This window comes from Streptomyces sp. NPDC127100, assembly GCF_042724095.1.
In the GTDB taxonomy this organism is placed as follows: domain Bacteria; phylum Actinomycetota; class Actinomycetes; order Streptomycetales; family Streptomycetaceae; genus Streptomyces.
Genome location: NZ_JBHXFL010000043.1, coordinates 1 through 50,379, shown reverse-complemented (window position 1 = coordinate 50,379; position 50,379 = coordinate 1). Strand labels below are relative to the sequence as shown.

78 protein-coding genes (1 of these 78 only partly in view) are annotated in these 50,379 nt (G+C 71.7%); 25 read left to right on the top strand and 53 right to left on the bottom strand.

The genetic code is table 11. The features are described 5' to 3' along the window. The 33 genes from ACFWJB_RS29080 to ACFWJB_RS28920 form a co-directional block, all read right to left on the bottom strand. Positions 1-428, bottom strand: partial view of a hypothetical protein gene (locus ACFWJB_RS29080; RefSeq protein WP_386925945.1) — the 5' portion only. 52 nt of this gene lie to the left of the window's left edge; only the first 428 of its 480 coding nucleotides appear in the window; the start codon lies at positions 426-428; its stop codon lies off the left edge, out of view. Then, positions 428-883, bottom strand: coding sequence for a hypothetical protein (locus ACFWJB_RS29075; RefSeq protein ID WP_386925943.1), 456 nt, complete (start codon positions 881-883; stop codon positions 428-430). Before ACFWJB_RS29075 ends, ACFWJB_RS29080 begins: the two co-directional genes overlap by 1 nt. An 88-nt stretch (positions 884-971) precedes the next feature. Then, positions 972-1,718 (bottom strand): hypothetical protein, encoded by a 747-nt coding sequence (locus ACFWJB_RS29070; protein WP_386925941.1) that lies wholly within the window; start codon positions 1,716-1,718, stop codon positions 972-974. Positions 1,719-1,796: 78 nt separating this feature from the next. Continuing rightward, entirely contained in the window at positions 1,797-2,168 is a 372-nt protein-coding gene (locus tag ACFWJB_RS29065; RefSeq protein WP_386925939.1) for a hypothetical protein, read from the bottom strand. A 91-nt stretch (positions 2,169-2,259) separates the two neighbouring features. Next, on the bottom strand, positions 2,260-2,550 hold the full coding sequence (locus ACFWJB_RS29060; protein WP_386925937.1) for a hypothetical protein: 291 nt from the start codon (positions 2,548-2,550) through the stop codon (positions 2,260-2,262). 182 nt (positions 2,551-2,732) lie between these two features. After that, a complete protein-coding gene (locus tag ACFWJB_RS29055; protein ID WP_386925935.1) occupies positions 2,733-3,659 on the bottom strand; it encodes a hypothetical protein in 927 nt (308 codons plus the stop codon). After that, complete coding sequence (locus ACFWJB_RS29050) at positions 3,656-4,312, bottom strand: WhiB family transcriptional regulator (protein WP_386925933.1); 657 nt, start codon at positions 4,310-4,312, stop codon at positions 3,656-3,658. The genes ACFWJB_RS29055 and ACFWJB_RS29050 overlap by 4 nt, the downstream gene beginning before the upstream one ends. Beyond that, positions 4,309-4,761: a hypothetical protein gene (locus tag ACFWJB_RS29045; RefSeq protein ID WP_386925931.1), complete on the bottom strand. Its 453-nt coding sequence runs from the start codon at positions 4,759-4,761 to the stop codon at positions 4,309-4,311. The genes ACFWJB_RS29050 and ACFWJB_RS29045 overlap by 4 nt, the downstream gene beginning before the upstream one ends. Continuing rightward, a complete protein-coding gene (locus ACFWJB_RS29040; protein WP_386925929.1) occupies positions 4,758-5,966 on the bottom strand; it encodes a DUF5131 family protein in 1,209 nt (402 codons plus the stop codon). Before ACFWJB_RS29040 ends, ACFWJB_RS29045 begins: the two co-directional genes overlap by 4 nt. After that, entirely contained in the window at positions 5,953-6,651 is a 699-nt protein-coding gene (locus tag ACFWJB_RS29035) for a hypothetical protein (RefSeq protein WP_386925927.1), read from the bottom strand. Before ACFWJB_RS29035 ends, ACFWJB_RS29040 begins: the two co-directional genes overlap by 14 nt. Beyond that, the gene (locus ACFWJB_RS29030; RefSeq protein WP_386925925.1) at positions 6,648-7,457 is read right to left on the bottom strand and encodes a hypothetical protein; all 810 of its coding nucleotides are present in this window, start codon (positions 7,455-7,457) and stop codon (positions 6,648-6,650) included. The genes ACFWJB_RS29035 and ACFWJB_RS29030 overlap by 4 nt, the downstream gene beginning before the upstream one ends. Beyond that, positions 7,454-8,017: a hypothetical protein gene (locus ACFWJB_RS29025; protein ID WP_386925923.1), complete on the bottom strand. Its 564-nt coding sequence runs from the start codon at positions 8,015-8,017 to the stop codon at positions 7,454-7,456. The genes ACFWJB_RS29030 and ACFWJB_RS29025 overlap by 4 nt, the downstream gene beginning before the upstream one ends. Further along, complete coding sequence (locus ACFWJB_RS29020; RefSeq protein WP_386925921.1) at positions 8,014-8,322, bottom strand: hypothetical protein; 309 nt, start codon at positions 8,320-8,322, stop codon at positions 8,014-8,016. Before ACFWJB_RS29020 ends, ACFWJB_RS29025 begins: the two co-directional genes overlap by 4 nt. Positions 8,323-8,344: 22 nt before the next feature. After that, positions 8,345-8,617 carry a hypothetical protein gene (locus tag ACFWJB_RS29015; protein ID WP_386925919.1) on the bottom strand — a complete coding sequence of 91 codons (273 nt, stop codon included), beginning with the start codon at positions 8,615-8,617 and terminating at the stop codon, positions 8,345-8,347. A gap of 21 nt (positions 8,618-8,638) precedes the next feature. Further along, positions 8,639-8,908 carry a hypothetical protein gene (locus tag ACFWJB_RS29010; protein ID WP_386925917.1) on the bottom strand — a complete coding sequence of 90 codons (270 nt, stop codon included), beginning with the start codon at positions 8,906-8,908 and terminating at the stop codon, positions 8,639-8,641. Positions 8,909-8,970: 62 nt separating this feature from the next. Beyond that, positions 8,971-9,381 carry a hypothetical protein gene (locus ACFWJB_RS29005; protein WP_386925915.1) on the bottom strand — a complete coding sequence of 137 codons (411 nt, stop codon included), beginning with the start codon at positions 9,379-9,381 and terminating at the stop codon, positions 8,971-8,973. A gap of 164 nt (positions 9,382-9,545) precedes the next feature. Further along, positions 9,546-9,926: a hypothetical protein gene (locus ACFWJB_RS29000; RefSeq protein WP_386925913.1), complete on the bottom strand. Its 381-nt coding sequence runs from the start codon at positions 9,924-9,926 to the stop codon at positions 9,546-9,548. A gap of 160 nt (positions 9,927-10,086) precedes the next feature. Beyond that, positions 10,087-10,341 (bottom strand): hypothetical protein, encoded by a 255-nt coding sequence (locus tag ACFWJB_RS28995; protein WP_386925911.1) that lies wholly within the window; start codon positions 10,339-10,341, stop codon positions 10,087-10,089. Positions 10,342-10,409: 68 nt separating this feature from the next. After that, on the bottom strand, positions 10,410-10,979 hold the full coding sequence (locus ACFWJB_RS28990) for a hypothetical protein (protein WP_386925909.1): 570 nt from the start codon (positions 10,977-10,979) through the stop codon (positions 10,410-10,412). Positions 10,980-11,176: 197 nt separating this feature from the next. Next, the gene (locus tag ACFWJB_RS28985; protein ID WP_386925907.1) at positions 11,177-11,533 is read right to left on the bottom strand and encodes a hypothetical protein; all 357 of its coding nucleotides are present in this window, start codon (positions 11,531-11,533) and stop codon (positions 11,177-11,179) included. A 360-nt stretch (positions 11,534-11,893) separates the two neighbouring features. Beyond that, the gene (locus tag ACFWJB_RS28980) at positions 11,894-12,484 is read right to left on the bottom strand and encodes a hypothetical protein (RefSeq protein ID WP_386925906.1); all 591 of its coding nucleotides are present in this window, start codon (positions 12,482-12,484) and stop codon (positions 11,894-11,896) included. A gap of 263 nt (positions 12,485-12,747) precedes the next feature. Next, positions 12,748-13,623 (bottom strand): ParA family protein, encoded by an 876-nt coding sequence (locus tag ACFWJB_RS28975; protein WP_386925904.1) that lies wholly within the window; start codon positions 13,621-13,623, stop codon positions 12,748-12,750. A gap of 330 nt (positions 13,624-13,953) precedes the next feature. Further along, the gene (locus ACFWJB_RS28970) at positions 13,954-15,150 is read right to left on the bottom strand and encodes a ParB/RepB/Spo0J family partition protein (protein ID WP_386925902.1); all 1,197 of its coding nucleotides are present in this window, start codon (positions 15,148-15,150) and stop codon (positions 13,954-13,956) included. 216 nt (positions 15,151-15,366) lie between these two features. Beyond that, complete coding sequence (locus ACFWJB_RS28965; RefSeq protein ID WP_386925900.1) at positions 15,367-15,546, bottom strand: hypothetical protein; 180 nt, start codon at positions 15,544-15,546, stop codon at positions 15,367-15,369. Between the two features lie 16 nt (positions 15,547-15,562). Further along, complete coding sequence (locus ACFWJB_RS28960; RefSeq protein WP_386925898.1) at positions 15,563-16,360, bottom strand: DciA family protein; 798 nt, start codon at positions 16,358-16,360, stop codon at positions 15,563-15,565. Then, on the bottom strand, positions 16,357-16,644 hold the full coding sequence (locus ACFWJB_RS28955) for a hypothetical protein (protein WP_386925896.1): 288 nt from the start codon (positions 16,642-16,644) through the stop codon (positions 16,357-16,359). Before ACFWJB_RS28955 ends, ACFWJB_RS28960 begins: the two co-directional genes overlap by 4 nt. A gap of 22 nt (positions 16,645-16,666) precedes the next feature. After that, positions 16,667-18,016 carry a hypothetical protein gene (locus ACFWJB_RS28950; protein WP_386925894.1) on the bottom strand — a complete coding sequence of 450 codons (1,350 nt, stop codon included), beginning with the start codon at positions 18,014-18,016 and terminating at the stop codon, positions 16,667-16,669. A gap of 778 nt (positions 18,017-18,794) precedes the next feature. Then, entirely contained in the window at positions 18,795-19,247 is a 453-nt protein-coding gene (locus ACFWJB_RS28945; RefSeq protein ID WP_386925892.1) for a hypothetical protein, read from the bottom strand. After that, the gene (locus ACFWJB_RS28940; protein WP_386925890.1) at positions 19,244-19,816 is read right to left on the bottom strand and encodes a WhiB family transcriptional regulator; all 573 of its coding nucleotides are present in this window, start codon (positions 19,814-19,816) and stop codon (positions 19,244-19,246) included. The genes ACFWJB_RS28945 and ACFWJB_RS28940 overlap by 4 nt, the downstream gene beginning before the upstream one ends. A gap of 8 nt (positions 19,817-19,824) precedes the next feature. Then, on the bottom strand, positions 19,825-20,037 hold the full coding sequence (locus ACFWJB_RS28935; protein WP_386925888.1) for a hypothetical protein: 213 nt from the start codon (positions 20,035-20,037) through the stop codon (positions 19,825-19,827). A gap of 57 nt (positions 20,038-20,094) precedes the next feature. Beyond that, positions 20,095-21,357, bottom strand: a complete 1,263-nt coding sequence (locus tag ACFWJB_RS28930; RefSeq protein ID WP_386925886.1) for a hypothetical protein — start codon at positions 21,355-21,357, stop codon at positions 20,095-20,097. Positions 21,358-21,427: 70 nt separating this feature from the next. Then, on the bottom strand, positions 21,428-22,405 hold the full coding sequence (locus ACFWJB_RS28925) for an AAA family ATPase (protein WP_386925884.1): 978 nt from the start codon (positions 22,403-22,405) through the stop codon (positions 21,428-21,430). An 85-nt stretch (positions 22,406-22,490) separates the two neighbouring features. Next, on the bottom strand, positions 22,491-23,027 hold the full coding sequence (locus tag ACFWJB_RS28920; RefSeq protein ID WP_386925882.1) for a hypothetical protein: 537 nt from the start codon (positions 23,025-23,027) through the stop codon (positions 22,491-22,493). A gap of 220 nt (positions 23,028-23,247) precedes the next feature. Between ACFWJB_RS28920 and ACFWJB_RS28915 the strand changes: the two genes are divergently transcribed. The 12 genes from ACFWJB_RS28915 to ACFWJB_RS28860 all read left to right on the top strand — a co-directional run bounded on the left by ACFWJB_RS28915 (position 23,248) and on the right by ACFWJB_RS28860 (position 29,398). Next, the gene (locus tag ACFWJB_RS28915; RefSeq protein WP_386925880.1) at positions 23,248-23,829 is read left to right on the top strand and encodes a hypothetical protein; all 582 of its coding nucleotides are present in this window, start codon (positions 23,248-23,250) and stop codon (positions 23,827-23,829) included. A 190-nt stretch (positions 23,830-24,019) separates the two neighbouring features. Then, entirely contained in the window at positions 24,020-24,493 is a 474-nt protein-coding gene (locus ACFWJB_RS28910) for a DUF4326 domain-containing protein (protein WP_386925878.1), read from the top strand. Continuing rightward, positions 24,490-24,882 carry a hypothetical protein gene (locus ACFWJB_RS28905; RefSeq protein ID WP_386925876.1) on the top strand — a complete coding sequence of 131 codons (393 nt, stop codon included), beginning with the start codon at positions 24,490-24,492 and terminating at the stop codon, positions 24,880-24,882. The genes ACFWJB_RS28910 and ACFWJB_RS28905 overlap by 4 nt, the downstream gene beginning before the upstream one ends. Beyond that, on the top strand, positions 24,882-25,037 hold the full coding sequence (locus ACFWJB_RS28900; protein ID WP_386925874.1) for a hypothetical protein: 156 nt from the start codon (positions 24,882-24,884) through the stop codon (positions 25,035-25,037). Before ACFWJB_RS28905 ends, ACFWJB_RS28900 begins: the two co-directional genes overlap by 1 nt. Before the next feature lie 77 nt (positions 25,038-25,114). Then, positions 25,115-25,609 carry a hypothetical protein gene (locus ACFWJB_RS28895; RefSeq protein WP_386925872.1) on the top strand — a complete coding sequence of 165 codons (495 nt, stop codon included), beginning with the start codon at positions 25,115-25,117 and terminating at the stop codon, positions 25,607-25,609. Positions 25,610-25,663: 54 nt separating this feature from the next. Next, a complete protein-coding gene (locus tag ACFWJB_RS28890) occupies positions 25,664-25,891 on the top strand; it encodes a hypothetical protein (RefSeq protein ID WP_386925870.1) in 228 nt (75 codons plus the stop codon). Then, positions 25,888-26,736, top strand: coding sequence for a phiSA1p31-related protein (locus ACFWJB_RS28885; protein WP_386925868.1), 849 nt, complete (start codon positions 25,888-25,890; stop codon positions 26,734-26,736). The genes ACFWJB_RS28890 and ACFWJB_RS28885 overlap by 4 nt, the downstream gene beginning before the upstream one ends. Then, positions 26,724-27,062, top strand: coding sequence for a hypothetical protein (locus tag ACFWJB_RS28880; RefSeq protein WP_386925866.1), 339 nt, complete (start codon positions 26,724-26,726; stop codon positions 27,060-27,062). Before ACFWJB_RS28885 ends, ACFWJB_RS28880 begins: the two co-directional genes overlap by 13 nt. Positions 27,063-27,078: 16 nt before the next feature. Next, positions 27,079-27,852 carry a hypothetical protein gene (locus ACFWJB_RS28875; RefSeq protein WP_386925864.1) on the top strand — a complete coding sequence of 258 codons (774 nt, stop codon included), beginning with the start codon at positions 27,079-27,081 and terminating at the stop codon, positions 27,850-27,852. Positions 27,853-27,900: 48 nt separating this feature from the next. Further along, complete coding sequence (locus ACFWJB_RS28870; protein WP_386925862.1) at positions 27,901-28,395, top strand: hypothetical protein; 495 nt, start codon at positions 27,901-27,903, stop codon at positions 28,393-28,395. Next, positions 28,392-28,790, top strand: a complete 399-nt coding sequence (locus tag ACFWJB_RS28865; protein ID WP_386925860.1) for a hypothetical protein — start codon at positions 28,392-28,394, stop codon at positions 28,788-28,790. The genes ACFWJB_RS28870 and ACFWJB_RS28865 overlap by 4 nt, the downstream gene beginning before the upstream one ends. Before the next feature lie 104 nt (positions 28,791-28,894). Next, positions 28,895-29,398, top strand: a complete 504-nt coding sequence (locus ACFWJB_RS28860; RefSeq protein WP_386925858.1) for a DUF6409 family protein — start codon at positions 28,895-28,897, stop codon at positions 29,396-29,398. Positions 29,399-29,521: 123 nt separating this feature from the next. Here the strand turns inward: ACFWJB_RS28860 and ACFWJB_RS28855 are convergent, their stop codons facing one another. The 4 genes from ACFWJB_RS28855 to ACFWJB_RS28840 all read right to left on the bottom strand — a co-directional run bounded on the left by ACFWJB_RS28855 (position 29,522) and on the right by ACFWJB_RS28840 (position 32,662). Continuing rightward, positions 29,522-30,883 carry a hypothetical protein gene (locus ACFWJB_RS28855; protein ID WP_386925856.1) on the bottom strand — a complete coding sequence of 454 codons (1,362 nt, stop codon included), beginning with the start codon at positions 30,881-30,883 and terminating at the stop codon, positions 29,522-29,524. A gap of 204 nt (positions 30,884-31,087) precedes the next feature. After that, on the bottom strand, positions 31,088-31,363 hold the full coding sequence (locus ACFWJB_RS28850) for a hypothetical protein (RefSeq protein ID WP_386925854.1): 276 nt from the start codon (positions 31,361-31,363) through the stop codon (positions 31,088-31,090). Positions 31,364-31,393: 30 nt separating this feature from the next. Continuing rightward, on the bottom strand, positions 31,394-32,029 hold the full coding sequence (locus tag ACFWJB_RS28845) for a hypothetical protein (protein ID WP_386925852.1): 636 nt from the start codon (positions 32,027-32,029) through the stop codon (positions 31,394-31,396). Between the two features lie 78 nt (positions 32,030-32,107). After that, positions 32,108-32,662 carry a DUF6207 family protein gene (locus ACFWJB_RS28840; protein WP_386925850.1) on the bottom strand — a complete coding sequence of 185 codons (555 nt, stop codon included), beginning with the start codon at positions 32,660-32,662 and terminating at the stop codon, positions 32,108-32,110. A 275-nt stretch (positions 32,663-32,937) separates the two neighbouring features. Here ACFWJB_RS28840 and ACFWJB_RS28835 point away from each other — a divergent pair, with 275 nt between their 5' ends. From ACFWJB_RS28835 to ACFWJB_RS28825, 3 genes are all read left to right on the top strand, one after another. Next, positions 32,938-33,438 (top strand): hypothetical protein, encoded by a 501-nt coding sequence (locus ACFWJB_RS28835; RefSeq protein WP_386925848.1) that lies wholly within the window; start codon positions 32,938-32,940, stop codon positions 33,436-33,438. 353 nt (positions 33,439-33,791) lie between these two features. Further along, positions 33,792-34,355, top strand: a complete 564-nt coding sequence (locus tag ACFWJB_RS28830) for a hypothetical protein (protein ID WP_386925846.1) — start codon at positions 33,792-33,794, stop codon at positions 34,353-34,355. Then, on the top strand, positions 34,352-34,894 hold the full coding sequence (locus tag ACFWJB_RS28825; RefSeq protein ID WP_386925844.1) for a hypothetical protein: 543 nt from the start codon (positions 34,352-34,354) through the stop codon (positions 34,892-34,894). Before ACFWJB_RS28830 ends, ACFWJB_RS28825 begins: the two co-directional genes overlap by 4 nt. 28 nt (positions 34,895-34,922) lie before the next feature. On the opposite strand, the gene ACFWJB_RS28820 is transcribed toward ACFWJB_RS28825, so the two are convergent. The 4 genes from ACFWJB_RS28820 to ACFWJB_RS28805 all read right to left on the bottom strand — a co-directional run bounded on the left by ACFWJB_RS28820 (position 34,923) and on the right by ACFWJB_RS28805 (position 37,168). Then, a complete protein-coding gene (locus ACFWJB_RS28820) occupies positions 34,923-35,198 on the bottom strand; it encodes a hypothetical protein (RefSeq protein ID WP_386925842.1) in 276 nt (91 codons plus the stop codon). Positions 35,199-35,287: 89 nt separating this feature from the next. Beyond that, a complete protein-coding gene (locus tag ACFWJB_RS28815) occupies positions 35,288-35,548 on the bottom strand; it encodes a hypothetical protein (RefSeq protein WP_386925840.1) in 261 nt (86 codons plus the stop codon). A gap of 199 nt (positions 35,549-35,747) precedes the next feature. Further along, on the bottom strand, positions 35,748-35,999 hold the full coding sequence (locus ACFWJB_RS28810; protein WP_386925838.1) for a hypothetical protein: 252 nt from the start codon (positions 35,997-35,999) through the stop codon (positions 35,748-35,750). Beyond that, positions 35,996-37,168: an integrase gene (locus tag ACFWJB_RS28805; protein WP_386925836.1), complete on the bottom strand. Its 1,173-nt coding sequence runs from the start codon at positions 37,166-37,168 to the stop codon at positions 35,996-35,998. The genes ACFWJB_RS28810 and ACFWJB_RS28805 overlap by 4 nt, the downstream gene beginning before the upstream one ends. 275 nt (positions 37,169-37,443) lie before the next feature. Between ACFWJB_RS28805 and ACFWJB_RS28800 the strand changes: the two genes are divergently transcribed. Beyond that, positions 37,444-37,707, top strand: a complete 264-nt coding sequence (locus tag ACFWJB_RS28800) for a hypothetical protein (RefSeq protein ID WP_386925834.1) — start codon at positions 37,444-37,446, stop codon at positions 37,705-37,707. A 16-nt stretch (positions 37,708-37,723) separates the two neighbouring features. On the opposite strand, the gene ACFWJB_RS28795 is transcribed toward ACFWJB_RS28800, so the two are convergent. The 7 genes from ACFWJB_RS28795 to ACFWJB_RS28765 all read right to left on the bottom strand — a co-directional run bounded on the left by ACFWJB_RS28795 (position 37,724) and on the right by ACFWJB_RS28765 (position 40,385). Beyond that, a complete protein-coding gene (locus ACFWJB_RS28795) occupies positions 37,724-38,317 on the bottom strand; it encodes a hypothetical protein (protein WP_386925832.1) in 594 nt (197 codons plus the stop codon). Next, complete coding sequence (locus tag ACFWJB_RS28790) at positions 38,314-38,826, bottom strand: hypothetical protein (protein ID WP_383146773.1); 513 nt, start codon at positions 38,824-38,826, stop codon at positions 38,314-38,316. Before ACFWJB_RS28790 ends, ACFWJB_RS28795 begins: the two co-directional genes overlap by 4 nt. Then, positions 38,823-39,170: a hypothetical protein gene (locus ACFWJB_RS28785; protein ID WP_386925830.1), complete on the bottom strand. Its 348-nt coding sequence runs from the start codon at positions 39,168-39,170 to the stop codon at positions 38,823-38,825. Before ACFWJB_RS28785 ends, ACFWJB_RS28790 begins: the two co-directional genes overlap by 4 nt. A gap of 5 nt (positions 39,171-39,175) precedes the next feature. Beyond that, a complete protein-coding gene (locus ACFWJB_RS28780; protein WP_386925828.1) occupies positions 39,176-39,514 on the bottom strand; it encodes a hypothetical protein in 339 nt (112 codons plus the stop codon). An 87-nt stretch (positions 39,515-39,601) separates the two neighbouring features. Then, positions 39,602-39,868: a hypothetical protein gene (locus ACFWJB_RS28775; protein ID WP_386925826.1), complete on the bottom strand. Its 267-nt coding sequence runs from the start codon at positions 39,866-39,868 to the stop codon at positions 39,602-39,604. A 71-nt stretch (positions 39,869-39,939) separates the two neighbouring features. Beyond that, positions 39,940-40,149, bottom strand: a complete 210-nt coding sequence (locus tag ACFWJB_RS28770; protein ID WP_386925824.1) for a hypothetical protein — start codon at positions 40,147-40,149, stop codon at positions 39,940-39,942. Beyond that, positions 40,146-40,385, bottom strand: coding sequence for a hypothetical protein (locus tag ACFWJB_RS28765; protein ID WP_386925822.1), 240 nt, complete (start codon positions 40,383-40,385; stop codon positions 40,146-40,148). Before ACFWJB_RS28765 ends, ACFWJB_RS28770 begins: the two co-directional genes overlap by 4 nt. A 217-nt stretch (positions 40,386-40,602) precedes the next feature. Here ACFWJB_RS28765 and lexA point away from each other — a divergent pair, with 217 nt between their 5' ends. From lexA to ACFWJB_RS28730, 7 genes are all read left to right on the top strand, one after another. Further along, complete coding sequence (gene lexA, locus ACFWJB_RS28760) at positions 40,603-41,265, top strand: transcriptional repressor LexA (protein WP_386925820.1); 663 nt, start codon at positions 40,603-40,605, stop codon at positions 41,263-41,265. Positions 41,266-41,522: 257 nt separating this feature from the next. Continuing rightward, entirely contained in the window at positions 41,523-41,786 is a 264-nt protein-coding gene (locus ACFWJB_RS28755; RefSeq protein WP_386925818.1) for a hypothetical protein, read from the top strand. A gap of 71 nt (positions 41,787-41,857) precedes the next feature. Then, positions 41,858-42,457, top strand: a complete 600-nt coding sequence (locus tag ACFWJB_RS28750; protein ID WP_386925816.1) for a hypothetical protein — start codon at positions 41,858-41,860, stop codon at positions 42,455-42,457. A gap of 79 nt (positions 42,458-42,536) precedes the next feature. Then, positions 42,537-42,845, top strand: a complete 309-nt coding sequence (locus tag ACFWJB_RS28745; RefSeq protein WP_365889677.1) for a hypothetical protein — start codon at positions 42,537-42,539, stop codon at positions 42,843-42,845. A 158-nt stretch (positions 42,846-43,003) separates the two neighbouring features. Then, on the top strand, positions 43,004-44,242 hold the full coding sequence (locus ACFWJB_RS28740) for a helix-turn-helix domain-containing protein (protein WP_386925814.1): 1,239 nt from the start codon (positions 43,004-43,006) through the stop codon (positions 44,240-44,242). Between the two features lie 92 nt (positions 44,243-44,334). Continuing rightward, positions 44,335-44,943, top strand: coding sequence for a hypothetical protein (locus tag ACFWJB_RS28735; RefSeq protein ID WP_386925812.1), 609 nt, complete (start codon positions 44,335-44,337; stop codon positions 44,941-44,943). 5 nt (positions 44,944-44,948) lie between these two features. Next, the gene (locus tag ACFWJB_RS28730; protein ID WP_386925810.1) at positions 44,949-45,287 is read left to right on the top strand and encodes a DUF6415 family natural product biosynthesis protein; all 339 of its coding nucleotides are present in this window, start codon (positions 44,949-44,951) and stop codon (positions 45,285-45,287) included. A 47-nt stretch (positions 45,288-45,334) separates the two neighbouring features. Here ACFWJB_RS28730 and ACFWJB_RS28725 read toward each other — a convergent pair whose 3' ends face one another. After that, positions 45,335-45,631: a hypothetical protein gene (locus ACFWJB_RS28725; RefSeq protein ID WP_386925808.1), complete on the bottom strand. Its 297-nt coding sequence runs from the start codon at positions 45,629-45,631 to the stop codon at positions 45,335-45,337. Between the two features lie 309 nt (positions 45,632-45,940). Further along, positions 45,941-46,342, bottom strand: a complete 402-nt coding sequence (locus ACFWJB_RS28720; protein WP_386925806.1) for a DUF317 domain-containing protein — start codon at positions 46,340-46,342, stop codon at positions 45,941-45,943. Positions 46,343-46,742: 400 nt separating this feature from the next. Between ACFWJB_RS28720 and ACFWJB_RS28715 the strand changes: the two genes are divergently transcribed. After that, on the top strand, positions 46,743-46,886 hold the full coding sequence (locus ACFWJB_RS28715) for a hypothetical protein (protein ID WP_386925804.1): 144 nt from the start codon (positions 46,743-46,745) through the stop codon (positions 46,884-46,886). Between the two features lie 55 nt (positions 46,887-46,941). Here the strand turns inward: ACFWJB_RS28715 and ACFWJB_RS28710 are convergent, their stop codons facing one another. After that, positions 46,942-47,817 (bottom strand): hypothetical protein, encoded by an 876-nt coding sequence (locus ACFWJB_RS28710; protein ID WP_386925802.1) that lies wholly within the window; start codon positions 47,815-47,817, stop codon positions 46,942-46,944. Further along, positions 47,814-48,548: a hypothetical protein gene (locus ACFWJB_RS28705; RefSeq protein WP_386925800.1), complete on the bottom strand. Its 735-nt coding sequence runs from the start codon at positions 48,546-48,548 to the stop codon at positions 47,814-47,816. Before ACFWJB_RS28705 ends, ACFWJB_RS28710 begins: the two co-directional genes overlap by 4 nt. 359 nt (positions 48,549-48,907) lie before the next feature. Between ACFWJB_RS28705 and ACFWJB_RS28700 the strand changes: the two genes are divergently transcribed. Further along, positions 48,908-49,459, top strand: a complete 552-nt coding sequence (locus ACFWJB_RS28700) for a hypothetical protein (RefSeq protein WP_386925798.1) — start codon at positions 48,908-48,910, stop codon at positions 49,457-49,459. Here ACFWJB_RS28700 and ACFWJB_RS28695 read toward each other — a convergent pair whose 3' ends face one another. Continuing rightward, on the bottom strand, positions 49,460-50,284 hold the full coding sequence (locus ACFWJB_RS28695) for an SDR family oxidoreductase (protein ID WP_386925796.1): 825 nt from the start codon (positions 50,282-50,284) through the stop codon (positions 49,460-49,462). Positions 50,285-50,379 lie beyond the last annotated feature (95 nt).

Sequence of the window (50,379 nt, the reverse complement as noted above, 5' to 3'; positions counted from 1 at the left end):
GCGTGCGCGTCCCGGCAGGGCTGGCACGGTTCCTCGTAGCGGCGCAGGTGGCGGTGGTACGCGGCCTCCGTGCCGCAGGGCTTCTCCGGGCGCCGGCGACGCTTGCGGCGGGCTGCCGACTCGAGGCGGCAGGCCTCCCGGCACGGCGCGCAGGCCCGTTCCCGCAGTCGCTGGTGGCGGCGGTAGCCGCGCATCGTCCCGTGCGGGAAGGGCTGGTCCTTGCGCTTGGGCGGCAAAAGGTGCCGTTCGGCGACCGTCAGCAGGGCGGCGATCTGCCGGTCGGTGGCGTCGATGCCCATGCGCCGGACCGCGTGCAGCATGGCGACCAGGGCCTGGTCGTGGCCGGGTGTCCCGTCGGCGCCGGCTGGGGCGGAGGGCTGTGCCGGCGCGACCGCGACTTCCTCGCGCTCGAGGACGGCGGTCCCCATCAACGGCCCACCGTGCACCCGGCGGCGGGGGCGTGCAGGGTGCACTCGTAGCCGTGCTCCGGGCAGGTGATGTCCTCCCAGTCCCGGGTCCAGGCCCGTTCGCCGTGCACGGCCGGCGCCCAGCGGGCCTTGGGGTACGCCTGGCGCTGGAATCCGAACGCCCTCGGTTCGGTGGTGCCCGGGTAGAGGGCCACGCCTTCGCAGCGGAAGAGGGCCTCGCCACGGCGGTACAGGCGCTCCGGCTCGAAGAAGGCGTCCAGGGGGGTGTCGTCGTCGAGGTAGAGGAGCTGTCGTCCGAGGGCCTCGCGCTCCTGGTCGTCGACGGCGAGGGCGGCGGGGTGCCCGTCGCTGGTCGTGCAGGGGATCCAGCTGGTGTTGTCGTCGGTCCCGGCCGGGGGGAAGACGTCCTTGTTCCAGCGCAGTTCGGTCACGGTCACGGTGCTGGCGTCGGTCACGGCGAGGTCCTTTTCACGCGCGGGGCAGGGAGGACGAGGGGTGCTCCGGCCCCGGAGGCAAGCCGGGGCCGGAGTGGGGTGACCGGGGTCAGCCGGTCGAGCTGAGGACGTTCTCGGCGAAGCGCAGCGCCGTCGTGCGGTCCATCTGCTGCTGGGGGGCTCCGGTGCGGGACCGGTCCAGGAGGGTGGCGAGGTGGCGCAGGGAGTCGGCGGCGGCGGCCAGGGCCGCGTCGTCGTCCTTGGGCCGGACGTACACCGGCTGCGGGATGCGGGGGTCTTGGCTGAGGCACAGCTCGCCGTTGATGAGTTCGACCATGCCCCGGTCGTACGCCGCGTCTCCGCTCGAGGCGAAGGTGATGAGTGCCAGGCCGTCGGCCTCGGAGACCTCTATGGACTTCATGTCGATGTCCTGGTCCTGGAGGGCGGTGGCGGCGAGGGTGGTCAGCAGGGCGGCGGTGGACCGCAGCATGGCGTGGGCCTTTCGAACGGTGAGCCGGTGGTAGCGGTGGAACTGGTAGCGGGCGGCGGCCTCGACGGCGAACGCGCTGGTCTGCCATCCGCACCGGGTGCACCAGGTGACGAACCAGGAGCCAGCGGGTGCGATGCGGGGCCGGTGGCCTCGGGTGGGGCGCCGGTAGATCCGGCCGGTGTGCGCGTCGGCCAGCGGGAGGACCAGGGCCGGGGTCGCGCGCGTGGCGCGGGTGGTGAAGACGCCCTCGAGCCGGTGGACTTCGGCGACGGTGACCTGCAGCGGGATCCCGGCGCGGTCGAGGTAGAGGACCCGGGTGCCGGGCGCGAGGTCGTCGGCGGTGAGCTGGAGCCGGGTGATCGGCATGGGAGGCAGTGCCCTTCGGGGTGGGGCTGGGGGCCGGGCGGGGGAAGTGGTCCCCGGTCCGGCCCCCAGGGCGTCGCCTCAGTTGACCGGCACCAGGAAGGCGAGCACGTTGCGGTCGCCGGTGCGGCGGGCGCCGGACAGCAGGGCCGCGAGGACCTCGGCCTCCGGCGGGCCGTCCGTGGTGCCCACCGCGACGAACACCTTGAGCAGGAGCCTCACCTGGTCCCGGGTGTCGTCGCTGTTGGGCGGGTTCACCCCGGCGGTGCGGGCCGCGCGCTCGAAGTCGGCGTCGGTGAGCCGCTCGATCATGGCGGGGGTGGCCTGCTCGCCGAACTCGACGAAGAGGGCCATGGCCATCTCGATGGCCTTCACCAGCCGGTTGTGGGCGATGCAGACCGCGCCCGGGGTGCCCTTCGGGTACACGTGGCGGGCGGTGCGCAGGGCCGTCATGTGGGTCTCCGTTCATCAGAGTGGGTAAAGCGGGTGCCGACGTGGGGCTGGCGGTACGGGGCCGGGGCCCGTAGGCCCCGGCCCTGGCCGGTCAGGCGACCGGCGGGGTGACCTTCACCTGGTAGTCGCTGGCGACGATCTGGTTGGCCGCCGCCCGCTGGTTCGTCGCGCTGGTGCCGGTCAGCATCCGGGCGTGGTCCAGGAGGGTGGCCCTCTGGCTCGCCGCGTCGGCGGCGGCCAGGTCCTTCAGCTCCGCCGTTACGGCCTCGATCTGGTCGGCGGGCACCGTGTACCGGACCGCGCCGGGCACCGTGTAGCCGTTGGTGTCGATCAGGCGAAGCTCGTGGGTGGCGGTGGCGGTGGCGGTGGCGGTGGCGGTCATTTGCCCAGCTCCTCGGGTGTTTCGCGTGTCTTTGTCGGCACCCCAGACACTACGCAAAACCCAATACGTAAGCAATAGCTCCCAGAGGGGTTTCGGGCATGCGAGAGGGCGGCCTCCACATGGAGACCGCCCTGGTCAGAGCACGGGCCGGCACGGCGCGGTCGCCGGCGCCCGCCGTGCCCCTACGCCGCGGCGACGGCCTCGCAGAGCTGCTGCGGGACGTACGCCCGCCGCCAGGGAACCGTCCGGCCTTCCTCGCGCGCCTTCTCCTTGGCCCGCTCCCAGGCCCGAGAGACTGCGGCCTCCGTCATCTCCAGCCGCTCGGCGACCTGTTCCACCGTCAGGTCCGCCCACTCCATCAGGTGCAGGAGCACCTCGCGCCGGGCCGCGGCGTCCAGGATCACCGACTCCCCCAGCAAGAACCGCGCCGCCAGGTTCTCGCCCTGAGCGAGCAGCGAGACCTGCGCGTCGGTCTGCGGCAGCGCCGAAGGGTTGTCGATGAGGTCGTCGTCCCACGCCAGCGGACCGTAGAAGCCAGCTGCCCGGGCCTGTCGCCGGCATCGCTCGGCGACCCACTCCCGTACGCCGTGGTCCTCAGGGCGCTGGTTCCACAGCTCGTCGTACAGACGCACCACAAGTTTCGCCAGCGGCACCGAGGTGCGGTCGAAGCGCAGCGAGTTCTTGAAGGAGCAGTAGGACCTCCCGGCCCGCTTGGCCAACTCGGCTCGCGACCAACCGACCACGGCGAGAGCCTCGACGCGCCGACGGGTTCCTGTGGGGTCGACCGTGGCGCTGTCGGGGAAGTCCTCCAGCACGGGCCAGAAGCCCAAGACGGCCTGGCCGATCTCGCGGGTCACCTTCTTGCCGGGCTCATAGCCGTAGGTGCCACTCGTCACGTGTCGCAGGGCATCCGGCTGGAGCCTCAGCGCCTGCTCCACTCCCTTCCGTGGCATCCCGACCGCCGCGAGCGCCTTCAAGTGGGCCCGTACCGGCTCGGCCGGCATGAACGGGTCCCACTGCCCGTACCCGATCAGACGACGGCGCTGCCGTGCCCAGCGCGCTCTCGCCGCCAGGACCGCGGCGCTCGCTGGCGGGTTGCTGGTGCTCACGCCGCCGCCTCCAGCTCCTGCGTCGCTCGGGTCGAGGTAGCCACGCTCACGCCCAGGTAGGCGGCGACATCGACGTGTCGGGCACCGCGGGCACGCAGGAGGCAGATGGCGCCTGCGTGGTCGTCGCGGACGCGCTGCCACAGCGGGCGCTGGTCGCGGCCGACGCGGCGGGCAACTACCCGCCCTGCTCCGCCGATCCACCACAGCGCTACTCGCACGGTGATGGCGTCGACGGTGATGCCCTCGGCCGTGAAGAGGTCGGCGAGGCGGTGGATAGTGAGGCCGGCGTGACGCAGGTTGTGCAGCCGGTAGCGCCAGCGCGGCGACAGCAGTTCCTGCGCGCGCTGCAGATCCGGTCGTTCGCCGATCAGTTCAGCGACCTCCAGCACGTGGCGCTGTTCAACGTCGAGGCCGCCCACCATGCCCCAGCTTTCCCCGATGTCGACCGCGGACCGGTCGCTCAGGCACTGGATGCGGACGGGGCAGGACAGGCAGGTGGTCCGGGCGCGCGCCTGCGCCGCGGCGCTGGTGCCGTAGAAGTCGCGGTCGGCTTCGGCTGTCTGGCAGGCGCTACGGTGCGCCCAGTGGCTGCCCTCGGCCGTGACCGGGACCGCCGCGGCGGTCGGGTGGCGGGTGAGGACGGCGGTGCTCATGCTGCTGCTCCCAGGGGGTCGAGAAGGGTGAGGTGGTCGGTGGTCAGGCCGCTGAGGTCCGTGATCACCAGGAGGAGTCGCGGTCCTGGCTTGGTGACCGGGCCGAGGCGCATGTCGGGACCGATGACGCGGGTGGAGTCGTCGTCGTCGAGCACGCCGGCGTCGACGACTCCGTCGAGGGCGGCCTTCGCGGAGGGGTACCAGTTGCCCGGGTCGCGCCGTTGCCGGTTGATCGGCTGCAGGTAGCAGGTGACGTAGACGCGTTCGAGGTGGGGCACCTTGGCGTCGAGTGCGGCCTTGCGGCCGGCGGCCCGCAGTTCACGGGTGAGCCGGGCCCGTTGGGCGATGGTGGGCCGGTCGTTGGAGTTCATCAGCTCCAGCCCCAGGGGGAGCTGGACGCGGTGCACGGCCAGGGGGGTGGTGGGCACAAGGCCGAGGTGGTGCGTCATCGGCTGTTCTCCGTCCAGCTCGTGGCCGCGCGCGGGGTCGGGTACTCGTCGTGGCTGCGGCCGTCCAGTTCGCGGCCAGCGGCCTTCTTGCCGACGCTGTACATCTGGGTGAGCCGGGCCCTGCTGTGGCCGGCGCGGACGGCTTCGCCGTAGCGAGGGCCGTCGGGGTAGTCGAGGTCGCCGGGGGCGTACAGCGTGCCGTCGTTGGCGAGCGTCATGCCCTCGCCCCGCGGTCCGCGTACGATGCGGCCGTCGCGGTCGACGGCGGCCTCCGGCCCCCACTGGCCCCACTGTTTGAACAGGAACGGCACGCCGGAGTGGGCGCACTGGTCGCGCAGCGTCCGGAACCAGTCCGGGTGGGCGGGGCGGGCGCCCGGGCCCGACTCGCCGCCGGCGACGACCCAGTCGAGCCGGGGCCCGACCGCCAGCTCCTGGAACACGCGGCCGCGGTCGTCGGTCTTCTCCGGGCCCCAGCCGGGCCTCCCGGTGAGCCAGTACGTCAGCTTCGGCCGGCCGCGGCCGGGGACGATGGGCCCGAACAGGTCGATGGGGCCGAGGAGGGGCTCGGCGCTGATCCAGCGGACGGCGGCCGGGGTGGCCAGCAGGGCGGGGATCCGCATGTCGGCCGTCTTCTGGTCCTCGACCGACACCCCGAGCCACAGGTTTGGCAGGGGCTTGGCGAAGTTGCTCCACCACCTGGTGCTGTGCTGTTCGCGCGCGTACCGCGGCAGGCCGGGGGTCGTCTCGTCGGCGACGAGGCGGGCCTCGGCCTCCTCGCAGAGCAGGCGGAAGTCCGGATTGCTCAGCAGCGCTCGCATGCGGCCGTGCCGCTTGGTGAGGACCTGGTAGGTGTGCCGGGGGGTGAGCGCCATGACGGCGAGGATCCGGGCGATCACCTCGTCGGGGACCTGGTCGTGGAACAGGTCGGATTGGGAGTTGACGAACACCTTCTGCGGCTTGGCCTTGCGCAGCGGGTCCAGGAGCCGGCTCTCCACGACGTTGACGCGGCCGGTCCAGTCCAGGCGCCCGTCGACGGTGTGCGTAGTGCCGGCGAACGCCGCGGCCATCTTGGGGTTGGGGTGGTGGGAGCGGATGTGCGCGGTGCGGATGGCGTAGCACCCGTCGCAGCCGCTCGTCACGCGGGTGCAGCCGATGATCGGCGACCACGTCATATCCGTCCACTCGATCGCGCTACGCGTCGTCACGTCCGCTTCCTCCTTCGGTCTCCTTGAGGAACGACAGGTCCAGGTCGGCCTTGGGCCGCCACAGTTGAAGGGCGCCGTTGCAGGCCACCGGCTCCTCGAGCGGGCGCAGGTCGGCGAACTCCCAGTGGAAGACCTCTGGGTCGCCCCAGGGCGCGCAGCAGCCGTTCTTCTCGAAGTGGCAGCCGGCCAGGCGCCCCACCGCGATGATCGCGCCGGTGACGAAGTCGTCCCGGGCGGGCAGCCCTGGCAGGGCCCGCACCCGCTCGTCGGTGCGCAGGGCGGCGTAGTGCAGCTCCTTGCCCGCGTGCAGCATCACGGTGCAGCCGAGCAGCGCCGCCGGCGCGGGCCAGGTGCGGTTCTCGACGGGCTTCCCGTTCAGCAGCGCCCAGGCGTACGGCTGCTTGACCGTCAGTCCCCGTACCTCCCTGGAGCCCCGGCCGCTGGCCTGGTGGCTGCAGGTGCCGACGAAGCAGGGGTGGGCCCGCTCGTTCCACTCCTGCTTGGTCAGGCGCTCCAGCGTCCAGCCCTCCGCGGCTTCACGGCGCCGGTCGGCGATCCGGGGCACGATCTGCTTGTAGGCGTCCTCCGCAAGCGGTCCCGCCTCGTCGACGTAGGTGGAGGACTGGGCGCACCCGGCGGGGTCGAAGCGGACCCAGTGGTCGGTCGCAGCGTCGGTGGCGCTCACTGCGCACCTCCCGCAGGGCGACCGGCCGTGCCGGCCTGCTCGCCCTGGATGGCTCGCACCTCGCGGTCCAGGCGGGCGCCCTCGATCCCGGCGGCCTCCTCGGCAAGGCTGAGCGCGGCATCCATCGACCAGGCGTAGGCCAGGGCGACCCCGAGGTCGCTGATGCTGTGCCAGGCGTTGCCGTACCAGGCCCGCTTGCCCACCATGGCGCCGTCGGTGACACCCCACCGGTCGTCGTACGGGCCCGGGCCCCGCTCGATGGTCAGCTCGGCGTAGCCGCCCAGCGTGTTCTTCAGCGGGATCCTGAACTCCCGGACCTTCTCCAGGCGAGCGGCGAGGGTCTCGGCGCGGTCGGCGAGCCAGCCGACCGTCTCGGCCAGGGGCGCGTCCGGGTCGGTCGGGACGCGGCGGGGCTGGCCGGCCGGGGCGAGGACCTCACGCACCGCGCGCAGCTCCTCTCGCGCGGCGGTGAGCGCCTGGTGCTGCTCGGCGACCAGGGCCAGCAGGTGCGGAACGTCGGTGCGGGCCTTGGCGGCGAACGCGGCGTCGGCCAGGACCTGCTCGTAGTCGCGGCCCTCGTCCCAGTCGGCGTGCTCGGGGATGTTGTCGTCCGGGTCGGCGTGGAGGCGGGCGATCACGCGGCGGCGCTGGGTCCCGTGGCCGGGCTCGGCACCGGACACGATCTCGGCCATGGTGGTCTCGTCGTGGACGTGCCAATCGCCCTCTGTGGCGGCAGCTGTCCGGTCCCTCACCTCGGTGAGGTACGCGGCGTGCTCGGCCGGATAGGTGGAAGGGCCGGTGGTCATGCGGTGCTGTCCTTGTCTCCGGTGCATCCCTCGGCCTCGCGGCGTACGGCGGCCAGGTCATCGGGGTGCTTGAGCTGCAGGGAGTGGATGTGGTCGTGGCGGCAGCGGCTGCGCGCCGTCAGCTGGCCGTCGGCGAAGTGCAGGTCGGTGAAGTCGTCGACCAGGGCGATGGCCCGGCCGTCGTCGTCGCCGGTCCAGTCGCCGGGCTCGAGCGGGACCTCGTCGCTGCCGGCGCTGGCCCAGACCAGGACGGTGTTGGTCCAGGCGTCGTACTCGGCGGCCTGCGCGGGCGTGCAGTCGGCCGGGTCCGGCGCCGGGGGCTCGTCGGGGTGCAGCGGGCCGGGCTCGTCGACGCGCAGGCGGGCGGCGAAGTCGGCGCTGGCGCAGGCGTTGAGCAGGGCGAAGGCGAGCTGCTGCAGCGCGAAGGGGTCGCCGGTGATGGTGCCGGCCGGTCCGGTGACGATCCCCTCGTACATGCCCATGGCGCCGCGCCGGGTGTCGACCTCGTACTGCTCGTCGCGTTCGGGGTCGAGGGCGGTCACGGTGATGGAGGCGCTCACGTCTCTGCCCCGCCCGTGCCGATGGCGCCGGGGCGCCCAGTGTCGATGCTGTCGGCGGCCTCGACCACCTGGGCGGTGATCGAGAGCTCGCGGGCGAAGCGGGTGAGCTGTTCGGGGCTGCCTTCGAGGATGATGCCCTCGAAGTGGAGCCGGCCGTAGTAGGTGCCGTCCCAGTCCAGGACGGACTCGGCGTCGTAGGCGGTGTCCTCGGTCAGCAGGATGCGGACAGGGTCCGGCCGGCTGGGCTTGGGCTTCAGTAGGCCGTCGGCCACCGCCTGCGCGGTGCGGAGCAGTCGCTGCAGCATGGTGCGTTGTTCTCCTCGGGTGTCAGGGGCGGCCACGGCGGGAGCGGCGGAACGTCGCCTCGGCGTTGCGGTCGAAGTTGAGGCCGTCGGCGTAGCCCTCCGCGTACTGGGTCTCGGCGGTGGCGCTGCGGCCCTCCGCGATCAGGGACTCGGCGATGGCGTTGATCCAGTCCTTGCGGACGGCGGTGATGTCCGGCGTCTCGGTGGCGGCGTCGGCGCGGCCCTCGAGCAGGCCGGCGATGTAGGGGTGCGGCGCACCGGTGGTGAAGGCGGCGGTGAAGGTCGTGAGGCTCATGGCGTAGCTCCTGTGTCGGCTTCAGGGGCGGGCGGTGAGGTGGGCGGCCAGGGCCCGGGCCCACGCGAGGCGGGCCTGGTGCGCGGCCGGGTCGGTGCGCAGGGCGGCGGTGACGTCGGCGACGTACACCGCGGCGACCGGCCGGTTGAGCGCGCCCAGCTGCAGTTCCGTGTGATGCGCGGCCTGCTGCGCGGTGGTCGTGTCGACGGCCTCGGTGTGGTCGAGGGGCGCCAGGTACAGCGACATGACGGTCCGGCAGGTGCCGGGCGCGGTGGGGGCGGCGGTGGGCATGGGCGGGGTCTCCTGTCCGCCGGTGCCCGGTCGGCCGCCCGTGGGCCGCCGACCGGGTCCGGTCAGGCGGCGAGTTCGGTGGCCTGGTCCAGGGCGTCGGCGGTGCGCAGCAGGCGGCCCATCACCTCGGTGCGGGTCGGCGGCTGCGAGGCGCGGTTCGGCGCGGTGACGGCCCAGTGGGAGACGCGGTCGATGACCTCGTCGGGCCCGTCCCCCGGCGTCGTCACCGCGGGGCCGAGGCTGTCGTAGACGGCGCGGATCGCGGCCATCGCCCAGGTGCTGGTCTTGATGAGGTCCAGCGCGGCGTCGGCGTCGGTCCGGAAGGCCTCGGGCAGGACGCAGGTGGCGGCCTGGTAGAGCGCGGCGCAGATGTCCAGGGCTCCGTCGGGGGCGACGAAGTTCCTGTCGTCGGTGTTCAGGCCGTGCTGCTCGAGGAGTTCGACGGCCCGGCGCAGGTGGGCGGAGGTGTGCATGGTGGGTCTCTCCAGCCGGTGGTGGGCGGCGGTTCGCGGTTGGCCGGCCGGGCGCGCGACTTGTCCAGCCGCGCGCCCGACCTGTCGGTGTCCGGCTCGGCCCCCGGGAGCCTCCCGGGGGGTGGAGGTTCGACCGGGCGGGGCCGAGCCGGAGTTGAGGGGGCCTAGTCCCAGCGGGCGTCGAGGGTGGTGTCGGGGCGCCCGTAGTCGGGGTCGTTGGCGAAGGCCTCGGCGGCGTGCTCGTCGCAGAAGGTCAGGCCCTCGACCTCGCGCGCCGTGTCCGCGTTGAAGATCAGGCCGCAGGTGTTGCACTCGGCGATCTCGGCGGTGGCGGGGAGGGCGATCCCGGCGTTCGCGGCGGCCTCCTGGGCGATGCGCAGGCGCTCGACCTTGTCGTCGAGGCCGCCGTCGTCGGTGGCGGCGCCGCCCTCGTAGCCGAGGAGTTCCATCAGGGCCCAGTGGAGGTCCTGCTGTTCCTGCGTCAGGTCGGCCAGGTTGCGCTCGGTCCGCAGCTTGGTGGGGCGCTCGGGGGCTATCGCGGCCATCGGGTCCTCGTTCCGTAGCGGGGTGTTCTCTGTCGGCGCTCCAGACACTACGCAAAACCCAATACGTAAGCAAGGGGTTTAGAGGATGTGGGCATGAGAAAGCCCCCGCCGGGGATCCCGGCGGGGGCTGCTGTGCGGTGATAGTGAGGGAGCGCTCCCCCTATGTGCTGGCCGGCTCCGTGCCCGTGCCGTCGCCGCCGTCCTCACCCTGACGCTCGCGGTGCAGAACCAGGACGTCGGACAGGGAGACGAGGTGCCGCCTGCCTTGCACCCACACCTTCACGCCGGCCGCCTCGACGTCGCGCCGCAGCGTCGAATGCGACACGGCACGGCCGGTGGGCTGGAAGAAGCGCGCGGCGGTGTGGAAGTCCACGAGGTCGTCCGGCGGTACCGGTCGAGGCTTGGAGGAGCGCAAGGGATCACCATCATCGGGTCCGCGGTCGGCCGTGGGGCTCGTCCGCTGCGGAGGTCGTGCGGGTCGGGCTAGTTGGCGACCTGCTGCAGGCGCCGTTCGGCACGTTCAGCGGCCAGCTGGGCGAGCGTCCACATGCGGGGTCGCTCGCCCACGGCGCAGTACCGGTTCACGCACATGGCGGCCTTGTGAGTCGTCACCCAGATCAGGCCCCAGGTGTGGCAGGCCGGGCAGGGCTCCCGCCGGATGACGTCCTTGTCCCCCATCAACAGCGCCGAGGAGACGGAGTGGCGCCACTCCATGGCCTCGAGGTACGCCTGCCAGTCCATACCGAGACGCTCGGCCTGGACCCGGGCCCGCTCGTACGCGCGGGCGCGGCCGGGCTGCCCGGGAACCGCCGGCGGTGACGCGGGCGCTTGTCGCGCTGCGGCGATGAACTTGGCCACTTCTCCGTCGCATGCGGACAGGTGGTCCAGCACCGTGTTGTTCGCGGGCGCGGGACTGTGCACCCGGGTGCCGGAGCGTCCGGTGCTCGGGTCGGCCGTTGACCCCGCGCGCTTCCAGTCCTCGCTGTCCAGTTCGTCGAGCAGGTCCGCCGGTTCCTGAACCCCCCACGACCCGGCTTCCGATGGCTCGATCATGTTCCCCACCCCCATGGAATGCCCGACCCCGGTGCGTGCAGAGGGACGCGCGGCGGAGCGGAGCTACGCTCTGATCCTAAGGCGATACGATCAGCAATCATGCCATGGGCACATGCGTTCGGACAGGAATAAACCAAACCGTTTTGCCCCTGGCCTGCACTGTTACAGACTCCGGACATACGGTGCGCGGGAGCGGACTAGGGCGCCGGCGGCAGGAAGTCGGGCGCCCGGACGGCTTCGACGGCCATCGCGGAGAGGTACCCGGCTTGGGATTCGCTGAGAACGCCGGCAGCGCGTGCACCGTCGATCAGGAGGCCGAAAGCGGCCGAGGTGATGCGGTGGGCTTCCGCCGTATCCGCGTCGGTGAGAGTCCGGCCCATGTCCCGGTAGATCTTCTCCCACCAGGCGGCCACTTGCGGGTCGGTCGGGTTGCCGTGCTCGTCCGCGCTGATACCCGGTCGCAGGGGAATCACAGTGGCGTCCGCCGAAGCGGTTCGGGTAGCGCCGCCGTGCTCCCCGCCGGGTTCGTCACGCGCAGCCAGGCTGGGGCCCATTACTCCACCTTCTTCCGGCTGGGTTCTTGAGGGCACACGGGGACCGCCGGTGGCCACCGTGCCGAGCCAGAGTGTCAAGAACCTGGTGGTTGCACCAGGGGAACGTGATCAATTTGACGACAAAGTGATGTTCCGAGGAGAAACTTCCTGACACCTTCCGGCATATAGGGGGGCGCCCCTACGCACGTGAGCTGCCGCGTCCGATGTTGCCGACAAAGAACACGCACCGCTGCGCGAAGGGGCGCCAGAGACCCACCAGGGGAGTGCGCACACCCCCCGGTGACACCGTGAGTGTAGCGCGCGTTGGTTCCAACCAACACTGTTACCGGGTGCGGGTGATTGCCCCGCAATCACCCGCACCTAGTTGTTGCTCACACAGTCGATGGCCACCTGCTTGGTGCCCCGAGCAGCGATGAGCTCCCTTTGACCTTCCGGCAGGCCTGGCGTGCTGTAAACCATCTCGAGTTGGCCGCCCCGCATGCGCCGCCAGAAGTAGCTGTCCGAGTCGAGCATGTACAGCGAGTCGACATGAACGAACTTGCCCGTGAACCTGCCTCTGATTGTCGAGAGGTGTTCCTGGACTTCATCCGCAGGGACCGTGAGACGCTGACACGGAGGAACGAACCCGACCCGTAGCAACGGGAGGGGACGCCGCCAGCGATCCACGTCAACGTAGAGGTAGGCGTAGACGGGGTCCATGGAGCGGTTGGTGATCACTACGTTCTTCGTGTCCTCCCAGAAGGTCACTTTCGCGGCCTGCTGTCGGATACGGTCCTCAGCTGCTTCCCGGGACTGGGCCAGTTGATCGTCAGCCACCTGCGCGCTCTTCCAGGTGCCCCAGGCCGTTACCGCCAAGCTTCCAGCGGCAACGAGGGCGGCCAGCACCGCAGCGTGTTTGCTCCAGTCACTGTCGCGGTACCACCGCCCGAGGACGCGGAACGGTGCGGTCACCCAGTTTCGCGGCCCGCGCGGTTGCGCTGCAGGTCGGCGCCGTAACGGGGGCCGCGGCGGCAACTGTCGAATCCTGAGCCGCGGCCGTCGGGGATGGGTAGCAGACATGGCACCTCACAGACTCGTCCACTGTGTCTCTCGGGACGCCTGCCGCAGTGCTGCAGTTCCCCACACCGGCCACTCAGAGCTCTCGCCGTCCGCAAAGGGTGGCCGGCGACACGCGGTCCGCTCACCGGCCACCTGATTGCGGGGCAATCACTCCCCTACCTGGCCACCCGCTTGAAACCCATGGCCTTCGTGACGGCGAGGTAGTCGGCGGTGGCTTCGCCGGCACGGTCGAAGTACAGCAGGACCTTCTGGTGGGCGTAGCTCTCGGGGATCTTCGTGGACCGGCGGATGCCGAGCTGGCCCTTCGTGCTGCCGGGCAGCACCAGGTCGCCATAGGCGTCATGGGCCATGTTCTTGCCGTCGTCCCAGACTGCGCCCTGAGAGCGGTGGGTGGGCACGTCGACCATGAGGACTCCGGCCAGCTTGGCGTGCGCACCGTACTCCGCGAAGTCCTCCATGATGGCTTCGATCTTCTGCTCGATGCGGGTGAGTCCGCGCAGCTCCTTGAAGCCGGGCTTGATGCAGGCGACGACCTCGTCGCTCGCCAGGATCGCGCCGATGACGACGAGGCCGAGGCTTCCGGGGCAGTCGATGATGATGACGTCGTAGTCCCCCTTGACCTGGTCCAGCAGCCGCTTCAACCACAGTTCGCGGGCCATGGCCGTGGTGAGGTACTGCTCGGCGTTCTCCATCTCCCCCGAGCCCAGCACCAGGAAGAGGTTGTCGATGGGCTTCGTGCCCTCGGCGCCGTGCGGGCCGCAGAGCGCCGGCACGATCGCTTCCTGGAGCTTCACGCTTTTGTCGGTGAGGCAGTCGTAGATGGTCTTCTGGCCCTCGAGCTGGTCGGGGAACATGTAGCCGAGCGCAACGGAGGCGTCGCACTGGTCGTCGGCGTCCACGACCAGGACCTTCTGCCCGAATTCCGCGAGCTGGGCTCCGAGGTTCACGGCCGACGTGCTTTTGCCCGAGCCTCCGACCTGGTTGGTCATCGAGATGATCCGGGGAACGCGCTCTGCCTGGACGGTCGTCATGAAGATCTCCACAGTGATTGCCCCGCAATCACGCACGGACCGGCGGGGGAGTGACACCGCAGGGCATGGTCCGGGCGTACGCGTGGCGGGTGGGTACGGGCCCTGCCGTGCAATCCGCCGAGGCCGACAGCCAGCGTGCTGGCCGGACGATGGGGGAATAGGTGATTGCCCCGCAATCACCGCGTGCGCGGGGCCGGCGCGGTGACAGCGCGGCAGGCACGGCAGGAAGAGGAATGCTGGCCGTACGGTATCGCGCAACGCTCCAGAAACGCCAGTCGCCCCAGTGAAGAGTCACTCACCGGGGCGAACGGATAGGCGGCGGCACGGCCGTCAGTCGTTCAGGATCAGCTCCTGCAGCTCCTCGAACTCCCTGGGGGAGAGGCACTCCTTCAGCCCCGTGTAAATGTCCTTGGGGGTGGTGACCGGGATGACGCCTCGCTCGCTGAGGGTGGCGACCGTTCCGGACGGGCTCTGCTGGCCGGAGCCACTGGTGCCGGAACCGGCGGTCCGGCCCGAGGGGTTGGTGGTGTCCAGCGCCGTGCCGGGCTTGTCCTCGCCCTGGTCCGGGTCGGCATCTTGCGTCTGCTTGAGGTCGGTGCTGCGCTGCCCAGGGACCGAGGACTCCCCGCCGGCGTCTGGCTGGTCGCCATTCGGCTGCGGGTCGCCCTGTCCGACGTTCTGCTGCTGGGTGTCCCCGGCCGGCTGCGCCCCCTGTTCCTGGACGTCGTTGGCCTGCGTCTCGTTCGGCTGCGGCGTGCGGGGGAGCTGCTGCTCCTCGAGCGACACCTTGCTCTTCACAATGGCCTCGGCCTGGGCCATGGACAGCTGCCCGTCGACGTACGCCTGCTGCAGGTCCTGGCGGAGGCCGGCGAGAATGGTCGCCGCCTCCTTGATCGGCAGGAGCCGTTCGCCGCCGAACTCGAGCTCCAGACCCTTCTGCTTGCACCAGTGGTCGATGACCGCCTGCTGGAGCGGCTCGATCAGCTTCAGCAGCTTGATCTTGTGGGAGATCGCCGTCTGGGAGATGCCCCCGAGCTTCTTCGACAGCTCCCTCTGCGAGATGCCGAGTTCTTCTAGGGCGGCCTGGTACTCGGCGCCTTCTTCGATCGGGTCGAGACCGAGGCGCTGCTCGTTCTCCTTGATGGCGGACAGGCGCAGCGAGCCGTTCTCCGCGACGGTCTTTCGGACGAAGACCGGGACCTTGTCGAGGCCCTTCATTTGTGCGGCGGCCAGTCGGCGGTGGCCGTGCAGCACGACGTAGGGCTTGCCCGACTCCTCGACGTACCCCTTGTGCTTCGGGTAGTGCGTCACGTACGCGGCGGCGGGCACGACGGTGAGCGCCTGGACGACACCGTCGCCGTCGAAGGATTCGGCAAGTCCTTCGACGGCACGGAGCTTCTTACGTCCGTTCTCCGGGCTGGGCAGGAGGTCCGACACAGGGACCTCGGCGGTTCCCTTACTGAAGAGACGCTGCTGTCCCGCTGCCTGTCGGGCCTGGTTGAGGTTGAGGTTCGGCATTCCGGCCATGGGGTCTCCGGGGGAGGGTGGTGCTGATGTAGTGGGTCTCGGCCGCGAGCTTATCCGTCTGGATGCAGCGGTCAGAGGGGTGGCGTCCTACCGAAGTGCTCATCGTGTCCGTATTGAGCGGAAAGGCACCCTGGCGCGAGGGGGTCCGGCGCGAAAACGGGGCGGCGCGGGGGTGATTGCGGGGCAATCACTCGCCAGCGCGTCCAGGGCGCCCGCCTACTCGTCCTCGCTCAGTATGCCCGGTCCGTCGGCCAGCTCGGTGAGCAACACCTCCTCGTACTGCGGCTCCAGGAAGAGCACCACCGGTATGTCCGGCCGGGGGTAGCCGGCCGCCGGCGGTGATTGCGGGGCAATCACCGGTGAGGTGCGGCGGGTCTTGTAGGGCGGCATGTTCACGGGTGGGTCCTGTCTCTCAGGCCGCGCCGGACGATCGGCGCGGAGTAGGGGCTGTGGTGGCGGTGCCGGAGGCCGCGCGCTGTCGGCGGGCGTAGCGCAGCGCCCGGGCGTGGCTATCGGCCTTCCGGCGGGCTTCTTCCTCGAGGCCCTGCTGGAAGTACTGGGCTTCGGTGTGGTCGTCCGGGTCGGCTTGGATCCGGTCGGGGGTCAGGCGTTCGTAGTGCCGCCGCGGGGCGGCGGCGTCCCGCTGGGCTTTCGCGTCCTGGAGCTGCTCCCGGACCCGGGCGTACTCCTCCGTCGGAGCGGTGCCGGGCGGGACGCGCCGTGTCGACGGCTCGGACGCCGAGGCAGGTTCGGGACGTACCGGCGGCCGGTAGGTGCCCTTGCGGATCCGGATGGCCGCGAGGGTTCCGGGCTTCAGGGCGCGGTTCACGTCCTCGACGATCTGCCTGGACACCAGGGAGAGCATCCGCGCCCAGGAGTCCGACTGGCACACCACGGTCAGTGTCTTCGACGCCTCGTCGTAGGCCGCGGCCTCCCAGTGGGCGGCGCGCTCGGCACCGACGATGTCGGGCCAGCGGTTCAGGAGGCTGCCCCCGTCGGCGGCCTTCTCGTAGCCGTTGTCGACGAGCCACTGCTGCAGAAGACCCTGAAGCGGTTGCGGGTCGCGCCTGTCGCTCCGGTGGAGGCGTACGGTGCGCCTCGCCTTCTGCGCCGGCGCCTGCCCGCCGCGCTGCCGGGCGGCCTCCTTGGCCTGGCGCAGTGCGATCCGGGCGAGGTCGACTCCGCTCGAGGAGGGGCCGTCGGACGTCATGACGCGTCTCCCGGTGATTGCCCCGCAATCACCTCTGCAGGATCCGGGGTGCTCGGCGCGCTGGCCGCGGGTGATTGCGGGGCAATCACCGGGCGGATCGCAGACGCAGCTTCGGCGGTCGGGCACTGCCAGTCGGAGCCGCACTCGCGGCACACCTGCCGGCCGTCCGCCTCGAGGACCTGAGGCCGATGGAGCGCGGTGGCGGCGCGGAGCCGCTCGAGCTCGGCGAGCAGAGCTTCCAGCTTCGGGTCCGTTATCGAGCTGACCGTGAGCTGCTCAGGCATGCGTCACCTTCCTGAAGGGTCGTCAGTGCAGGCGGACGTGGGGGTTGTTGGAGTTCGCGTCGAGGTTCAGGCACAGGTCAACCAGCTCACGGCCGTACAGGGCATAAGCCACCGCCGGCCCCATCACCTCGTACGCCGACAGCACGAGGCTCGGGTCGCCGCGGTACTTGTAGGCGGCCCACCCGTCCGCGCACATCTGCGTGCGCGTCTCCTGGTCGAGGCCGGTGAGGCCATCAACGGCGGGCCGCTCCTCACCCGCCTGCTGGAGGCGCATCTCCTGGACGGCTGCGCCGAAGTCCGCATTCGGAGCCGAGGCGTTGGCCCAGTCCTGCTGCAGCTGCGCGTCAGCTTCCCGGACAGCGCGCTCACGCAGGAGCTGGCTGGCGATGTACGTGTGGGGCCGGTTCGGCCGCCAGTCGAGGCCGACGGCGACCGCCGGGGAGATGTCCCGGAGCCAAGCGTCGACCTGCTCCTCGCTGCATCCCTCGGCCAGCTTGTCGACCAGCACCCACGACAACTCGGTGATCTTCGCTCGCTGAGTCCAGTTGTGCAGCGGCCGGAGACGGCGAGCCAGACGGTCCGCGGCCTGGAACAGAGCCGCTGTCACTCGGTGCCCCAGGGTGCTCTTCTTCGGCGGCTTGCTCTCTGAGGGCCGCGCGCCGCGCGTAGCTTTCTCTTTCCCACCCACTTCAGCAACAGGTCCGTCGGGGGAACCACCACGGGAAGGGGGCGCAAGGCGCCTCCCAGCAGATCGGCGGGCCCGGGCGACAGCCCGCTCTCGGCCGGCCTCGGTGTACCCGATGATGCGGGCCTCGTAGCCCGTGCCGCCGAGCCGGTGGCCCATGGCGGCGTCGTAGGCCGGCGGGATCGTGGCGCCGTAGATCGTGGCGGTGGCGGTGTACTTGCGGCCGGGCAGCCGAAGGTTGCGCTTCGAGCCGTGCTCGAGCCAGACCAGGGCGCCCATCTCGCGGAGGTAGCTCACGTGTCGCTTGACCGTGGACTTGTCGATGTCGAGCGCCGCGGCGGTGTCGAGGAGCCGGTACAGGACGATGCCGCGGTCGTAGTCCATGCGGGACGCGAGGTCCATCGCGACGCGGACGGTGGTCTTGTTCGCCTTCGGGTGCAGCTGCGCCTCGTAGATCATCCAGTCGAGGGCGACCAGCCAGTCGCGGGGTTCGGCTCGACGGGACGCGGTGTGCAGGACCTCCTGGGCGCTGCCGCGGACCAGTTCGAAGCGGGTGCGCGCGGCGCCGGCGGCTGCGGTCGAGGCGGGGAGTTTGGGGGCAGATGTGTCGCCCGCAGGGGTGGTGAACGGCCCGACACTCCGCGTCTGGGCATGCTCAAGCTGACAAAGGGCAGCAGTGTGCTGCATGATGGGCTTCGTCGTCCTCTCCGGAAGGCGGCAAAACGAGGCCCCTACGGGGGGCTCGGATGCCTTTCGAAACACGAAACGGGCCGGTGGGAACTGCCTCGAGGAGTGCTTCTGAAGGTGGGATCGAGTGGTACTCCGCCCCTGGTACGGGCGGTGAAGTCCCGAACGGCCGAGTAGCGACCGGACGATCGGGTCCTAGTGGCAGGGCAGGCGGGCAACCTGAACTGGCACCGTTGGAAGTGGCCGCGCGAGGCGACTGGTTGACGGGCAATCAACCGGTCAGCGAGCAGCGGCCGGCGGAGCGTCGTGATTGCGCGGCAATCACCTCCGCCGCACGGTCTACGTCATGCCAGCCCCCCTACGGGGGAGGACCTGGCCTTCCCTCTTGCGCTGCGAGATGACGCCGAACACGGCGCGGCAGGCGAGGGGTTGAGGAGACGGAACAGTCCGAGACAGGCCGAGGACCGTCCGCAGGCGCGGCGCGTGTGCGCTGCCCGGGTGGGTCCCCTCTCGCCGTGCACTGGGTGCACGGGTACCATGGCTCATGCCTCGGCCGTCCCAATCACGGTCTCGGCGCTCTACGGCCCTCGTTACCCCGGCTGCTACTCCGGGGGTGGCGGGGGCCATATGCGTTGTCGGACTTGTGCGGCCAGCGGATCGGTGATCCCCAAATATGGCCAGGGCTGAGCCTACCTCTGCGACCGGGTCCATTGCGACCACCTTCACTCCCTCGTGTCGATACGACTTTCCGTGCCTGCTCATCAGGTGTCCTTCCTGGTCAGGCCGCCGCAGCGGCCGGGGTGTTGGGGGTGGCGCCGGCGTCGGGGGACCGACGCCGGGCGCGGGCCTGGGTGCCGGCGTCCCGGCAGGGCTTGCACGGGCAGTGCCGCTTCGTGTACCGGGCCTCCGTGCCGTGCTGGTCGACCTGCAGCTCGGGGCCGGCCGCGCGCCGGGCGGCCTTCCCGTCCCGCTGCGCCTGGGCCAGTGCCCGCGCGAACGCGCCGTTGCTGCGGCGCAGGTTGTACACCGGCGTCCGCGACAGGCCCGCCGCGGCGGCGGCCTCCGCGACCGTCGCGCCGGCCCTTATGTCGGCGAGCAGCTGGGCGATGCGTTCCGGGCTCGTCAGGGCGGGAGGCCGGCCCCGGCCGCGCCGCACCGCCGTGGTGGACGGTGCGGCGCGCTGCTCGCCGATGACGGCGGCCGTACGCGCGGGGAGGAAGGCCGTCGTCATGCCGCGTCCTTCAGCGGTACCGGCGCGGGCGTGGACGGCGCCGCACCCAGACGGGAGTTGGCCCGCTCGAGGACCTCCGGCACGCTCAGCTCGTCCTGGTGGAAGCCGAGCTGCTTGCACATCTGGGAGTACACCCACTGCACGTTCGGGAACGGCCGGTCCATCTCGACGGCCGCGGCCCGCAGGTCCGGCTGCTTCGCCAGGACCTTCAGCAGCGTCGCCTGGGCCGGCGAGGGCTTCCAGTTCGAGACCGGCTTGGGCCGCGCCCCCGCCTGCTGGGCCAGGCGGGCTCGCCGCTTCCGCTGCCCGCGGCGCTCGGCCCGCCTCTCGTCCGGCGACAGACCGCCCCACACGCCCTCGTTCTCCCAGACGAGCGCGTACTGCCGGCAGGCCAGCATGACGGGGCAGCCCTGGCACACCGTCTTCGCGAGCTCGACGTTGAGCGCGCCGGGCGTGAAGAAGAGCTCGGTCTTGTAGGCCGGCTCCCCGAGTTCGTCGGTCTCCGCGCAGACACGCAGCGGCCAGTACGGGTGGGCTTCGAGTTCGGCGAGAGCGGCGTTTCGGTCCATGGTGTCGTTCACTCCTCACGGGACTGCGCCCGATTGATCACGTCGGTGGCCTCGGCGACGACGAGGGCTTCAGCCAGCTCTGAGCGGGTCCGGCGGTGCACAGCACGCTCGAGAACCCGGTCGAGCCGTTCGCCTGCCAGGGCTTCGTCGATCCGGCGGCGGTGCCACCACACGGCGGCAGCACCGGCCAGCGCCGCGGCAGCGATCCAGCGGATACGCATGGGAGATCACCTCCCTCCACGGCGCGGTCGGGGCCAGGACGGCCGCCGGGCGGCGGATCATGCCGCCAGCCCGAACGGCTCGAGGTCCTGGCCGGTGATGAATTCGTAGGCCATCGCCCCGATGTCGCGGGCGATGTTGGGGGTCACGGCCATACCGACCATGGAGACGAGCTGCTGGTCGCGCTCCTTCTTCTTCTCGGCGGTCGCCACCAGCTCGTACGTCTCCGGGAAGGACATGGCGACCTTGCGTTCGTCGACCGTCAGCAGCCGGGCGTGCCGGTCACGGACGTCCTCGGCGGTGCCGTTGACCCACAGGTGGTGGTTGCCCCCTGCGGTCAGCGTCGACAGCGGCCGGCTGGTCGGACGGTGCGTGGACCCGCCACCGCGCAGTTCGGCGATGAACGGGGCACCGCCGTACAGCCGATGCCCGGCCTGGATCTTCCGCCAGGTGTTCGCGCTGCGCGGGCCGGCGTACCGGTCGCCGATCAGCGGGCCCGGGTCCGAGTGGTCCAGGATCTCGGCGACCGGCCTCAGCGCGTACGGCTCCAGCGCCACGGTGGCGCAGTGGCGCTGCGGGCACCGCCAGATGTACTGCGCCCGGTGCTTGCCCCACGGCCGCTGCGGCGAACACGAGTCGGTGGTCTTCCACGCCTGTACCGCCTGGACCTTGCCGTGCCGCGCGCACGCCACCATCGGCCGGAGCCACTTGTCGAAGTTGGGCGTACGGCCGACAGACTCGTGCCAGAAGATGACGTACATGCGGTCCCGGCTGCTGTGGGAGGCCGGCCCGTACGCCGCGGCGTGCGCCGAGTTCGCGTAGACGATGCGGTGGCGGTAGCCCCACACCCGCATCTGCGCGATCCACGCGTCGAAGGCGGCGCCCCGGTTGTGCCGGGGCCCCCACCAGCGGGCTTCGACCACGTTCTCCACGACGATGAACAGGTACCCGTGGTACTCGGCGAATCGCGGGACGCAGTGCATCGTGGCGCGGGAGCGGATCGCCGTCTCGTCGGTGCCGCTCGTGGAGAACAGCCCGTCGACGAACTCGCCCTGCACCCGCCTTCTGCCCGCCGCGATGGTGTGGAAGGTGCACTCCGGGCTCGACCACATCGCGTGGGTCCGCGGCCAGGCCGACGGCACCACCTGGGACAGGTCCGCCAGGTGCACCCGCACCCGGGGGTGGTTGGCCCGGTAGGTGGCTACGCAGTGGGCGGCGTGGTTGCCGGCCTGGACGACGACGGTGCCGGGCACCTGCTCCAGGCCGGCGCACGCGCCGCCGCCGCCAGCGAACTGGTCGCTCCACGTCACGGCGTACGGCATCAGGCAGCCACCGCCTGCTGCCGGGCCACCCACGCGAAGACCTGATCGACCCCGTGCTCCCGGCCGGTCATCACGCCGCTCCCTGCTGCCTGGCCGCGGCCTTGGCCTCGCGCTGGCTGCGGGCGTACTGCCCGGCCATCCGGACGGACACGACGTCGCCGAGGGTGGTCGGGTTGCCGGCCGGGTCGAGGGCGGCCATCTTCGACGCCCGGCACGCCTGGATCTCCTGCGCCAGCTCGGACAGCGCCTCGTACGTCGCCGTACCGTCGTAGGCCCGGCGGAGGAAGTCGACACGGGGCGCCCGGTCGATACCCGTCTCCGCCCAGGCCCTGAGCTGCTTGCCGACCGCGACGGGGTCGGTGAACAGCTCGTTGCTCAGGCCCGGCGCGTTGGACTTCGTGACCAGCAGCTCGTGGGTGGGCAGCAGTGAGCCGGTGAAGTCGACCTCGTACTCGAGCCCGTCGCGGGCCTCCGCGCGGCCGGCCGCGCGAGTCGGCACCGTGCGGCCCTGGGCGTCGGTCTCCAGGACGAACTCCACGCGGTTGCGCAGGGTGGCGACGACGTGCCCTGGGAAGGCGAGCACCGCGTCGAGACTCTGCCGCTCCAGCGGCCGGATCTCCTGCCATACGGCGTCCTTGTTCGCTGCGGCACCCCCGCGCATACCGGCGGCCTTCTTGCCGACCTGGTCGCGGATGCCCTCCGGACCAGCCCAGAACGCAGACCAGCAGTCGAGGACGACGACGTCGTAGTGCGCCGCGGCGTACAGCGCCAGACACAGCTCGCGCGGGTCGAAGGTCTCCATCTCGATCACGTCGAAGGCGACCTGGTCGGCGTACTGCTTCGATTTGCCGCGCTCGGTGTCGATGACGGCGACGGTCTCGCCCAGCGCGGACGCCATCCGCAGGGCGGTGAGGGTGCGGCCCGAGCCGGGCGGCCCATCCAGCAGGGCCCGGACCGGCCGGGCCTCCTTCTCGGCGGCGGCGAACTGGAAATGGGTGTGCGGAACCAGGCCGCCCGCGGACGCGGGGGCCTCGGCGGCGGTCGCCATGAGGTGGGTCTCCTATGAGGTTGTTCTGTACGCGGAGGGCCGGGCCGGTGTCGGCTTCCAGCCGCAGGCGCCCCCGCGCGGTGCCTTACTCCTGGCCGGCCTCGCCGCCCAGGTAGTCATCGCGCAGGTACTGGGTGATGACCCGGGAGGGGTTCACCAGGAACTTCAGGCGCTCCTTGTCGGCCTTGCAGCGGGCGTCGATGGGCGCCCAGTCGTCGTCGCTCATCCGCAGGCTCGCGCTGGGCAGCGATTTGGCCGGCTTCTCGCCCGGCGCCCGGCGGGGCGCCCGGACCGGCTTGACCGGCTCGATGTCCCCGGCGAGGTACTTGGCGAAGCCCTCACGCATCACGTCGGCGAGCGCCTTGCGTTCCCGGCTGGCCTTCCGCTCCGCGGCTTCCTTGATGTCCAGCGGGATGTACAGCGGCCGGGAAGGCAGGTCGCCCGACTCGTCGCGCAGCCGCCACACAGCGCGGCCGGCGGCCCGGGCCAGCGCTCCGAACGCCGCGGCGTCGCCCTGGAGGACCCCGAAGTCGGTCTTCATCTTGGCGACGCCGCCCTCGGCGGTCACTTCGTAGGACGTCTGGTCGGTCAGACGGAAGACGGGGGGCTGTTCGTCAGCCACGGCGGCGGATCCTCTCGACGGCGGAGCGCGCCGGATGCTGGCCGGCGCGACGGTGAACGACATGTGAGACCTCACTTTCGCAGAACCGTGCCGGTGACCTCGCTGGTGCGTGCTGCACCAACCGTCCCGGCGGCCCCACAGTAACTAAAACCCTATACGTAAGCAACGGGTTAGAGCTATGGTGTGGAACGTCCAGTCCCGCGATCGCCACATGGCGCCCATGAAGAGGATGCAGATGCCCGACTCCACCGCGACCGACCTCCCGACCGTACCCGCCTGGCTCGCCGCAGCCATCGAGGCCGACGAGCACCGGAAGCTCAACGAGAAGGCCAACGAGATCCAGCGCAACAAGATCTCCGCCGACCTGATCAACCGAAAGTTCGACATGTTCGGCGTCGAGCCGCTCCACCCCGCGCACACCGACGAGCGCGGCCACCTGGTCGGCGCCGTCCTCGCCATGCCCGACTACGACGAAGGCACTTACGAGGTCCGGGCGATGTGGGACGAGGACAGCAAGCAGATCGAACTGCACACCAGCGACTGGATGGACGACCAGCCCCAGTTCGGCCGAGTCCGCCTGATGAACAGCCTCGCGGACGTCGCCGCTGCCCGGCACGAGACGCCCAAGTTCCCTGCTCCGCCGCGGAACCTCCGCTTCGAGGCACTGCACGCGATCGACAACGTGCGGCCGGACAACATCAAGAACGCGGCGGTCGAGGCCATCGTGACCGCGATCAACGGGCTCACCGCCGCGGTCCTCCACCAGACCGAGGTCATCGCCCGGGGCAACGACCGGCCCTGACCTAGCGACGGCAACGAGAAGGGGCCGTCACCAGGCAGCTGACGGCCCCTCGCCATCCTCGTATTCCTCATGCCGCGTACGGCGCGGCCAGCGTAACCGATCTTCGTTCCAGCGCACAGCCCCCACTTTCCACAGGCGCAGCGATTGCCCCGCAATCACCGTGAGCCCCAGAGCAGAAACGGAGCCCCTCTTGAGCAGCCCCGCCACGCCCCAACGCCGGGTACGTGAGCGCACCGAGGGCTGGCGCAAGGGCGACGCGGTCATCGTCGACCGCACCACGCGCCGGCCCGCCCTTGGTAACCCCTTCGACCTGGAGTGGGTGTACAGCCTGAAGCTGGCCGAGCGCGGCGACCGCCCGGCCGCGCACGAGGCCGCCGTCGACCTGTTCGCCAAGTGGCTGGCCGGCGACCGGACCTACCTCGACAGCAACGACGACGACCTGCGCCGCGAGCGCGTCCTCGAGCACCTGGAGCAGCTCCGCGGCAAGGACCTCGCCTGCCCCTGCAGGGAACGGCTGCGCTGCCACGCCGAGGTCCTCATGCAGTGGGCCAACGCCGACCCGGCCGAGACCACCCGGTACATCGCGATCGCCCGGCGCCGCGTCGACCGCGACCGCGCCCGGCAAGGCCTCCCGCCGGTCAGCCGCCTGCTGGACGCCGCGTGAACGCCCCCAGCCGACCGACCGTGCCCGACGTGCCGGAGACCGCCGCCGCCTGGATCCGCGAGCACGTCCTCGCGCCGCTGCAGATCCCGCCCGCCTGGCCGCAGTGCCCCTGCCAAGGGGAGTCCAACGCCTGCGCGCACGGCCGGCACGACGAGTGCGGCCACGAACAGTGGATCGCCTGGGGCGGCTACGAACACGAGACCGTCATCAGCCAGGGCTTCGCCGGCTTCCCCTGCAAGGGCGCCGGCGGCCTGTACGGCAACGCGGACGTCTACCTCGCCGACCGGCGCTGCCGAAACCGCTGCAACTGCTCCTGCCACCAGCCCCCTCCCGAGCCCAGCACCGTCCCATCCCACACCGAGCAACTCGACCTGTTCCCGGAGGAGTGATGAAGCGACTGCTCGCCCGCGTCAGGGCGACCCGCTCGAAGAACACCGTCATCGGCACAGCGGCGCCCAAGGGCACGCCCCCGCAGCGAGGCATCCCGATCGCGGCCTCAAGGACCGGCTCGCCGGCCAAGAGCAGGCCACGATCCACGGACTGAATCGCCCGAACCGATCCACACCCAGGCCGCCGTCCGTCCCCGCCCGGACGGCGGCCCGCCGATGCCCAGGAGTACCCGTGCTCGACCAAGTCGCCGCCCTGCAGGACCCGCACCGGTGGGACCAGCCCGACGCAGACCGCAGGCGCTGCACCGACTGCGGGGTCCTCGCCACCCACTGGCACGACCCACGCGCCCCCTACGGCATCACCGAGGGCACGGACTGGCTGGCACCCGACGGGCGGGGCTGGTTCACCACCCCCGGCGGGTCCTCCACACCGCCCCCGTGCCCCCTTCCCGTGGTGAAGGCCGTCTGCCCGTGGCGCCCGGACGCGTGGCAGTACGACGGGGTGTGGGGCGACCTGCAGCTCGACGCGGCGATGCGCACCTGGTGCGACACCCACCAGGGCGCAGTGTCCGAGTGCCCCGAGCCGGGTCCGTACTGCCCCGGGGCGCCCGCCCACGACAACGCCGGCCCGGGCCCGTGCACCGGCCGAGAGAAGACCTGCCGCTGCATGTGCCCGGCGTGCTGCGGCGATACCCCGGAGGTCTGGGGCTACGACGGCGACTACTGACCCCAGCCCCCAACGCAGGACGAAGCACCGACTGGAGAACGGAAGACTGACTTGATGCCCATCGCTGACGCCGAGCTGGCCGCCGCCGAGGACTTCCGGCGCACCCTGGCCAGCTACGGCATGGAGAGCCTGATCGACCTCCTGATCACCCACCGAGAACAGGCGCTCACGAACATACGGAAGGCGCTCGCTGCCCTGCGAGCGGACCTCGACGCCCAGGCCGCCAGCCACCGGAGACTGCTCTCCCTCCTGGCCGCCCGCACCGCCGGAGGCCAGCGATGACCGAGGCCCGCACGCCCGGCACCGCCGTGGCGACCCTCACTCGCGCGTACGAGCTCCTCGAGGACGAAGGTGCCACACAGCACCTCGGGGTCCTTCGCCAGCCGCTGGCCGACCTGTTCGTCCAGTACCTGAGCGGCGACCGCCACGGCCCGATCACCACCGCCGGCCCGGCCGAGCCGGACCCGGCCGACGACGAGGCGCTCACCCGGCCCGGCAGCGGAGCCTGCTACAGCTGCGGGGACACCGGCGTGCGGTACGAGGGTGTAGGCGCCGACGGACACCAGTGGTCCACGGAGCAGTGCTGCTGCCAGCACGAGCACTGCGGGTGCGGCGCCTGCGGTGGCTTCCCCTGCGAAGAGGTCGACTCCGTCGTTCACCTCGCCGCCGTCCTGCTGCGCGAACACGGACCGCACGACGCAGCGCACCTGGCCGCAGTCCCCTCCGTCGAGCACGCCGGCCAGCAGTACCTCCTCGGCTACCCCTACGCCGACCGCGACGGTGATCAGTGGGAAGTCCTGGAGTACAGCGCCCACGACGGCACACCGATGGTGCTCCTCATGCCCGCTGGCGCCGGCGAGCCCACAGCGCTGCCGGAGATCCTCGAAGCGCACGGTCCGCTGCGCCGCATCGCCCACCCGGGCGCCACCGCGCCTACCCCCGACGAGGCCCTGCCCTACTGGGGACAGAAGCGCTGGGAGGGCGCCGTCGCCCGCTGCCCGGGCATGCGGCACCTGGCCCCGGTCGGCGACGACGGCCTGATGAACACCCACTCCATCTCCGAAGGCTTCACCGGCCGGTGCCCCGGCTCGAACCAGCCGCCGAGGACCGCCCCATGGCCGCGGTGACGCCCGGGCAGGTGGCACTCGGCGACGCGACCGCCCCGGCCTCCACGACCCCCGACACGGTGCCGGCGGGCTGCTACTGGTGGACCGATCCGGACGGCGACCTCTGCCTCATGCCCGGCTGCATGGCCCGCGTCCAGGACCCCGACGCGGAGTGCACCTGCGACAAGCTCGGCGCCCGCCTGCGCCGCGTCCAGGAGAAGCTCCAGGCCCGGCAGGAGGACCAGAAGTACGCCAGCACCTGGTGGGACGCGCTCACCGAAGCCGTCCGCGCACACCCCGACGCAGCACAGATCCTGGCCGACGCCCGCCGCCGGGCCGGCCGCTGAACGGAGGACGCCAACCATGGGCGCAGCACTGCACCTCGCGCACACCGCTCAACCCTCACCCGGCGACCGGCACCGTACGAAGGGCAACGGCGGCGGCGGGGGCGAGACCTTCGCCGACTTCGCTCGGCAGGTCTACAGCGATGAACGCGCGACACCGCAGGCCCGGGAGATGCTCCTCGCCTTCGGCTACGCCACGATGGTCGCCCACTCCGACGACGACCCGTCCGTCTGGGGCACCGCCCGCCGCGCCATGGGCACCACCCGCACCGGTCGCGAGTGGCGCCTGGACCAAGCCGTCGCCGACGACGCCCCCCGCTACTCCTCCGGCAAGGACCGCGCGCGCCGGGTATGCGTCGCCCCGCGGCTGCGACCCCACCCCGACGGCCCAGACGACTTCCGCAACCAGCGCGGCATCTGCGGCAGCAGCGCCGACTGGGAGCACCACGCCGTGGAGAAACAGGCCGGCACCGGCTGGTACAAGTACCACTGGTACTGCCGACGCCACCTCGACCACCTCGCTCGGGTCCGCGAGCAGCTGCGCGAGCCCAACAGCCGCGCGCCCGAGCCCATCCCCAACCGCGGCGGCCTGCTCCCCGTGTACTTCGAGTCCGACTGGCTCGCCATGTACCGCCAGCGCCTCGGCGTCCCCGACTGGGAGCCCCCGGTCTACGGAATCTGCGCCGACGACTGGCCCGTACCCGGCGTGGAGAAGGTCCCGCCCCGCCCCCGGCTCCGCCTGGCCGCAGTCGACGGAACCGTCCTGGTCGAGACCCCCGACGCCGGCCGCTGAACCCGCCCCGCCCCTCCTGAATCGACAGAGCCCCTGGAGGCACACCTCATGACCTTCGCGTACACGGACCCCGACGGCTTCGGCCTCCTCATCACCCGCTCCACCGATCAGCGCGGCCGCGAGGTCCTGGACTTCTCGGTCAGCAACCCGGCCGACGGCCAGGGCTGGCAGAGCGGCAGCAACGTGCAGATCCCCGAGGAGACGCTCCTTGCCGGCGTCCAGGAAACCGCCACCGCCTCCACCGACCCCCGCCAGCCGCTGCGCCTGGTCATCGAACGGCCCGAGCCCGGCGACTGGCACGGACGCCTCGACGTCCTCGAAGCGCTCGAAGACGCGGGCTGGACCGCCGATCCGGAGTACCCGCTGAGCATCCTGCGCCACCCGTCCGGCGCCGTCTGGGCCGTGACCAACGAGTCCGGCGACTCGGGGCTCACCTGCCCCAACGGGTCGAACGCCGTCTTCCCGTCGGACACTCCATCCATCGTCGTCATCGCCGCCTGCCTCGCTGCCACCCACACCACCGTGCCCAGCGAGGGCAGGTGACCGACGAACTCGCCGAGCGGCGACGCAGCGCCCGGGCGGCCCACCGCCGGCCGGGCCGAGGCGCCGCGCCGACGCCGACGGCTGAACCGCCCCGCTGGGTCCGGACCTTCGTCATCCCCCGGGACGCCTGCGAGCCGTGCGCCCGGCACCACCACCACCGCTGCCACGGCGTCGATGTCCTCCTGGACCCCATCCCCGACTGCCCGTGCGACTGCGGCGACCCGCGCAACCCGCTGTTCCTCAACGCCCGGGCCTGGGCCGACCTCGCCCTGTACGCCCCCGACCAGGTGTGGGTGGCCGCCATGTTCGAGCGGCAGCGCGCCGCCGGCATCCACGAGTGCACGTGGCGCAGCGATGGCAGCGGCCTGCGGTCGGCTGACCGTGCAGGCTTCTGATCTGCTGTTTTGTGCCCACCGGACTTCCATCCATACAACGAAGCGTTGTAAAGTAGAGGTGTTGGCGGGGACGGCCCCCGCCACACACCACGGAGGGAGCCCTCATGGCCACCACGACGGACACCACCTACGCCACCGGCGACATCGTCAAGGGCCGCCCGGTCAAGCACGGCGAGCCGCAGCCGACCCGACAGGGTGTCGTCCTTCGCCTCTTCGGCAAGGACGCCTCAACCGGCTACCTCGTCTGGTGGTACGGCAAGGGTCCCGCCTCCATGCAGACCGTCTCCCTGATGTTCGGCCGCGAACTCCGGCGCGTCGGTGCCCTCGAGGACCTCTCCCTGCGGGTGATCACCAACATCGCGCGCGGCGCAGCCCGGTACGACGACGCCCAGCCGATCGCCATCAAGGCCGGGAACCTTCGCCTGCGCAGGCGCCGCTTCCGCATCGAGGACGTCCCCGCCGACTGGTCCCCGGCCCACCGCTGCTGCCTCGAGTGCGGCAACACCGAGCCCCAGGTACAGCTGAGGGCCATCACCCACACCGGGACCTCCCAGCAGGCCCTCGCCTGCGACCGGCACGTCGACCAAGTCGGCGCCGCCCTGGGCTGACCCCCAGCCCGGTAGCCCCCGCTCGCGCGCGGGGCTACTGCTGCTTCAGCGCCAGGGCGATGCGGCACGTCTATGGTGCGGCACATTCACCCCGTGCGGCCCATCCGGCCGCCATCGAGCCGCTCAGGCCGGCCCGTCCGCCGTCTGCGACAGCAGGTAGTGCTGCACCGCCTCGACGACGTGCTCCGGATGCCCGCCGACGCGCTGCCCAGGCTGCAGAGGCCGATCGGCAACCGCCGGCCACCCGCCGGTCTCGTCAGCGACCGCGCTGAACAACCCGGCCAGGTTCGAGGCGACCTCCACGTACACGTCCGGGCCCGCCACCCAGCCCTGCACGACCCGCACGAGTACCGCGACCGCGGCCTCGTCGAACCGGGACTTCTTCTCCGCCAGGTCCGCGCCGACGTTCCACGCCAGGCGCACCATGTCCTCCGACTCCCAAGAGCCCTCCCGGCCGGCCATCACCCGGTAGCGAGCGCCGCCCTCCCGCCCGGCGCCGGCGTCCTCGAGCACGAGCCGGTACAACGCCACCAGCAGCGACCCCGCCGCCCGCCGCCCGGCACCGACCAGAGCCGCCTTCACCGCGGCGCAGTCCTCGTCCGTCGGCGGCACCACCGGACGCAGCGGCCCCCGGGTCCGCTCAAGGGTGGCGAAGTCCAGCGTCTCCAGCCCCCGCCGGTGCCCACCGTCCGCGTCGAACGTCCCATCCCCGCTGCGCAGGTACCAGCCCTGGTAGAACCGGTCGACGACGCGGTACGGCCGCCGGCTGCTGGAGCTGGTCTTCGCGTCGCCTCCGCGCGCGTTGGGGACCATTTCCGGCAGGTTCTGGCCGACCGCCTCCTCGTGCGGCTCCCGTACGGCGGCCGCCAGCTCGGCCCGGCGTGCGGCAACCAGCGGAGCCCAGCTAGCGGGCATCTCCGCGTGCTCACCCCCGGTATGCGCAACCACCCCGGCCGCGTTGTACAGGGCCAGCGCCCGCTCGGTGTCGAGCGGCATGGCGACGGGGTGACCGCCGACCGGGACCGGGTACTGCTCGAGGACCCAGGCTTTGCCGGCGTCGTAGAAGTCCGTGACGACCGCTTCCCACTCTCCCGCGCGGGCCCACGGGCGGACCGCCCAGGCGTTGACGAGCAGCATCGCGCTGACGTGCCCGGGCAGCTGCGGTTCCGGCTCCCAGTCCTGCGGCAGGACGACGATGTCGGCCCGGCCCTCGTACTCCTCGCTGGTCTTCTTCCGGCGCAGCGTGTGCAGCTGGTCGGCGAGAGCTTGGGCGAGGGCGTGCCGGTCGAGGGTGGCCGGCACGGTGCAGGAGAACACGAACGGCACGACGTGCAGCTCCATTGCAGGGGCTGTGGGGTCGGCGGCCGTCTGCGACGCGGAAACGCAGCCGTCCAGCGTGTGGCTGGCCTGGGTGTAGCGCTTCTCGCGGTTCTCGCCCTGGGCGGCACGGATGGCGCGGGTACGGGCCCGGGATTCCTTCGGCATCGGACACTCCTGGTTCACGGCATGCCCCACGCGCACGCCGCACAGTCAAGAGTGGGGCGATGCAGGCCGCACGAGGAGTCGGAGACGTCTTGTCCGGCTGTGGGATCCCGGGCGTGGGCCGGCTCCCTCACGGAGTCTGGCGGTCGTGCACCGCCGCGCCTCCGACTCTATCGGACCAGCCCGCCCTCCCACAGGGCGTCTTGGTCACCGCGCGCGGGGCGCTCCGGGGAAACCGACAGCGTCCGCGTACCGGGAGCCCTCGTTCACCAGCCAGGCGAGCTGCTTGGCCGCGGCCGCCAGGTCGCCGTCCTCCAGCTTGGCCGTCCCGTACCCGTAGGCGTACCCGGCCATCCGGCTCAGGACAGGGTCGAGTCTCTCCGCGCTGATGTCCCGCAGGAACCCGAACCACGTCTCCAAGTCCACGCGCAGCGCCTCGACGCTGCGGTCCTCGCCTGCCGGTATGTCGTCGTTCTTGGTCATCCGCTGAGCGTAGATCGCGCCCCGGGCGCCTCAGACACTGGCCGGCGTACCGGGCAGACGCTGGCCCGGCACCCACCACGCCGGCGGCTGCGGGGCGTTGTCCTCCCACTGGTACAGCGTGAGGTCGTCCTGGTGCTCGTCGGCGTGGCCACGCCACCGCGTGCAGTACTGGCGCCCGTCGCCGGGGGCGACGTACATGGACGGGCACCGGCTCTGGCCCTGGAAGCGGACGCGCAGCTCGTCGGGGTAGAGCGTGGTCGGCTCCACGGTCCAGGCCGCGGCCTCCAGGGTGGCGACGAGGATGCGCACCGCCTCCACCGCGGGCTGGGGCTCCAGCCGTACGCAACCCCCACGGTGGACGTCCTGCCCGATCGTCGTGCTCGAGACGGTGTACGGGTACTGGCGCAGGGCCCGGTCGGTGAGGTCCCACAGCCACTCGCGCGTCTCCACGAGGGCGTACCCGGTGCGCCGCTCGACTCCGTTGCGCGTGGGGAACTCGTGCAGCCGGTTGACGTCCACCTCTCGCTCACGCCGGCCGGTCGCCGCGTCCGCGATACGTACCCGCTTCCCGCCCGGTCGGACGATCCGCACGTACCGGGTCACCGCGTCCTCGGGCTGCCCGCACGGCGCGTACACCTGGCCACGCCTGAGGTGGTAACTCTCCACGGCAACTCCCGGGTTCGCCTGGCGACCCGACGACTCTATCCCCGCCCGGGCAAGCCCGCCCGGCCGACGCCGGGCCGGTCAGAAGTTCGCGGCCGGCATCTTGCCGGACGGCCACACGCAGCCCTCGCAGCGATGGTTCTGGTCGTGCCCGGCCGCCTCCCAGTGCGCCTGCTTCAGCGCCCAGAACGCCGCCCGGTACGCCTCCCGGGCCTGCAGACACCACTCCCGCTCCACCGCGTTGAGATGCGACCAGCACGCCTGCAGTCCGTCGACCTCGACGAAGCCCTCCGGCCACTCCGCGGCCTGCCGGGTGCAGGGTCCGCCGTCCTGCCGGGCCCGTACGCACAGCGGCTTCTCGAAGCCGAGCCGGGCGCCCCACGGCGGGCTGGTGAACCGCACCCAGTCCTCCGGCAGCGTCCGTACGACGCCCGGCGGCGGCAGCCGCACGTCCAGGTGGAGCCGCCCGCGGACGGCCCGTTCCCCGGCGGCCTCCGTCTCGACAGGCACGCCGGTCGACGCCCACGACCCGGCCAGCCGCTCGGCAATGGCCTGCAGCGTCGCGGCGTCGCCGGCCACGATGTCGACCACGGCCAGCCCGGGCTCCGAGACGAGTGCACGGTTGATGTCTCCCATGCCGGTGGGGACCGCGTCCGCCAGACGGTAGTTGCGCGGCGGCGATCAATTCACTCTGCCAGGTGACGCCCCACCTGGAGCTCCCCAGTCCAGGGACCCACTCCGAATCCCCGGTACCCCGCCGGAACGGCGTCGTCCGCCCATAGCCTGATCGGAGAACAACGAACGTCACGAAGGAGGCACGTCGGGTGGACTGGATCGTCGCTGCGGCTCAACAGCCCGCCGCGAGCAGCAGCCCTGTCTGGCTGTCAGCCCTACTTGGCGGCGTAGGCGCGATGCTGGGAGGCTCAATCACCTCCCTGGTGGCATGGCGCGTCCTGTCCGACACCAAGTCGGCCAGGCGGCGGGCGGAAGAGCGCGAAGCATCAGCGACCATCAGCGCCTCCATCCTGGAGGTCCGCCAGAAGTACAAGAACGACGGCATGGGCACCGACCGGGTCCCAGAGGGGTTCAGCACCTGGCCCGACTACTTCCACTCGCTCCTCGGCGAAGCGGAAGTCGCTGTCCTGACCTTCACCAACAAGGACCTGCGGAGGCGCCTCACCGACTCCCTCGACCTGCTGATCTGGGGCGCCCACGACGACCAGCTGCTTCACGAGAGCCGCCTGAGCTTTCCACGCGTGGTGGCGTACGCGGCGTACAACGACATCCTTGCGTGCCTGGGCGCCAATCTCCGCAACGAGGCGCTGCCGTCCCCTACAGACACCTGGACGAAGGCGCGTCATCAACTGCGGTGGCAGGACGAGCAGGTTCGACGGGCAGAAGCGGGAGAGTAGCCGCAGAAGCACTGCGCCCTCCGCACGCTGGCGCGGTCGCAGCGGCCCCCGGAGCCCTCCTTGCTAGCCGGCCTGCCGGTGCTGGCCGCCGCCATCTGCCCCTCGCGCCCCCTGGGCACCCGTTGGCGCGGTCCCTACCCGGTTGTCAGCGGCAGCCGGTACCGTAGTGGCCACGGCATGACGCGAACCGCCGTTTCCGCTGCCGCCCCAGCGCCCACGCCGCACCGGGGCAGCGCCGCCGGACAAGGACCGCACCAGGGTCCCGCGCAGCACCACCTGAAGCACCCGTCCGTCCGGCTGCGCCCATCACGCGATGTCCGGCGGGAAGCGTGGGGTCCCGCATGGAGACGACCGTGACCAAAGCTGGCAGCGACTACCTCAAGAACCAGGCCCGGGAGATCCGCAGGACCACAGGCCGCCGACTCCCCGACATCCTCGCCGAGCTGCGCGCCCCCCGCCGGACGCCGTCCAAGGAACTCGTCCCGCTGTGCAAGGGCTTCGCGCACCCCATTGACGGAGGGCGCTGCGCCCAGGTGGCCGGCCACCCGGGACACTGGACGTGGTGCGGGTCAGAGCCGCACTTCGCCGTGCACGTCTGGCAGGGCTATGTCGAGGCCCGGAACGCCGCCGAGCACGCCAAGCACGAGGCGTGGCTGGTCTCCCTGACCCCCAAGGAACGCACGGAGTACGAGGCCGAGCAAGAGGCCGCGCACTGGGCGCAGATGGCCGAGGACGCCCGCGAGCCGTACGACCCGGACGAGGAGAGGGCCATCGAATTCGCGCTCGACGCGGCCGACGAGGAACGCTGGGAGGCGCAGCGGGAGGCGGAGATGGCCGAGCGAGCCGACGACGACGGCTATGTCGACCTCACCGACGATGAGTACTACGGGTACTACGCCGACGAGGACCCCCGATGACCGGGTACTGGACGCTCGTGCAACACCGGGCCGCCGAGTACTCCCTCGCGCAGCAGCAGCCCGGCGCCTCCCTGCTGGCCGGCCTGCCGGTGATGGCCGCGCACGCCGCCGCCTTCTCGCCCTTCCACACCCTGCACGTGGCGCAGTTCTGCCTGGCCGTCATCGTGTCCGAGGACTGCCCCGACCACCTGCGCGGACCGGCGGGCGTCCCGGACCTGGCCCGCCTGGTACCCGAGGACACCGACGCCCTCACCGTGCTGACCACGGCCGAGGACCAGCGGGCCCTGTTCGGCTCCGGGCTCGCCGAGGAGCTGCGCAACGTGGAGGACCAGGTGGCGGCGACAGGCCGCGCCCGGGCGGCAGTCCAGCGCGTGCTGGACCAGGTCCCGCACGGGCTCGCCGGCCGCCAGCGGATGCTGGACATCGTCTACGAGCTCCGGGACGACCCGCGGGCCATCTCCGCGTTCCTCGCCCTGACCGCCGTGGCGCTGCGCGAGGTCGCGGCCCAGCCGGGTCCGGTGGCTTTCTCGCCAGGGTGACGCGGACCGCCCGCCGGCACCGGGCTCGTCAGGAGGGCTGCGCGCCCTCGGCAGGCCCGGTGCGGACGACCGGCGCCATGAAGCCGAGACCGGAAGGGTGCCAGGCGTCCCCGCCGAGAGCGAAGCCCGCCTCGGCAAGGCGGCGGCCTGCCGCGTCCTGCTGGAAGCTCTCCCACTCCGGGAGGTCCACGGTGGCCTGGACGGCGAGGTCCTCGTCGAGCACGTTGAGCTGGTAGCCGTGCTCGACCCGGCCGTCGTCGTGCGGGTGGCTGTTCGGCGTGCAGACGGCCATGAGACCGGACATGGAGACCTCCAGGGGTTCGCAGCGGCCGGAGCGGTTCGGGACCCGGCCGCGCCCCATCGTGCCGTACGGGGCTGACAGCCGGGGCGGGTTCAGGACGCGGGCACGACCGTCGGGCCCGCGATCCGCATCCGGTCGCCGTCGTACTGCACGACCTCGCCGGGCAGGATGAGCAGGCCCGCTTCTCCGTCGCGCCAGGCCTCCCCGATCCGGCGCACCTGGACCGCAGGCCCGCTGGCGCCGGCCATGAAGACCGTGGGGTCGATCTCCCAGCCGTGACCGGCCAGCCACTGCTCCAGCGCGAGGGAGTCCGCAATGCTCGCGCCCCGCGGCCACTCGAACGTACTCGTCACGCCATCCCCCTTTGACCGTGCACTCCGTGGACCCGATCCTGCCACCGCCCACTGACACCCCACCGTCCGGTGACCGCGCGCCGGGGACCCGTGTTCCTGCGAAGGCCAGGCGGCAAGCGGCTGCCCCGCCCTCTTCCGCAGGCGTGGCCGCGCTGCCACGCTTTCGAAACACAGGCGCGGGCGCCCGGGCGGTGCTGGCTCACAGCTCCCGGTGGATGACCTCGACGCCGTCGGCCCACGTCCGCAGCAGCTCCCGTTCCGCGCCGGCGTCCACCTCGAGCGTGATGGTCACCCCCGGCACGCTGCCGTGCGCACCGACGAACGCCCGCCACTTGCCCAAGGCCACCTCACCGTCGGCCCAGGTCCCCTCGATCGCCGGGCCGCCCTTGCGGAAGGTCATCCGTACGTGGAAGTCCCCGCCGCCGGACGGTCCGGCGGGCGGGGTACTCACTGCTGCTCCGCGGCGCGCTGCTTCTCGTTTACCTTGTGCCAGGGATTCTCCGCCCGGCTCTGCGCCCGGTCGAGGTACTCCTTCTTCACCGTGGCGCTGCCCGGCTTCCACCGGCCCTGCTTCGTCGGGTCCCCGCCGGCGTCCGCGATCTCCTGGGCGCCGCCGCGGCGCAGGCCGTGCGCGGTGATGTCCTGCCAGTTGGGCAGGTCGGCGGCGTAGGCCATGCCCCGGATCCAGTCGTTGACGGCGTCGCCGGTGACGAAGTCGCCCCGGACCTTGGCGGTGGCCCGGGACTGCAGCGTCCCGGCGACCGTCAGGGCCCGCAGCACCGGCCCCGAGTCCACCCCGAGCCGGTGCAGGCAGTTCAGCCAGTCCCGGGTGGCCTGCACCGGGTCGTACAGGCCCTCGTCGCCGGCGGAGGGCACCCAGGTGTCCTCACCGTGGGCGTCCTGGTCGGTCTTGGAGTAGGCAACCCACTGGGCCACGCCACCGTCCTCGACGGTCAGATCCTCGATCGTCAGGTCGGCCAGCTCGATGCGCCGGTTGAGGGCCTTGCGGCCGACGACCACCACGAACCGGTTCCGCAGCCCGATGGGGTGGCGCAGGTCGCAGGTGTCGACCATCGCCCGGGCCATCGCGGCCGTGATGGCCGGCGCCTTGCGGACCCGGTTCCTCTTCAGCCACTGCTTTCGGTACTCGCGCAGCAGGCCGCGGGCCTTGCTGGTGCCGGGCTTCTTGTCGTCGGGCATCCACGTCCGCACGGCCGACAGGTAGGTGCTGATCGTGTTCGGGCTCTTGCCCTGGGCGATCAGGTGCGCGCAGTACTCCACGTACGTCGCCGTCGTGCAGGGCCGCGCGACCCGGCCCATCCCGTCGCACCACTCTTCGAACAGCTTCCGCTGGTTCTTGTAGTTGCGGTCCGTGTTGTCCGGCGCCGACTCCTCCTCCAGGCGCCGGGCCGTCTCCGGGGATACCTCGAAGTCCCGGCGGGTGTACCGCGGGGCGGTGGCCTCGCTCGGCAGGGCCTCGCCGGGGTAGAGGATCGTGTGCTGGTCGACGGCCGGCTTGGCGGGCGGGGCCGGGAGCGCGACGGCCGGCAGGAGTTCGTCGTCGTCGACGAGCTCGGCCTCGACGACTTCGGTGGGCTCGAGTTCGTTCGCCGTGGTCATGGCGTCACCGAGCCGCGGCCGGGCGGAGAGCGACGGGCATGGGGAGCCTTTCGGGAGCGGGCGACGCAGGGGGGACGCCGTACAACTAGTTGATCACTGTTTGTGGTGGTTAGCGGTGTGTTGGGCGGCACACCGCCGGGCGGAGGCGGCTCGTGGGCGGCCGTTCGTGTCTGCGGTCGGGCAACCGCAGGTCACAGCCTGATCAACACGCCCGCGCGGTGCCCTCGTGCGGGAGACGCTGGGCACCACCAGACCACCTTGGGGGGAGCACGCCTGTGTCCGACGAGCCGAGCTACCGCGACGTCCAGTCCGCGGTGAGGGTCGAGAAGTTCCGCATCTGGTTCGCCTGGGTATCCGGCGGCTTCATCATGCTCGGCATTGCGCTCGCCTGCCAGGACATCGCCGTCGTCAGCGTCATCACGCAGGTGCTGCTGGTCGTGCTCGGCGTCCTGTCCACCATCGCCGCGGTGACGATGTCCAACCGGCTCAACCGCCGGGCCGCGGAGGCCCGCCGGCGGGTCCTCGGCGACGACATGTGACGCCGGGCGCGGCGTATCAGGTTTCTGGGGGCTGCTCCTCGGCGGCAGGACGCGCGACGGACGGCTCCCGCTGGGTGAGCACCAGGGCGACGGTGTCGAGCAGCCGGCGGCCGAGGTGCTGCAGCTCCTGCTCGTGCGCGGCCAGGGCCGCAGGGTCGGCGGAGCTCCGGAACTCCAGCGCCTCGCGCAGCGCGTCGGCGGCGTACGCCATACGTCCCAGCGCCTCGTCCTCGTCGTAGGCGGCCGGCACCGGGTCCGTCGGAAGCCGGTCGAGGAGCTGCTGCAGCTCGGAGTCCGGGACCGCGGCCGCGGGCCGGTTTTCCAGGAGTGCGCCGCGCAGCGTCTCGGCGATCGGCTGGGCGGGCACCTGGAGACGGTCCGGGTCGGCCCGGCGGGCGGCGACGAAGCGGGCGAAGACGCTGGTGTCCTCGGGCATGGGCAGTCCTAGGGTCGCGGCGAGAAGCGCCTCGGCGGAGATGCCGTGCGCATAGCGGCAGGTGGGGTTCTGGCAGGCGTGCTCGTTGCTGGCCGGGGCGAAGTACAGCGCCGTGCCGTGCACCGGGCAGCAGCACAGCTCGTCGCACCGGTGCAGTGCGCGGACGGCGGTCACGGGCGCATTCCGTTCATACGCTCGGTCACCGGCACGGAGGCGATGTCCCGGGCGCCCGCCACGCCCTCGCTCAGCTCCGTCAGTTCGCGGCGCACGTCCTCGTGCTCGGCGGTGCCGACCAGCGCGGCGGACAGCATCTGCCCGATCGGGTCGCTGTAGGCGTGCTCGCCGCGGTGTACCGCGCGCAGCCGGTGGAGGTTGACGACGTCCCAGGCCCGGTTGTTGGACTCGCGTACGGCGACGCTGGCGTCCCGGGCTGCCTGCAAGGAGCGCAGCACGTCGACGACGTTGTGGCCGGCGAGGTGCTCGAGGACCTTCGCCTCCAACAGCGCTGGGGCGCTTGGCCGGGCGTCGTCGTCGTGGTGCCAGTCGCAGTCGTCCAACGGGCAGGCGTAGCAGGACCAGAGCTCCAGGGCCGCGCGGCTGTAGTGCGGGGCCTGGCCGTGGTCGGCCTTCCACAGGCCGGCGTGCGCAGCTGCCCGGGTCGCGTCGCTCGCGGTGGTCGTCACCACTGTTCGGCTGCCGTGGCGCGGTACTGGGGGCCGTGCACGAGCAGCTCCTCAACGGGGACGCGCGGCGGCGCCCAGTGCTCCCGGAAGTCCGGGTGCTCGCTCCAACGCACCGCAGCGTGGCGCAGCGCCAGGCCGACGCCGTCGATGAACCCAGCGTCGCGGACGTCGACCGCTCCGTGGTCCCGGTACTGCAACAAAGCGTCGTAAAGGCCGAGTTGTGCGTTCAGGCCGGCAATGAGCGGCTCGATCGGGGCGGCTGGCAGTTCGACGATCCGGTCGGCGAGGAAGGCGACCAGCGCGCGGCCGTCGGCGGTGGTGAGTCCGTGAGGGCCCGGGGGCATGGGGATCAGTCCTTCGGGGAGGGCGCGGCAGAGGGCGCAGGCCGCGGCGGTTCGTCGTCGCTGTAGGCCAGGGCGAGTTGATGGATGGCGGCGGTGAGGCCCGGCAGCAGGGTCCGCGCGCCGGACTCGTTGGGTGGGGTGAAGCCCTCGAGGTCGAAGTTGAGCGCCCATCCCTGCAGGAAGCTGTCATCGCGCCGGGCCCGGGCGGAGGCCGCTTCGTACAGGCCGAGGATGCGCAGAACCGCCTTGTGCAGTTCGGGCGCGGCATCGGCCGGGGCACCGGTAATCGTCTCTCGCAGCCAGGCGACGGTCTCGGCCGTCCGGTCCGGCAGGGGCTCCGGCACTGCATCTCCATTCGTTTCGCGGGGCGATGCGGCCGCCAGTCCCCCGCGCAGAATCGCTCTCAGACAAGCAGCCTCGTATAAGGGAATTTATACGAGGGTCTTCACGCGGTCCGCCACGACACCGTGATGGCAGGGAAAGAAGCGGTACGCGATCGGATACTCGCCGCCACCCGATCGAAGCCACCGCACAACCGCACCCTTGCACTCCAGGCATGGCGGCAGCGGCCAGTCCTGCCGGTAGGGCAGGTCATCAGCTTCGATCGCCTGCTCGCGGAGGTCCAGGACGCGGGCAAGGGCCTCGATCCGCTCAAGCGGGAGGATTGCCCGGCCGTCGAGGTCACGTGGAGTCGACATGCCGCGAAGCGTAGTGCGCTGCCGCCGGGCTGCTGGGGCGTTCACCCGATCGGGGGTTGCAGGCCAGGTTCCTACGAGGCCGTCCGCCAAGCGGGCGGGCCGGGCATGGGAAGCTGCGCGTCGCAGTCGGGGCAGAGGTGTGCCACCAACTCGTCGGTCGGGTAGGCCCGTACGGGAAGCGGCGTGAGGTGGTGGCACCGTCCCCGGATCCACTCCCCGGGGCCACCGGCAGTGGTCACGTCCACCCACTCGAAGCGCGGGTCGTCGGGCTCTCCGTTCATCGCCGCGGCGTTGCTCCGTTGCGCCGGTTGTCCAGGGGGAGCACCAGCGGCACGAGCCGGAACAGCGCAGCCGGCCAGGCCAGCAGCAGCCACGTCAGCAGCCCGGGCAGGTTGTCCTCCCGGCCGTGCAGGCGCAGGTCCACGTCGGCGGGCCGGTTCTTCACCACGAAGACGACGATGCTCGACGTTACCAGCCAGTTGGTGAGCCAGAGAGCCAGCAGCACGGAAGGGGTCATACCCCTGAACCTACCCGGCCAGCGGGCTCGTGTGACCTTGTGCGCCGGGTCCCAGGCGGTGCCGCCCCTGCTCCACGACGATGACGGGCGGGCAGGAACCTGGGCCCCCGGCTGACGCTCCAGCGCAGCGCAGTAACCATTCTTCGAAATCTTGTTCCCGTGTGGTGATTGTCCGGATACCGTCTGTGGAAGCAAGATCGCACGTTGGGGGGACACCATGCACGTCACTGCCGAATCCAGCACAGAGAGGCCCCCGGGCGCCCGGGCCCGCGGAGAGGTGCTGACCGTCCGCCAGCAGAAGATCGTGGCGTATATCGCTCGCTTCCTCGAGGAGCACGGCTATCCCCCGTCGATGCGCGAGATCGGTGCCGCCGTGGGCCTGTCCAGCACCTCGTCCGTCGCCTACCAGCTCCAGACCCTGGAGAAGAAGGGCGCGCTGCGCCAGGACCCCAACCGCCCGCGCGCCTACGTCCTGGCGGACACCCGGACCGAGGCGAGCCCGGTCGTCGTTGCCCATGTGCCCCTGCTGGGGCGCATCGCCGCCGGCACGCCCATCCTGGCGGAGGAGATGGTCGAGGACGTGCTCCCGTTCCCGCGGCACGTCGTCGGTGAGGGCGAGCTGTTCGCGCTGAAGATCGTGGGCGAAAGCATGATCGGCGCGGCCATCTGCGACGGCGACGTGGTCACCGTCCGCCGCCAAGCCAGCGCCGAGCCGGGCGACATTGTGGCCGCCATGCTGGACGGCGAGGCCACGGTCAAGCGCCTGAAGCGGGATGCGGGACGGGTCTGGCTGATGCCGCACAACCCGGCGTTCGAGCCCCTCGCCGGCGACGACGCGGTCATCCTCGGCAAGGTCGTCGCCGTTCTGCGGACCCTATGAGACTGCGGCGCGGGGCGGGGCATCGTCGGCCGCCTCGCGTTCCGCCTTCCACGCGGCGTACAGCACGGGGTCTCCCGTCCACCAGTGGCACCGGCCGCAGTAGCCCTCATCCACGTCCTTGGGGTGCCACGACTGCGCACCGCACTCGGGACACACGATCGACGGCCGCGGGTCGGTGACAGCGGCGGATGATGGAAGCTCGAACTCAAGCACGGTAGAAGGCTAGCCCCCTGCCGCTCCCGCTACCGTAGGCGCTCATGAACGCCTACGAGCGGGCAGCGCGACGCGCCCTCGCCGCCACCGGCCAAGACCACCTCACCACCCGGCAGTTCGCCGCGCTCCTCGACCGCGTCGAGGAAGCCACCCCGGATGCACAACACCTCCAACGCCTTCACCCCGGACACGCCACCACCCGCGAGCGCCTGCACGCCGCCGGCATGACCTGCGCACAGATCGGCCTCCACGAAGACGGCGACCCGGAGTTCCTCGACGCGCTGCTGCAGGAAATCGCCCGCACATAGGCCCGGCAACAGCCCACCACGGGCCGCGTCGGCCGGCGGACCGGCCGGGGCGCGGCGGGGACAATGAGCGGGTGAATCCCCGTGACCTCGAACTGACCCTCGCCGCCGCCCGCGCGGTCGGCCCGTGCCCGCCGGGCGAGGAGGCGGCCTGGACCGACCAGGTCCGCGCCCGGGCCATCCACCTCTACACCCTCGCCGACACCGTCGGGCAGGACCTCCAGCGCCTGGACGCGGCGAAGCAGTTCACGGCGACTCTGCTGTCCCTGCGCCTCGAGGACACGAGCACCCGCGGCGTCCTGATCGTCCGCAACACCTCCGGCGAGCTGGAACAACTGCGCACCGACCGAGGCGACTCCGACGCCGGCCGCGCCATGATCGAACGCGCCCGGGCGCTCGTCGGACACCGGCTGCGGGTGTACCGCGTCAACGAGCAGATGGCCGGCAACCCCAAGATGCAGGTCCGCACCGTCGTCCACCTGACCGACTACGGCCCGGACACCGACCCGGTGCACGAGCACAGTGCGAAGGAGAACGTGCTGGCCGCGGCCGAGGGAGACACCGACGCCGCCCGCCGGGCCTGGCTGGACGCAGGGCTCCCTGAGACGGGCTCGGTATCCGTCCACCAGCTCGCCGCGGCGCTCGCCAAGCTCCCTGACGCTGACGCCGGCTGACCTCCCGCCGGGACAGTCTCGGGCTCCCATCTCGCACACCAGCCGCACGGTACGGCCGAGGGCGGCATGATGATGCGGCGTGGCACAAGAGCAGCCGGAAAGCCGGCACCCGCAGATCCGCATGCACCGTTACGAGCGGGCAATCGCCGTGAAGTGGCCTGGGGAAGATCGCTGGTTCATCGCTTGGGGCGAGGACGGGGCGAGCGCGGAGTGGCGGGACAATCCCAACGACTCCCTCGCTTTCGACAAGCTCTCTCCAGACGACGAGTGGATGGACCCCGTTGCCGAGCACCGCAAGGACGTATCGCCCTGGACGGAGGCGATCCGGCGGGATGTGGCGTCGATTCAGCGGACTCTCGGCAGTCTGGAGGATCACCCCTGGGGCTGATCTGTCGACGCTCGCGCCCGTACCTTGCGGCTGGCGGCTGAGGAAGGAGTACAACGCCGGGGCGCACGTACGCCGAACGGCGCGGACCTCTCCCGGAAGGGGGCTGCTCCTGCACCATTCGGCGTACGGTTCCGATGTCGAGTCAGAACGGAGCCAGTATGCCTCTCTCCAGTGACGAGCACATCGGCACGCGAGTGCGGATCGCCAGAAACGCCGCCGGCCTCACCCAGGTTGAGCTGGCCGACTTCCTCAACCGGGCCGAGTCCTGGATGGCCAACGTCGAGTCCGGCCGCCAGGCGCTGGACCGCTTCTCCGTCATCACGGCGATCGCCGATCGCTGCGATGTGGACGTGGTCTGGCTGCTGGGCCAGCCCTACCGGCTGCAGCGCGGCGGCGGCAGCCTCGCCCATGCCCACATCCCCGCCCTGCGCACCGGCCTTCGCCGGGCCGGCCTGATCCTCTCCGGCCACCCCGGGCTCAGCCCTCAAGGCCCGCCGGCCGACCTCACCGACATGCGCCGCCGCTCCCGCGCGGCGAACGCCGCCCGCCAGGCGGCGGACCTGCCCAAGGTCGCCACCCTGCTGCCCCACATGATCGAGGACCTCAACACGACCCTGCTCTTCGCGCACGACCGCGACCGCGGCGACGTCCTGCGGCTGCTCGTCGACGCCGCCCGCACCGCGCGGATGGCCCTCAACCAGCTCGGCTACCCGGACCTGGCGTGGATCGCCGCCGAGGTGGCGGCCGGCGCGGCCGGGCAGCTCGACGACCCGGTCGTCAAGGGAGCGGTCGCGTGGGACCGCTGCGGCGCGCTGCTGCACCAGGCCTCCCTGAAGGACACGGTCGCGGTCGCCGACGCGGCGCTGCGCGACCTCGAGCCGCACGCCACCGGCCGGGACAGCAAGGCGGTCTCCCTGCGCGGCGCCCTGCACCTGCGGTGCGCCATCGCACACGCCCGCGGCAACCAGAAGGCCGACGCCTGGGCGAGGATCGACGCCGCACTGGAAGACGCCAACCGGCTCGGCGAGGGCTGGTACGACGTCGACAGCCACACCGTGTTCGGCCGCGGAACCGTCGCGGTGCACGCCGCCGAGGCGGGAGTCGAGGTCGACCAGCCGGACACCGGGCTGAAGAAGGTGCCGGCCGCGACCGTCGGGGAGGTGCCGAGCCGGGAGCGGCGCACGCACTACGCCATCGACGAGGCGCGGGCCCTGCACCGCATGGGCAAGAGCCCCTCGGCCGTCCAGAAGCTCCGCGCGGCCGCCGCGGACGCCCCGTTCTACGTGCACGCCGACCCCATGGCGCGGGCGCTGGTGAGCGACATGGCCCGCGTCGGAGTGCCCTCGCAGCAGAGCGCCCTGTCGAGCCTGATCCGGCACATGGAACTGGTGCACTGAACGCCCAACCCGCCGGAAACGCCCCCTAGTTTTTCTAGGGGGCGAGGCGCCCGGAGCCCATCATCCTCAGACGGGTCACATTCCGTATCCAAGTGATCACCATGGGGGTATCGGCGATGGAGCCGATCAACACCCGCGCACCGGCAGACGCCGCACGCGCCTACGTCCAACTGGGCTGGCCCGTCGCCCTCGGACACCGATGGCGCCCTCGACAGGGCTGTACCTGCGACAACCCCGCCTGTCCGGCGCCCGGCGCGCATCCGGTGCTGCCCGGCGGCCAGCCGCTCGACGAGGAGGGCGTAGAAGGCGCACTGGAGATGGCGCCCGGCGCCTCCCTCATCGCCGCGACCCGGCAGTTCGATGCCGTCCTGGTCCCGCACCGCATCGGGATGGCGACCATGGCGTGGCTCGACCGCAGCCACCCGGTGCCGTGCCTGGTGACGGACTCGAACGTCGCGGCGCTGCTGGTGCTGCCGGCCACCGGCCGGTACGCGGCCGTCCACGCGTGCGTCGAGGTCCGCACCGGCGAGGACGGCTGGATCGCCCTGCCGCCCAGCCACGGCACGCGGTGGGACACCCCACCCTGGCTGGAGGCCACCCGTACGCCGCGCGAGCTGCTCAACGGCCAGGAGGTCGGCCGCCACCTGCGCGAGGTCATCAGGATGTCGACGGTCGTCCGCTCCCGCGGGGCCCGGCGGTGACCGCCATGGCGCCGAAGTCGGCGGTGCCTGTAGACGTCGAGACCATCCGGGCCACGTACGACAGGCTGCTGTGGGGGGCCGACATCACGGAGGGCGAGTGGGAGGTCCTCGACGGCCTGGTGCGCGGCCACGTCGGGCTGTTGGTGAAGGAGGTGGCTCCGCTGGTGCCGCGGTTGCGCGGCCACCAGGAGTTCGTCGCCCGGTGGGTTCTCGTGCAGAGCCGGCGCATGCTCCGTACGTCCCGCGGGGACGACTCTCCCGAGCAGCTGCGGGACCTGGCGACGCAGTGCCGCGCCCTTCTCGTCCTCCACGAGTTCCCCGGCCCTCTGCATCCGCCGTCCTGAACCGCCGTCCCCCGGGCCTCTACTGTATGGGGCGGGAGGGGATGTGTTCAGCTACCCACGAGGGAGGCAAGCGCGGCAGGGTCCGCCGCACGTGCGGAGAGGTACCCGCCGTGCTCGTCGTAGCCCAGGAAGCCGCCGCGGAACAGGCGGGTGTGCGAGGCGATGTACTCGTCGAGGTCCATGTCGTCACGGGACAGGACGCCGGCGTTCTCTTCGGCAGTGGCGATCATCGCCGCAAGGTAGCGGGCATCGTGGCCGGTGATCCGCCCCTCGGCGATGGCGCACATGGTCGCGATGGCGTCGAGCGCTACGAGGTCACCGCTCTCCTCCAGGCGAATCCGCATGGTGGGAGGGTAGGTTCGCCCGTCGATCGCTTCTGCGTGGTCCCGGTGTACCAGGGGGTACCGGGGCCCTGATGCGGGCGGTGCGTCCCGCCAGCTGCGGTCCTTGGGCTTCTTACCCTTCGCCGCTCGTCGAGCCTGACTCTTTCGTCCCATGGCCGGTCAACGACTCGAGACTGCAACTGGCGTCGGACTGACCCCGTGCATCACGCATTCGGTGCAGCGCGGACACCCGAGGACGTCGGCGGCCTACGATGGCGGCCCGAGTCCGACCCCGATACGCGCGGGGCCGGACCCGGGCCGTGCCGGTCGTCAGGCCGCCGCGGCGGTGTCCGGTGCGGCCGGTGGCGCGGCCGGGCCCCGGTCGATGCCCTCCGGGGCCACCAGCCGCTCCAGGAAGGCGCCGATCAGTTCGACCGGCACCTCGCCGGTGAAGGTGGCGGTCCAGGAGCGCGGCTTGGCCGGCACCGCGAGGAGCGCCTGGTCCCGACCGGGCGCGAAGGTGACCGCCTCGACCTTCCAGAGGACGTCGGTGTTGGCGTACTCGGCCGACTCGGGCTGGAACACCAGCCGGGCCTGTCCGCCGGGCGCCACCATCTGGCTGTTGTCCGTCGGGACGGAGTGCAGGGTCCACCCGGCTGCGGCCAGGAGGTCGAAGGCGACCTGTGGTTCGCCCTCGTCGGCCAGGAGCGCCGGGATGTTGGTCGTCGTCATGCCGTGGAGTCCATTCCTCGGGTCGGCGGAATTTCCCGCCCGCCGTTTTCGGGTGGCCAGGAACGTAGCTCGCCGTTCCGGACCACATCAACGGCCTTCGAAAAGATGCCGGAATCGGTGCGCAGGACTCTTTCCGCGCGGCTTCGCCGCTACCGCCGGCGCCCTATCACCACTGGTGGATGGCCTACGGCCGTCACCACCGACGCCTTCCCCAGGTTCATTCTTCTCACAGGTTCGTCGGCAACGGTTTCTACCCGTGGGCAGCGCCGTATTTCCACCCGTGGCCCCGTTCCGGCGGCGCGCTGGAATTCCTGAACCGGCCTCGAATCGACTGGACTCCTTACAACGGAACGTTGTAAGGTTGGGGAGCGTAGAGAACACCACGACGAAGGAGGACCTGATGCCGACCGAGACCACCGAGACCGAGCTGCGCACCTGCCGCGGCTGGACGGAGCCCTGCGGGAACCCGATCGAGGACGGCGACCTCTGCCCCGACTGCACCATGGGGCGCCTGGACGCGCAGTCCCCCCGGATCCCGCGCTAGCCCGCCGACCGCCCAGGCCCTGCCGAGAGGCAGGGCCCTTCCGCTGTCCCGCCCGCTACCCGGCTGGCAGCGCCGCGGCCGCGCCCTCCTCCTCGGCCTCGATCGCGCAGAACTGCTCGAACAGCAGCGGCGTGCCCAACGCCGTGGCGGTCAGCTTGCGGTGGGCGGCCTCCAGCGTCCGTACGGCCGCGGGCAGCCCGGCCGGGGGCGCGGGCTGCCCGCCGCGCGGACGCCCGGGCGCGGTGGTCACCCACAGCTCTTCCACCCGGCCGCCCTTTAGCGCCTTCAGGTGGCCCGCGGTCAGCGCCTTGTGCGTCTCCTTCCAGCGGGCGATCGCCCCGCGGGAGACGGCGTCGAGCGGGTACCAGTCACCGGCGACCCGGGCGCGCGGCAGCGACCGCTCCAGCTCCAGGTCCGCCAGCCGCATCGGGTGCAGCGCGCTTATCCCGTGCCCGGTGCACACCGCGAGCGCGATCAGCGCGACCGAGCGCTCCCACGTCGCCTCGAGCATCCCGGCCGGGTGGTGGCCGGTCAGCAGCCGCAGCGTGCGGTGGGCCTCGGTCGGCGTGAGCCGGTCGGCGAACTCCGGCGCGGGCGGCTGCAGCTCGAGCGGGCGGCCGCAGTACCGGGAGAAGGTGTTCACCGAGCTGGTGCGGGCGGCCATGGAGTTGGTCGCGGCCGGCGCGGTGGGCCCGTGCAGGCCCGGGCGGCGCCGGGTGAGGCCGCGCTGGGCGGCGGCCAGCCACGCCAGGGCGTTCTCCTCGTCCAGGAGGTCCTCGGTGGTGACCTGGCTGGTGCCGCACTGCTGCTGCTCGGCGAGCCAGGCGATGTACTCGTCCAGGTACGTCTGGCGCAGGCGCCGGGTGGCCTCCGCGCGCAGGGTGCCCACGAACCGCTTCACGGCGACGGTGCCGCGGCTTGGGGCGGTCACAGCTTGTCCCAGCCCAGGGTGCGGTACACCTGCCGTACGGCGCGAGCGGTGGGCGCGATGAAGGCGTGCAGGAGCTGCAGCGCGCCGTTGCACTGGTCTCCCACCGCAGCGAGGTCGCGGTGCCGGCGTCCGCGGCTGCCCCGGCCGGCGGGGTCTATCAGGTCCAGTTCGTGGACGACTTCGTGCCGGGCGTTGAAGAACGGCTGGTGGCCCTTGAGGATCGCGTCCTCGAGGGCGGGCTCCTGCTTGAGGCCGAGGGCGTTGCGGCAGCGGATGAGGTCCGTGCCGCCCTGAATGCTGGAGCCGGTTAGGTCCTGGACGTAGAGGTCGATCAGGGCCGAACGCGGGTCGATGTCCACGACGGCCTGCTTGGTGGCCCTGGTCATGTCGCTGCCCAGGCGGTTGGCCATGAAGTGGGCGACGAAGGCCCCGTGGGCGTCGCCGGCGGTGGACAGCAGGGTGGGCAGCGAGTCGCGCAGCAGGGTGCGCAGGCAGGCGTCGATGCCGGCCGCGGTGAAGACGATGGCGGCGCGGGCCTGGTCGCGGTGGGTCTCGGAGATGGCGCCGCGCATGTCGTCCTGAGCGGCTCGTAGTTCGTTGAGCGTGGTGAAGAGGCCCTGTACGGACTTGTGGGTGGCCTTCAGCCGGTCCCAGCTCCGCTCGACCTCGGGCGGGCAGCCGTGCGGCTTGCGGGGAAGGTCGCTCAGCTCGACGAGGGTGAGTCTCGACAACGTGTCTCCTTGGCCGTGTCCGCGCGGTGCCCGCGGTCCTCTCGCCTCGAAGTATGCGCGGTGTCCGACCGTCGTGTCACAGAATAAGAGCAAGCAGCTAGCGATCACCCCTCCCCCGTCTCCAGCTAGCCCATCGTTTCGGCTCGTGTCGAACCGAGTCGTACGTGCCGGTCCGGTACGGACAATGCGGCCCATCGGCCTCCCGGCCACGCACTCCCCCGCCTCGGCCGACCCATGTACCAGGGCGTTTGGCTGCTTGCTGTTATTTAGTTACACGAGGGTCGGACACACCCAGGCCCCTGGCTCAGAAGTCGCTCAAACCGCACACCACGCGGCGCCAGCGACGCCACCCTGCCGGTATGGCCATCGACTGGGGAACACTTCCCACCTGGATCAGCGGGCTCGGCAGCACGGGCGCGCTGTGGGTCGGCGCCCTCACCCTGCGCCGCGCACAGGACAAAGAGCGCCGCTCCGAAGCCGACGCCGTGACCTGCCGCTGGGACCGCAGCGACTGCTGCGGCTATGACAACCGCTCGGCCCCCAACTGGATCGCCAGCGTGGCCAACGACGCCACCCGCCCCGTGCGCAACGTCTACCTGGTCACCTACGACGCGCAAGCCCGGGCCCTCGACGACAGTCTCCTGCTCGCCAACGTCCTGCAGCCCAAGGTCGCCGACCACGAGCACATCACCGGCCCGCCCCCGGAACGGTCCCGGCCCGCGGCCGTCATCTTCCGCGACGCCGACGGCACCTGGTGGCTGCGCGACATCCTCGAGCAGAGCCTGTACCGGCAGAGCGCCATTCCCTGGACCGGCCGCGTACGCCGCACCCTGCGCCGGCTCCGCAAGGAGCAGCGGCTCCCACTCCCCCGCCAGCTCCCCCGCGGCGCCGGGCGCCGCGCCCCCTGGTAGTCACGGCTTGGTGCAGAACTCCCGTACGCCGCGCAGCGTGGTGCGCAGCTTCTTCTGGGTCGCCCGGCTGTCGAGGCGCACGTCCAGAGCGCCGGGCAGGGAGCTGTCGGCCCGCAGCCCGGCGGGCAGGCGCGAGGCGTCGAGCCCGTCGCGGCCGGCGATGAGCGTACCCAGCTCGAAGCGGCTCACCGCGTCCGCTCCCGCGAGGTGGTGGACGCCGGCCGTCTCCAGCGACGCGAGTTCCAGCAGGGCGGCGGCCAGGTCGCCCACGTACACGGGGCAGCGGACGTCGTCGGTGTACAGGGCGCCGGCGCGGGTCCCGGCGGCCAGCTGGTACACGGTCTGCTCGTGAGCGGACCGCCCGTGGCCGATGATCAACGACGTGCGGGCGACGACGGCCCCCGGGTGCATGGCCAGGATCCCGGTCTCGGCCGCCGCCTTCGCTGCGCCGTACGGGGTGACGGGGTCCGGGAGGCTGGACTCGTCGTAGTGCACTCGCGCCCCGGAGAAAATGGCGTCGCTGGACACGTGGACCAGGCGGATCCCGTGCCGCGCGGTGGCCATTGCGAGCCGGACGGGCCCCTGGGCCGTGATTGCCCAGTCGGCGGCGCCGCTCGAGACGTTGATGACGACGCGTGGCCGGACCTCGGCCAGGACGTCGTCGACGAGCCCCGGGTTGCGCAGATCCAGGTGGTGCCAGGCCGCGGTGGAGGTGTCGCCCGGTTTCGTGGCGTACGTCGCGGCTGTGGCGTGCCCGGCTTCTGCCGCCTGCCGGACGAGCTCGGAGCCTAGGAAGCCGCTGCCGCCGATGATCAGAGTGGTCATGGGGCGACACGGTAGACCGCCCGGCGCAGGTGGCGATGGACCTCCGCCGGGCCCCGGGACGCTGCCGGCCCGTGCCGGTCACCGTGACGTGCAGG

Excerpts from the sequence above, each read along its gene's own strand:
- ACFWJB_RS28990 (WP_386925909.1), bottom strand. The coding sequence starts at position 10,979 with ATGATCGAGCCATCGGAAGCCGGGTCGTGGGGGGTTCAGGAACCGGCG.
- ACFWJB_RS29070 (WP_386925941.1), bottom strand. The coding sequence starts at position 1,718 with ATGCCGATCACCCGGCTCCAGCTCACCGCCGACGACCTCGCGCCCGGC.
- ACFWJB_RS28875 (WP_386925864.1), top strand. The coding sequence starts at position 27,079 with ATGGGCGCAGCACTGCACCTCGCGCACACCGCTCAACCCTCACCCGGC.
- ACFWJB_RS28985 (WP_386925907.1), bottom strand. The coding sequence starts at position 11,533 with ATGGGCCCCAGCCTGGCTGCGCGTGACGAACCCGGCGGGGAGCACGGC.
- ACFWJB_RS28870 (WP_386925862.1), top strand. The coding sequence starts at position 27,901 with ATGACCTTCGCGTACACGGACCCCGACGGCTTCGGCCTCCTCATCACC.
- ACFWJB_RS28930 (WP_386925886.1), bottom strand. The coding sequence starts at position 21,357 with ATGCCGTACGCCGTGACGTGGAGCGACCAGTTCGCTGGCGGCGGCGGC.
- ACFWJB_RS28890 (WP_386925870.1), top strand. The coding sequence starts at position 25,664 with ATGCCCATCGCTGACGCCGAGCTGGCCGCCGCCGAGGACTTCCGGCGC.
- ACFWJB_RS28860 (WP_386925858.1), top strand. The coding sequence starts at position 28,895 with ATGGCCACCACGACGGACACCACCTACGCCACCGGCGACATCGTCAAG.
- ACFWJB_RS28975 (WP_386925904.1), bottom strand. The coding sequence starts at position 13,623 with ATGACGACCGTCCAGGCAGAGCGCGTTCCCCGGATCATCTCGATGACC.
- ACFWJB_RS28765 (WP_386925822.1), bottom strand. The coding sequence starts at position 40,385 with ATGACCCCTTCCGTGCTGCTGGCTCTCTGGCTCACCAACTGGCTGGTA.
- ACFWJB_RS29045 (WP_386925931.1), bottom strand. The coding sequence starts at position 4,761 with ATGACGCACCACCTCGGCCTTGTGCCCACCACCCCCCTGGCCGTGCAC.
- ACFWJB_RS28820 (WP_386925842.1), bottom strand. The coding sequence starts at position 35,198 with ATGTCCGGTCTCATGGCCGTCTGCACGCCGAACAGCCACCCGCACGAC.
- ACFWJB_RS28915 (WP_386925880.1), top strand. The coding sequence starts at position 23,248 with ATGAAGAGGATGCAGATGCCCGACTCCACCGCGACCGACCTCCCGACC.
- ACFWJB_RS28955 (WP_386925896.1), bottom strand. The coding sequence starts at position 16,644 with ATGCCTGAGCAGCTCACGGTCAGCTCGATAACGGACCCGAAGCTGGAA.
- lexA (WP_386925820.1), top strand. The coding sequence starts at position 40,603 with ATGCACGTCACTGCCGAATCCAGCACAGAGAGGCCCCCGGGCGCCCGG.
- ACFWJB_RS29000 (WP_386925913.1), bottom strand. The coding sequence starts at position 9,926 with ATGGCCGCGATAGCCCCCGAGCGCCCCACCAAGCTGCGGACCGAGCGC.
- ACFWJB_RS28755 (WP_386925818.1), top strand. The coding sequence starts at position 41,523 with ATGAACGCCTACGAGCGGGCAGCGCGACGCGCCCTCGCCGCCACCGGC.
- ACFWJB_RS29065 (WP_386925939.1), bottom strand. The coding sequence starts at position 2,168 with ATGACGGCCCTGCGCACCGCCCGCCACGTGTACCCGAAGGGCACCCCG.
- ACFWJB_RS28950 (WP_386925894.1), bottom strand. The coding sequence starts at position 18,016 with ATGCAGCACACTGCTGCCCTTTGTCAGCTTGAGCATGCCCAGACGCGG.
- ACFWJB_RS28770 (WP_386925824.1), bottom strand. The coding sequence starts at position 40,149 with ATGAACGGAGAGCCCGACGACCCGCGCTTCGAGTGGGTGGACGTGACC.
- ACFWJB_RS28825 (WP_386925844.1), top strand. The coding sequence starts at position 34,352 with ATGACCGGGTACTGGACGCTCGTGCAACACCGGGCCGCCGAGTACTCC.
- ACFWJB_RS28695 (WP_386925796.1), bottom strand. The coding sequence starts at position 50,284 with ATGACCACTCTGATCATCGGCGGCAGCGGCTTCCTAGGCTCCGAGCTC.
- ACFWJB_RS29015 (WP_386925919.1), bottom strand. The coding sequence starts at position 8,617 with ATGAGCCTCACGACCTTCACCGCCGCCTTCACCACCGGTGCGCCGCAC.
- ACFWJB_RS28785 (WP_386925830.1), bottom strand. The coding sequence starts at position 39,170 with ATGCCCCCGGGCCCTCACGGACTCACCACCGCCGACGGCCGCGCGCTG.
- ACFWJB_RS28700 (WP_386925798.1), top strand. The coding sequence starts at position 48,908 with ATGGCCATCGACTGGGGAACACTTCCCACCTGGATCAGCGGGCTCGGC.
- ACFWJB_RS28855 (WP_386925856.1), bottom strand. The coding sequence starts at position 30,883 with ATGCCGAAGGAATCCCGGGCCCGTACCCGCGCCATCCGTGCCGCCCAG.
- ACFWJB_RS29020 (WP_386925921.1), bottom strand. The coding sequence starts at position 8,322 with ATGCTGCAGCGACTGCTCCGCACCGCGCAGGCGGTGGCCGACGGCCTA.
- ACFWJB_RS28850 (WP_386925854.1), bottom strand. The coding sequence starts at position 31,363 with ATGACCAAGAACGACGACATACCGGCAGGCGAGGACCGCAGCGTCGAG.
- ACFWJB_RS28900 (WP_386925874.1), top strand. The coding sequence starts at position 24,882 with ATGAAGCGACTGCTCGCCCGCGTCAGGGCGACCCGCTCGAAGAACACC.
- ACFWJB_RS29005 (WP_386925915.1), bottom strand. The coding sequence starts at position 9,381 with ATGCACACCTCCGCCCACCTGCGCCGGGCCGTCGAACTCCTCGAGCAG.
- ACFWJB_RS28715 (WP_386925804.1), top strand. The coding sequence starts at position 46,743 with ATGCCGACCGAGACCACCGAGACCGAGCTGCGCACCTGCCGCGGCTGG.
- ACFWJB_RS28840 (WP_386925850.1), bottom strand. The coding sequence starts at position 32,662 with ATGGGAGACATCAACCGTGCACTCGTCTCGGAGCCCGGGCTGGCCGTG.
- ACFWJB_RS28940 (WP_386925890.1), bottom strand. The coding sequence starts at position 19,816 with ATGGACCGAAACGCCGCTCTCGCCGAACTCGAAGCCCACCCGTACTGG.
- ACFWJB_RS28720 (WP_386925806.1), bottom strand. The coding sequence starts at position 46,342 with ATGACGACGACCAACATCCCGGCGCTCCTGGCCGACGAGGGCGAACCA.
- ACFWJB_RS28945 (WP_386925892.1), bottom strand. The coding sequence starts at position 19,247 with ATGACGACGGCCTTCCTCCCCGCGCGTACGGCCGCCGTCATCGGCGAG.
- ACFWJB_RS28885 (WP_386925868.1), top strand. The coding sequence starts at position 25,888 with ATGACCGAGGCCCGCACGCCCGGCACCGCCGTGGCGACCCTCACTCGC.
- ACFWJB_RS28805 (WP_386925836.1), bottom strand. The coding sequence starts at position 37,168 with ATGACCACGGCGAACGAACTCGAGCCCACCGAAGTCGTCGAGGCCGAG.
- ACFWJB_RS28730 (WP_386925810.1), top strand. The coding sequence starts at position 44,949 with ATGGCGCCGAAGTCGGCGGTGCCTGTAGACGTCGAGACCATCCGGGCC.
- ACFWJB_RS29030 (WP_386925925.1), bottom strand. The coding sequence starts at position 7,457 with ATGACCACCGGCCCTTCCACCTATCCGGCCGAGCACGCCGCGTACCTC.
- ACFWJB_RS28835 (WP_386925848.1), top strand. The coding sequence starts at position 32,938 with ATGCTGGGAGGCTCAATCACCTCCCTGGTGGCATGGCGCGTCCTGTCC.
- ACFWJB_RS28925 (WP_386925884.1), bottom strand. The coding sequence starts at position 22,405 with ATGGCGACCGCCGCCGAGGCCCCCGCGTCCGCGGGCGGCCTGGTTCCG.
- ACFWJB_RS28725 (WP_386925808.1), bottom strand. The coding sequence starts at position 45,631 with ATGCGGATTCGCCTGGAGGAGAGCGGTGACCTCGTAGCGCTCGACGCC.
- ACFWJB_RS29010 (WP_386925917.1), bottom strand. The coding sequence starts at position 8,908 with ATGCCCACCGCCGCCCCCACCGCGCCCGGCACCTGCCGGACCGTCATG.
- ACFWJB_RS28775 (WP_386925826.1), bottom strand. The coding sequence starts at position 39,868 with ATGTCGACTCCACGTGACCTCGACGGCCGGGCAATCCTCCCGCTTGAG.
- ACFWJB_RS28740 (WP_386925814.1), top strand. The coding sequence starts at position 43,004 with ATGCCTCTCTCCAGTGACGAGCACATCGGCACGCGAGTGCGGATCGCC.
- ACFWJB_RS29050 (WP_386925933.1), bottom strand. The coding sequence starts at position 4,312 with ATGAGCACCGCCGTCCTCACCCGCCACCCGACCGCCGCGGCGGTCCCG.
- ACFWJB_RS28880 (WP_386925866.1), top strand. The coding sequence starts at position 26,724 with ATGGCCGCGGTGACGCCCGGGCAGGTGGCACTCGGCGACGCGACCGCC.
- ACFWJB_RS28960 (WP_386925898.1), bottom strand. The coding sequence starts at position 16,360 with ATGACGTCCGACGGCCCCTCCTCGAGCGGAGTCGACCTCGCCCGGATC.
- ACFWJB_RS28935 (WP_386925888.1), bottom strand. The coding sequence starts at position 20,037 with ATGCGTATCCGCTGGATCGCTGCCGCGGCGCTGGCCGGTGCTGCCGCC.
- ACFWJB_RS29060 (WP_386925937.1), bottom strand. The coding sequence starts at position 2,550 with ATGACCGCCACCGCCACCGCCACCGCCACCGCCACCCACGAGCTTCGC.
- ACFWJB_RS28970 (WP_386925902.1), bottom strand. The coding sequence starts at position 15,150 with ATGGCCGGAATGCCGAACCTCAACCTCAACCAGGCCCGACAGGCAGCG.